Consider the following 57671-nt stretch of genomic DNA (forward strand, 5'->3'; position numbering starts at 1 on the left):
CCGGGCGTTGTCGAAGGTAAAAGCGATCAATAATCTGTCAACCTATTTTAGGACGGGTCAAGATGAAGAACGACGCAAAGAAAAGGATCAAAAAGAACAGGCAGGAAGTGGGCCCGAGTCCCATTAGCACGAAGCTCATCAGGCCAATCCAGCTACCCACCGTGAATTGGATCGCCGTGGTGGGCGCTGTTTTCCGGGCGAATAGGTACACGATGAGGAAACTAATACCGTAGATTCCTCCAAAAACAATGGCCTGAAAAAATGTGTCCTGATCCATGCGATGAGTTTATGAAAACGCTAGAAAACAACCAGAATCAACAGGATGAGTAAGGTGATGGCCAGTAAGGCAATCCAGTCAAAACGTTGTTCCAGGAATCGCCTGATCCCGCCTTTAGCGGGCTTCGATAAGCCCAGTTTGTTGAAATTCTCTCCCCTCTCCATGCCGTGTTTTGTTGTTTGATGGTTATTGTCCAATAAAATTAATACGACCATGACCACTGATTTTGCGAGGTTGATAAGTGGAGGAAACCCATCGGAAACCGGCAGAAGTGGCTTTGTATGCGGTTGTAAACTCGATTTTGCCAACACATCGGTTAAACATTAGTTGTCTATCTAACTGCTTGTCTGTCACCAATCTCAATGTATGAACCAATCACTAATTAAGCACCGGACACTGGGCGTTACGTTTAACGCTACTAGTACGTGCGTGCGTGTCTGGGCTCCTCAGGCGCAATCGGTTGAGCTTCGCGTTTACAATCGAGAGCTAACGATGCCGCTTCAAAACGATGGTAATTACTGGCAAGCGAACGCCAATCAACTCCAGCCCGGCGATACCTATAAATTTGTCCTGAACGGAACCCTCGAACGACCCGACCCGGCATCACTGGCACAGCCTGATGGCGTGCATGGTCCATCACAGGCCCTTGATGTCACGGCGTTTGCATGGACGGATGCCAATTGGCGTAATCTGCCACTGGAAGATTACCTGATTTACGAGCTTCATACGGGAACATTCACGCCCGAAGGCACCTTTGCGGGTATCGAAAGCCGATTGGATTATTTGCGTGAACTGGGTATCAATACGATTGAAATCATGCCCGTGGCGCAGTTTCCGGGTACGCGCAACTGGGGCTACGATGGCGTTTGTCCTTATGCCGTGCAGTATTCGTATGGGGGCGCTGCCGGACTTCAGCAATTAGTGGACAGCTGCCACCGGAAGGGGCTGGCCGTTGTGCTTGATGTGGTCTATAACCACATGGGGCCCGAAGGAAATTACTTTGGTGATTTTGGCCCATACTTCACGACTCGGTATCAGACGCCCTGGGGAAACGCGCTCAACTTTGATGGTGACTATAGCGATAGCGTGCGTCGGTATTTCGTCGAAAATGTGTTAATGTGGTTTCGGGATTTTCATATTGATGCCTTACGGATTGATGCGGCCCATGCAATTCACGACGCTCGGGAAACCCATCTGTTACGCGAGATCAAACTGTACGTCGATGAGTTGATGAGCCAGACCGGGCGACAACATTACCTGATTGTTGAGTCAGATCAGAACGATACGCGCTTTATTCAATCACTGGCCGATCAGGGCTATGGTATGGATGCTCAGTGGAACGATGAGTTTCATCACGCCTTACGGGTAGCGGCCGGGGGCGAACGAAAAGGCTATTATGCTGACTACAATGGAATTATGCACCTGGCAAAATCGTACAAAGATGCCTATGTATATGATGGTACTTACATGCCCCGCCGTGCCCGGATTGTCGGGAAATCAACGGCAGGACATGCTGGACGACAATTCGTGGTTTTCTCTCAGAATCACGATCATATTGGCAACCGAATGTTGGGCGAGCGACCTAGCCAGCTCGTGAGCTTTTCCATGCAGAAACTGATGGCAGGAGCCGTTATCAGTAGCCCATACTTGCCGATGCTGTTTATGGGCGAAGAGTGGGGCGAATCGAATCCGTTTTTATACTTTGTCAGCCATTCTGATCCGGCTCTGATTGAAGCGGTTCGTCAGGGGCGCAAGCGGGAATTTGCCGCTTTTCAGACACCTATTCCCTCGTCCAGTACGCCCGTGCCGGGTGAAGTGGTTTCCAGTATAGACTTACTGGACGCGCAGGATGAACGAACATTTGAGCGGTCGAAATTGCAATGGTCATCACTGGCAAAAGAACCTCACCAAACCCTCTTTCGCTACTACCAAACCCTGCTCGCCTTGCGAAAGCAGTCATCGTTACGTCACCCCGACCGTGAATCGGTGGCTGTGGTAGCCGATGAGGTGCAGCAAACGCTCACGTTGTTTCGTCAGCATAAGCAGTTGCAAAAAGGGCAGTTGGTAGAATCGGAAACAGTGGTCTGTCTGATGAATTTCTCGAAGGAAACCCGGTCCTTTACGCTACCCACTGCTGAGCGACAGTGGCAAAAGCTGTTGGACTCCGCCGATCCGCAATGGCTAGGTTCTGTACCGGCACCAATGACGCTCGCTGGAAATGAATCTGTGGTGGTTCAGGCGGAATCTATCCTGATTTATACGAGTAAATAATGGTTTAATCCCCTCTCACCAATCGAAGAGTCGTCACCGCGTGAGAAAATAGCACGACTGGAACAACAAAGCCGGGTAACCAGACATAAGGAAATTTCAGGATGGCGACATTGGGCTGGTCGAAGGCGAGTTGCTCGAAGGGAAAAGGTGTGGCTAGGAGGGCGTGCCCAACAATATTCAATACTGATCCTAAAGCCAGTACATTCCAGAACAATAACCATCGGGGCGATACCTTTTTTTGAACAAAGGCGTAGTAGCCAATGAGGGGCGCTGTTAAACCGGCCAGAATATCATAGTTGCCACCTTCAAAAGTCATGAGTTGAGGCACCTGCTGATACATGAATAAAGCATACAGAGTTAACTCGACCGGTACGCGCACGGTGTGCAGAAAGGTTAACCTCGACAAGGGTAACTGGCTAATCCAAAGTCGCCCTTGTGCGGTAACCAACAAGCCGATTATCAACAATAAAGGTGGTCCAAGAACCAGAATAAAATGAGGAGGTTGGGCGTCGAGTTGCTGGAAGAAGTTACTATAGGCCAGCGTTGCCAGAATCGCCAGCCAACTGATACTCACAATAAGGAATCGTGTCGCACTTCGGGTAGAAGCTTGGCGGATGGCCAGATAGAGCATGACCAAGGCGAAGAGTGTAGTTGCCGCAAAAAAGAGCACTAGCCAGATGGGCGTGGCTTCGTATAAATGCGAGAGATTGGGTTTCATAAGGTATGTGGTTTCAGCAGGCGACCTTGCCTGTTGTCACAAAGGAAACCAGCCTTATTGACGTCTGTACGCTGAATTGGTCGCTACGTTGACGAATGGTACGCAAAAGAAGTATGAATGGTCAGTGTACGGTTGCCGTCTGTAACCATTTCTTGAGTTCGAGGCTTCGGTAGCGACTCACGATGACCTCCTGATTGGGTTGTTGCTTATGCAGGGAGGGCACAAGCGTAACTATGAGTTTGCGATTGACATCGTCCTGAACGGCCCGAACCGCGTTTAAGCCAACCACAAACTGTCGACTGAGCTGGAAGAAATAACGAGTATCCAAACGATCTATTAGTTGGGTAAACGAAGAATAGCGGGTTGTTAGTTGCTGACCATCGGCTTTAACGAGCAGCACCAGGCCACCCGTTGAATAAAAATAAGCAATCTCATTAGCTGGTAGTCGCAATTGGCCCGTGCTGACTTCAATCGAAATAATCGAAGGCAATGACGTTAGTGGAATGCCCGCCGTTGATTCTGATGAGGAATTGGCCGAAAGAGGTTCATTGAACTTTTCCCGTTCGGCAAAAAAAGCCTGCAAAATATACAGTCCCGAATAGCCTCCATTGACCAGTGTTGCCAACGTAATACAAACGACAACACCTCGAAGAATGATAAATACAGGCGGCCAATGCTGCATGTAAACCCGCTGGGCCAATGGGAAAATGATGGCGAAAGTCAGGAGGGTTGCCAATCCGCCTAGCAGTATCTGTGCCAGCAGCCGCCGAACGGGGTTTTCCCAGAAGGGGAGCCGATTATCCAGCCAGCGGAAAATGAACAGATTGACCTCCCAGCAGGAGAACATAACCGTAGCCACCGTCAGAAAATACCCCCACGGAAATTGGTAACCAGACTGGCCGGGAAATACCTGACTAAACACCACATGCGATGCCACCAGTGCCGCAATCGGAATCGCGGTGATCAGAAAGATGATATGCTGTTGGCGTGTAAGGGGAGACATGGTAGCGATCTATGCTCACAAAACACTACTCGACTTTGTAAGCAACCAGGCTATTTTTATAAAACGTTGGAACAATTAGTAGCTTTTTCTTGGCAATGTAATCAATATCTGCTGCGTTGATTTTTTCGGACCGCGTATCTAACAATTGTTCTTTTGTGCCATCGGCATTCACATGGAATAACTGGCCGTTCCAGTCTGACACAAAGTAATTCCCCTTTCCTGCTGGCACGATGCCATCTGTATTGGTCATGCCATCGGCTATTTTCGTGATTACTTTTGTCGCCAGGTCAACAGACTGCAAAGCGCCTATTTTGGTGCTTCCAATCAGGAGCTTATCCTTGTCAACAGCCAGTAAACCATTGGGTTTATTGAGTTGCTCCCCATCCAGAAAAACCTCCCATTTGCCGTCCTTCAATCGGTATACTTTATCATTTCTATTATCCGAAACATATACGGTGCCATCTTTCGCTACCGTCACGTCATTTAAATACCCATCTTTCCCAACGGCATCCCAGGTTTTTTCGGCCTGGCCATTTTCCGTATTAATACAAACCAGCCGATACACATCTGTCACGTAAAGCTTCTTTTTGTAGAGGCCCATTCCCTTAGGTGCATTCAGGCCAGATGTCCAGCGTAGGTTTTCAATTGTACCATCCAGCAATACTTTCGAGATAAAACCGCTTCCATCGAGGGCATCGGGTTTACCGTCGATATTAGCTACATACAGCGTGTGTTTACCATCGTACAGGACCGACTCCGGGGTACGAAGTGTTGTATCCGTTTGCCAGGCTTTCACCAGTTTTATCGGTTTCGGACGAGCTGCTGAAGGCGTCAGTGCGAGGAAGAAACTTCCCGTAATTAACACAAGACTTGTTAACGTATACTGATTCATGCTTTTGATTATCAGTTAATTAAAAAAAATAGTTGTAACATGCCGGGTCTACTCTTATTCTACAGTGCATATATAGAATAGGCAATATAACTTTTCTAATCGGCTATTAATTTTCGATTCTAACGTAGAAACAATCTAAAAACGAGGGTGTTTTAAATCCTGCACGCTAAAAAAATCAGGTTATGGAAAATTACCAGTCCCTCGCTTCGCAGGTGCAGACACCGGTCGGGCAACTCAAGGAAAGCATCCGAGATATGATCCGGCTGCAACGTGATTATCAACTTTCAGACGAGTTGTTCTGGGAAGTTTTTAACGCTCGCGTTCTGCTCAACGAACAGATTGATGTGAATGCCTTCCTGAGCGATCTGAACGCGCCAGTCGCTCTAGCTTAACGAAACCCTTCCATTGTCAAGAGTTGTCAAGTATGGTCAAGAATTGCCAGGTATAGTCATAAAGTGTACTACTGACTGACAAGTCTTGACCATATTTGACAATACGCCTAGCTCAACCGCACCGCAAACAATTCTTTTGACTTGGCGTATACGTACGCGACGACAAATAATGTAACAACTCCCCCCAAAGCAACCGACGGTACTGCACCGAGCAGCCGGGCCAGCAACCCTGATTCAAAAGCCCCGATCTCGTTGGATGAACTAACAAAGATTCCATTCACAGCTGCTACGCGCCCACGCATATGATCGGGTGGGAAAATCTGTAAAATTGTTTGCCGGATAATGACACTCACACTGTCGAACGCGCCCGTTAAGCCTAACATCAGGAGCGATAGGTAGAAGTTGGTGGACCACGCAAACACAATGGTGGCGATGCCAAAACCAGCTACGGCCAGCAACATATTTCGCCAGGCATTGTGCGTTGGCGGATGTTTGGTCATGTAGGCCATCGTAAGCAGGGCGCCTACAGAAGGAGCAGCCCGCAGGAATCCCAGGCCTTCAGCCCCTACTTTTAAAATATCTTCGGCAAAAACGGGCAGAATGGCTACCACACCTCCAAACAGTACCGAAAACAGATCGAGCGAAATGGCATAGAGGACAATCTGGGTTTTGAAAACAAATCGAAAGCCTTCGGTCAGGCTTTCCCGAAGGCCCATAACTGGTTCATTACTAACAGGTACAGGCTTGCGTTTAATGAGCGTAATGAGTACGTAACAAATCACCAATAACGCAATGACCACAATCAGCGAATTATCGAAACCAACCCAGCTGTACAGAAAACCGGCTAAACCCGGCCCAACAATGGCCCCGGCCTGCCAAAACGAACTACTCCAGGTAGCCGAGTTTGCATAAAGTTCGCGGGGGACCAGAAACGGTTTTAAGGATGAGCTGGCTGGCGAGTAAAAGCCCTTGGCGGTGCCAATCAGCATGAGAACTCCATAAATAGTGGCTAATCGGGCTGTTTGTGATAAACCAGCTACGATAGACGGTTGGAACACTAAATATAGAATGACCGAGCCAAGCAGAATGACCAACAGGCTCCATTGTAAAATGCTTTTCTTATCGCGTCGATCGGCCAGGTGTCCACCAAATAATGATAGGGCAATAAAAGGGATTGCCTCGGCTAATCCCACTAAACCCAGCATGAGCGGGTCGTGCGTGAGTTTATACAGCTCATAACCAAGCGTAACTTCCTGAATCAACAGTGTAACTGTAATCAGAAAGCTGTTCATAACGAAATAGCGAAATTCAGGAATTCGGAGGGAGGCAAATGAGTCGTTGGGAGGCTGTTGAACCATAGTCACACAAACCGTAGATTTACGGCTTTATTAGTTAGATAAGCAACCGAAAACAATGGAATCTCCGTTCCGAACAAGGGTAAAAATTTGTTGCATCAGCAGTGTCGATGAAGCGCAACAGGCCGTTCAACTCGGAGCCGATGCCCTTGGTTTAGTGGGCCGAATGCCTAGTGGCCCTGGCGTGGTTGCCGATGATATAGCCGCTCAAATTGTTCAAATTACTCCTCCGCCTGTAGCAACTTTCATGTTGACCAGCGAGACTAACCTTGCTGCTATTATTGCTCACCAACAACGAGTTGGTGCCAATACAATTCAACTTGTCGATGCCGTGCCACCCGATACGTATGCTCAATTGCATAAGGCCTTGCCTACTATAAAGGTTGTTCAGGTGATCCACGTCATTGACGAACGAAATCTTGACGAAGCGCTAGAGGCCGTTCAGCTTGGCGTCGATGCGTTGCTGTTGGATTCGGGCAATCCAAATCTGGCCGTAAAAGAGTTAGGCGGCACGGGCCGGGTGCATAACTGGCAGGTAAGTCGAAAAATTGTTGAACAGTCGAGGGTTCCCGTATTTCTGGCCGGTGGCCTAATGCCCGGTAATGTGCGCGAAGCTATTGACAGCGTACAGCCTTTTGGCCTCGACATTTGCAGCGGTGTCCGAACAAATGGCAAATTGGACGCTCAGAAACTCGAAGCGTTTATGAAGATGATAAACTAGCAGGGGGCAAGGTGCCTGGAGCAGGGACTAGCAAACCACGCTCCATGCACCCTGCTCCACGCTATAACACAAAAAAGCTCACACCAATCGGCATGAGCTTTCTGATTGTTACCGGGAGCCCGATTAGGCAACGGTAATTTCCTTCACCAACTTCTCTTCCTTCACTTCTATTTTAGGTAACTCTACCGTCAGGATACCATCGGTATAAGCGGCTTTGATACCATCAGCATTTACAGTTTTAGGCAGCTTGAAACTGCGTTCAAACGAGGTAAAGCCAAATTCTTGACGGGTGAATTTATCCGTCGTTTCTTCGTTTTTTACTTCCGACTGATACCCAATCGTCAGTTTGTTATTTTCAACGTTAATTTTCAAATCCTCTTTCTTCAAACCAGGCGCAGCCAGGTCAAGAATAAACGCCGTTTCAGTTTCCTTTACGTTTACGGCGGGTACGTTTGGCGTCGTGTTTTGGTAACGATTAATTACCGGACGGCTATAAAATGGGTTAAAGAAAGTAGGGAAGTTGTTATATCGAACTAAGGTTGCCATTTGCTTATTTGGTTTATTGGGTTGTTTATAATCAAACACATACATCCTTAGTCAAATGCTGTACCAATACGATTTAAGCGTTATATTAATGCCATTTTGACATAAAAATCAATAATATGGTAATTAATTACGACAAATTGTCTGCTTTTTATTTCTAGATGACTCATTTGGCAGGTTTTACTAGTGCTGTTCCAATTTAGATTCTATAGATTCTTTTGTCTCTATCGTTTCTGATTATCAGCATAATAGAATCGGGAGAAACATCTAGAATCTATTTTGCCAAAGCACTAGGGAGATGTCCACTATTCATAGAAGCCTGTTCTAAGACCTATACCAGCTTCATCATTTTATCATATTGTCAACTTGGCTAAGCGGCAACAAAAGCCTAATTTTAGCCCCCTTAATACGACTCACCCAAACTTCTGAACTACCTATTATGAAGCGACTTATATTGCCGCTGGTCACGCTACTGCTATGCACTAGGCTGACTATTTCTGTTTCCGCCCAACAAACCGCCGTTGATTTCTTCGAAAATGGCATCGCTAAAAGCAAAGCCAACGATTTTACAGGAGCCTTACAGGCCTTTAGTATGGCCATCACCATGAATCCCGATAATTCGGCGAGCTATTACAACAGAGGGCTAGCCAAAGCTAATTTGAAAGACCATCGGGGAGCCATTCTGGATTACGATCGCGCTATTGAACTCAATAGCAAAGACGCGTTGGCCTACTTAAGCCGGGGCGTCAGCAAAAGCAAACAAGATGATCATCGAGGTGCATTACTGGATTTCAGTCGCTCTATTGAACTAAACCCCGACGACGCACAAGCTTATTATAACCGGGGAGTGAGTCGGAGCCGTATTGATCAGTACCGAGGTGCTCTGACCGATTTTACCAAGGCCCTCGAACTAGACCCAGGCAATGCTCAAACCTACTATGTCCGGGGTGTTACGAAACAGAAATTAGAAGACTTTTCTGGTAGCCTGCCCGACTTCACGAAAGTAATTGAGCTTACCCCAAAACGTTCACAAGCGTATGCCGGACGAGGTATGTCGAAAGTTGAACTGAACGATTTTGCGGGAGCCGTAATCGATCTAAACAAAGCCATTGAACTGAGCCCCGAAGATGGTGAATCGTTCTTTTATCGGGGTTATGCCAAAAGTAAACTGGAAGATTATAAAGGTGCCCTGCCCGATTATGATAAAGCAATAGCCCTCAAAGGCGACAACTACCGGGCTTACTATGGACGAGGTTTCTGCCGTAGCAAACTAGGCGATCAGAAAAGCGCCGTTCAGGATTTCAATCAGGCTATTGATATAAACAATGCTAATACCGATTCGAAAATCGTTTACAGTGGCAAGATCAGTCGTGTTACGCTCGACAAGCTACGCGATGTGGTACAGGAGCGCAACAAAATCAATGAGTTGGGTAGCGAACGTGCTGAGGCCTATTTCAGTCGGGCTGTTAGTAAAAACAAACAGGGCGATCAGAAATCGGCTATTATCGATCTAAACAAAGCCATTGAGCTTAGCCCAACCTATGCCGAAGCCTATTTTAGTCGTGGGCTGATCAGGTCGGCACAGGGCGATCAACGGGGAGCTGTTATGGATTGCAATAGTGCGATCAAGCTAAACCCACGCTATGCTGAAGTGTACTACATTCGGGGCATTATCAAGCACAGCCTTGGCGATGAGAACGGCGGTTGCCTGGACCTTTCTAAAGCTGGTGAACTAGGCTATAATCCAGCCTATAAAGTGATTAGTGATTACTGTAATTAATCACTAGAGTTGATTTAATCAAACCTTTGATCATTTTGTGTGATCCCGATGGGACGGTCGGCCGCAGCCGTCAGGATCACACAAAATGGCATCATTAAAATTAATTCTGCGTGATTACTGCACTACTGGGCGTTTTCAGTCGGCGGGGGCACGCCGAATCGCTTTTGCGCTCCTTTTAGTTCTCCGTGCGAATGGATAAGGAGAAACGTAAGCAACGCGAAAAACGCCAGTAGTCCACCAAAATTGATCGCCCATTTTTTAGGTGCGAGGGGCTTCGGTGTAAAGATAGATTGGGTTTGGCCGATCAGAAAGGCGACTACTATCCAGTTGGCGATGTATAAGTATTGCTCAATTCGATAGCCACTCATAAAGGCACCCGTAATCAATAAACTGAACATGATGTACAGGCCCCAATGGCCAAGAAAAAGGGCAAAAACATCATTTTGTGAGTAAGAGACCGGATTGGATCTGTTCTGATAAAAATGGAACCAACACCAGACCGTCATGGAGAGCACCATACCAATTGACACCAATTGAACACCCCAAAGAACGGGACTTTCCGGAGCGACGTCGATTTTGCTGAAAATTTCCTGAAGGCGTTCCAAATCAAACGATTGCTGCCAAACGATGTAAGGGATCACCAGCATCACCATCAGTAAAGGAAACCAGACCTGTATTTTTGGCTGTGTCGGTTCGTTCGGTTCCCATTCGGAGGTAAGGGTTCCGTAGGCCATGCCCAGGCCACCGAAAAAGCCCAGCGAATATTCCATAACGTTCCAGAAATTGAATTTGATTTCGGTCAGATGACCCAGAACCTGGAGAAAATTACCGAAAGCAAAACCAAAGCCACCGCCTAAACCGGCAAATACAGCTACGCGTAAAGCTGAATAGGATCGATGACGTACTAAATACCAGGTCAGCGCTACAGCCCCTCCGAAGCAGGCTGCCCACGTTTCGGAACGGGGTGGGGTCATGCGCCAGTCGAATTCTTCAATGATGAAAAAGTAAAACACCACTGCACCGACAACCATTTCAACGATTACAGTAGACCACTTCACGGGTTGGTTCGTCGAGTCGGTTAGGGCTAAGCCAAATAACCCCCCGCCCAGAAAACCATACAATCCTCCGATGACAAACAGCATCGTTAGTCCGTAGAACACATTAATAAATTCGGTGTCTCGACCATACCCTACCACAATGCCATAGCTTGCCAGCCCACCCAGTCCCCAGCCAATAGCGCCAGCCAGGGTGACAGCAAACACCTTGGCGTACCAATCGGTGCGTTTGGCAACGAGCAAAACACTCAGCGAACCAATGGCACCAGCCCAGGCGGCACCGTATTCATGGCCAAATTGCCCACGAATAGCCCAGGCTGTTCCTAGCGACAAGCCCACCATGAGCATGGCAAAGGAAAGGGATTTATTTTTCATACAGGAAAACGGTGATTATGAGTTTAGTAGCATCTTTTGATATACCGGATTCGGGTACGAACGGGCTATTTTGTACGAAAAAATAGCCCGTGTCCATAACATACTATGGACACGGGCTGAGGATACGGCTTGATCTACCGACGCTACGCTGTTTGATCCCTACGGGATAGTTGCTCGATTAATTAATAAAACCCAATGAAGATTTTCGGAAAGCCGATATTCATGACCCCTTTGCATAGTCAAATGAAGGCTCACTGCCAAATACCGTAGTTAGATGCTCGGGGCTAGGTTTGCGTTGGGCGGTAAGCTTACTCACCAACACATAAGCGATAAACGAAGCGATAAACGCCGGGAAAACCTCATGAATATCACCGAGGCTTTCATACCGGGTTCGGACACCGAATCGCCAGATGATATTGACGACGATGCCGGCTATCATAGAGGCTATCGCACCCAGATCGGTTCCCCAGCGAAAATACAATCCGCCAAAGATGGTTGGGAAGAAACTCGCTACGTAAACCGAGCCCGCAAAGGCCGACAGTTCGACAACATCGGCGGGTGGAAAAATTGTGAAATAGTAGACGATGATGCAATAGAGCAGCATCACAACCTTCGTTCGGGGAATGATCCGTTCGGTCGGCATGGGTTTCCAGACATTCCAGATGTCCTTGACAAGTGTAGTGCCAACCACCAACGTTACCGACGCCAACGCGGCCATACCGGCGGCAAAAAGCCCCATCAGGCAGATGCCACTGATGAGCGGATTGTTGAATTTTTTAAGCATGAAGCCCACCACTTCGTCGGTGTTGTTGATAAGTTGCGCGGCTTCTTCGGTGGTCACCATCCCGTGTACCAGTGCACCCAACCCCATCACGCACACCAGCGAAACGCCCATGAAAATAGGCGTCCAGGTCATGGCGAATTTCATCCCCTTTTTGTCTTTGACCGTATAGAAACGAATCAGTAGTTTGGGTTCGGAGATCTGTTTCATTCCTATCGACAGGCCAATGCCGACGATATAGGTAAACGATGTCAGTTGACCAAACGTAACCAGCCCGTTACCAATGGGCGTCCCCTTTTTAGAAACATGGTCGACCACTGCGATTTTGGCCATCAGGACATCGTATCCACCCACATATACGAAGGGAAGAGAGACCATTACAATGGCAACGATAAACATCAGAATGCCCTGAACCGCGTCGGTCCACATGATGCCGTACATGCCGCCCGCAATGGTGTAAAAGCAGGTGAAGAAGAGCATGAATGCGGCTCCGTAGGCGTAGGGAATGTCTAAAAGTGTATGGAGCAGATGGGCGCAACCTTTGGCAATGCCGGTCATATACCAGACCGTGGCAAACAAAATAATCACGGCCGATAAGACCCGAATACTCCGCGAAAGCTGGCTCTGGTAACGCAACTGGAAATAATCGGGTACGGTAAACGACTTAAGCCGGATGCTCTGATTACGCATTCGGGGCCCTAAAATCTGCCAGGAAATGATGCAGAAAACGGCCCAGAATACGCCCACCCATGTCCAGGATAATCCATACCGGAACGATTCGCCCGCTTGCCCGATGTAGGTATTCGTACTGACAAACGTAGAAAAGAAGGCCAGCGAAACCACCCAGCCGGGTATCCGTCGGTTAGCCACGTAATATTCACCGACGGTTTTACTGGCCTGTCGTTGCAGATACCAGCCAAACGTAATCAGCAGGATTAGATACACAACCATGCAAAGCAGCACAGTAGCATGTTCGGAGAAGTAGGACATAAGGAGGGAGGAAAGGAATTAGGGGGAGGAAAGGGAGTAAGGGGAAGAGGAAATGTAAAGAGAAGAGAGGAGATAGAGGAATGTCAAGCCCTTTCCCCTTCTTCCCTCTCTTCCCCTTACTCCTTTTTCTCTTCATCCCGAACCTCGATGTTCATGAATTGTACGGCGATGGCGTTTAGGATCATGATGACGATGATGAACCAGTAGGGGAAAGCGGTTAGGAAGTCCATAAATTGATCGGTGGCTAAAAGAGTTTTTTTAGGTCATTTTTCGTCACCTTACCCATCGCGTTTCGGGGGAGTTCGGTCACAATACGGTAATGGCGGGGCACTTTATAGGCGGCCATCTGGGTGCGCATCCATTGGTTGAGTTCGGCCAGATCGATTGGTTCGCTTGCTATCAGAACTGCGCCCACGATTTCGCCCCACTCTTCATCGGCCAACCCAATTACCCCGCAATCGCCGATGGCCGGATGCGTTCGGAGGACTTCTTCAATTTCAAGCGCCGACAGCTTGTAGCCCCCCGACTTGATGATATCGATTGAACTGCGACCCAGAATTTTATAGCTCCCTTCATCCAGTACAGCCACATCGCCCGTACGGAACCAGCCATCGTCTGTAAACGCATCCTGTGTAGCCTGCGGACGTTGCCAGTACTCCCGAAACACCGTGGCTGCTTTCACCTGAATTTCACCCGGTTGCCCCTCATCGACAGCCTCATCCTGCTCATCAACCAACCGAACGCCAACGCCTGGCAGTGGTTGCCCAATGTGGCCCGGAACTCGTTTACCCCGGTATGGATTGCTGATTGCCATACCGATTTCCGTCATGCCGTAGCGTTCGAGTAAGGTATGTCCACTAACCCGCTCCCATTTTTCCATAACCGTCACGGGTAAAGCCGCCGAACCAGAAACCATTAGTCGGAAAGTACGCATGGTATCGGTAAGTATCTGTTGCTCAGTTTCGGGCAGGGATTCCCAATGGGCGATCAGCTTGAAATAAATGGTCGGTACCGCCATGAACAGGTTGATTGCGCCCCGTTGGAAAGCGGCAAACACAGCTGACGCCGAAAATTCGGGAAGAAATTCGCAACAGGCTCCCGCCCAGAGCGCACAGCCAATTACGTTGACAATGCCATGAACGTGGTGCAACGGCAGGACGCAAAGAATATGATCGGTCGATTGCCATTCCCAGGCCGTAATGAGCGTCGACATCTGCGCGTCGAGGTTGGCATGCGTACTGACAACCCCCTTCGGCAGATTCGTTGTTCCGCTGGTATACAGGATCATGGCCCCTCGTGCTGGATCAACATCGGGCAAAACGCTGGAGGAATGATCATCAGACAACCCCAGTTCAATAAACCGAATCGTTCGGATTTCGGCGATGGGTTGAAGAATGGACGCATACCGGTTTGAGGCCACAATTATATCGGCAGCCGTGTCGTCGATGACGTATTGCAGCGAAGCGGGTGGGTAGGTTGTGCAAAGCGGAACGGCAATGCCACCCGCCCGCCAGATTCCCCATTGCACCATCACATAGTCGAATCCCGGTTCTACCATAAACGCGACGCGAGCTTCGGCCAGATCAGTCCGGCCAGTCAATAATTGTTGCCCGAATTGCTCTGAATAAGCCAATAATTGGGCGTACGTATAGGTTTGCCCACCAGATAGAATCGCCGTATTCGTCGGATGGCGATGCGCTTGCTGTACGATAGTGATCATGACAACAAAAGAGAAGACGCCCGTCTTGTTACCCTATTGTCTGAATCTTATCGATGCCTTATGGCAGAGATTAAATAACTGGAAAAACGGAGTGAAGTCTTGGAGTACGATGTGAAAGCTATGAAGCTGTTTAAACTTTCTAAAATCAAGTACTAATCGGTGTATTTCTGTCATCCCGACCGGCGGACCGGTCGGGATGACAAAACGCTATTAAAACAAAAGTTTAAACAGCCTCTATCTAAAGTTTCCAATGTTCGTTAAAGCTGAATTGTTTTTCTGTCATCCCGACGTCAGAAAAACAGCCTAACTTTTCTACAAAAGGGGAATCTGGAACAGCTTCGTAATAAAAAAGCCGCCATGAATAGAGTCATGGCGGCTTTTTTATTGAATTCAGATGAGTTACAACTCCCGAATCTGGATGTTCTTATACCAGACACGCTCTTTGGGATTGTGGTTTTGTAGGGCAATTTTTCCTTTCGCGTGGGGAGTTGCATAGGACCAGTTGGCAAATTTGCTCTTAGCCACCAGTGCTTTCCAATTTTCAGAACCATATTCGTACTCGACCACTTTTTTGCCGTTCAGGTAATGCTCAACGTGATTGTTCTTTACCAGGATTCGACCCTTATTCCACTCGCCGGGCGCTTTTACAACTGTAAAGTCCGATGGTGGAATCATGTCATAATTAGCGCCCGTCATTTGGGTGTCTTTTAGTTTATATGGCTTTCCATCACCATCCAGATAACCTTTGTCGTCAATTACTTGATATTCAGGGCCTGATGTGTATGTTGATTTATTCTCTGGGCTGTCAATTACTTTGTAGACAACGCCACTATTGCTGCCTTTGGGAATTTTGAACTCAAACTCCAGTTCGAAATTCTCGTATTCTTTATCAGTTACCAGATCGCCACCAGTGCCATCGGGAGTTAGGGCGCCGTCTTCAACGTACCAGCCAACAACACCATCTTTATGCCAGCTATGCCAGCCTTTTATAGTCTTCCCATCGAACAAGGATGTCCATTTTGGAGGAGCGATGAATGCAAACAGGCAATACACCAACTCTAGTAAAAGTAATTTTTTCATCGAGTTTAGAATTTTCAGTTAAAGGTATAAAAAAGTAACGCGGCTGGAAAGCCGCGCTTTGATATGATTCTAAAACATACTTAAGCGCGGCTTTCCAGCCGCGTTACTTAACTCGCCATTTCGCGGGAGGCTTCTGGGTCGTTGTATTTCCGGTCGAGGTCTTCGGTTGATTTCTGGTCGGAACGATCCGTTCCTGAAATCATATCCTGGGCGGCTATACTACTTTCGTCGGCCATTTCGCGGGGAAATTTTTGCGTTTCCTTAGCTTCTTCTGGCCGCTCACCTGGCTGATTTTCGGCGGAGTCTTTCGCATTTACGTCGTAGGGACGGGCCGAGTCGCCGGTATCAGGATTGTCTTCCATACCTTCTTCGCTTCCAGGAACGGCTTTTGCTGCCTCCGGCAAGCCCTCGTACTTTGTTTCGCCTACCTTTTTTTCTGGCTTGGGGCCATTGCTCGGCACAACACCGGGAGCCGCCGTTGTAAACGTAGTTAAAACCGTCGACTTATTGTCTCGAATGTCAGGTATTGTCGGTTTTGGCGTACTGGGCAAATCAGGAATTTCGGGACCTGGAACTGGTGGACTAGGCGGTGTTTCCGGAACCCCCGGTTGCGTTGGCCCCGGAACTGGCGGTGTTGTAGGCGTTGGGGGCGTTTCGGGAATGGTACCCGGCGTTTCGGGGATCATATCGCCCATGGGCATACCTCCTCCAATGACATTCCAGCCATCGAATGAATTTGTTGATGTGGTTTTCATAAGTTGAGTTAGTTAGTCTTCGGAGGGCAAGCCTGTATTGGCTGTCGCTCCAGCATCAGGATTGCCCGTAATATCGGCTTCGGCAATTGGATCATTTGGCAAATTATCTTCATCCACTCCACCGCCTGCGTGCAGCGAAGCTTCCGAGTTTTCGTAGGTTTTTCCTCGAGATACATCTCCCTGCAATGTTCGCTCCTCATCAGAACTATACCGATTGGCAAGTTGGCCATCTACTACGTCGTCGTCGGTATCGCCAATGGGTGTTAATTTACCATCCACGAGTTTAACCATATTTGTTTCGGCCTGGTCGGCACCGAACATCGCTTCTGCATTTTCGTTGGAAACCAGATTGGCTTGTTGTGCTCCGTCGCTAAGGGCTGATGAATTTGAATTTTCCATGATAACTGTGAATGTTTGAGGTTTATAAAGAACTACTGGGAACGCAAAAGGTTTTTCTGACAGGATTTACGGGATGAACAGGATTCTTTACTGATGGCCTCAAAGAAATCCTGTTCATCCCGTAAATCCTGTCAGAAAAGAAATTACTTCAGGGCATCGAATAAAATCTCGGCGGGATGTTGGGCTTTACGACCGGTTCCGTCTTTGATCTGGTGGCGGCAACTGGTGCCTGCGGCTGAAATAATGGCATCTTCGGCCTTACGAACGGCTGGGAACAAGACTAACTCGCCAATCTGCATCGACAACTCGTAATGTTCTTCTTCAAAGCCAAACGAACCCGCCATGCCACAACAACCTGATGGAATTAACTGAACATTATAGTTTTTGGGTAACGATAATACCTTCTTGACCGGAATCATTGAGGACAACGCCTTTTGGTGGCAGTGGCCATGAACCTTCACCAACTCAGCTTTAGTCGTGAATACATTGCGGTCAATACGGCTTGCGTCGGCTTCGCGGGCGAGCCACTCTTCAAATAGAAAGACGTTTTTGGCAATACGCTGAGCGTCCGCTTTTAACGCTGCTGGTACAAGGTCGGGGTATTCATCCCGGAAAGTCAGAATGGCCGATGGTTCCAGACCAATCAACGGTGTTTCGTCGGTGATGAGGTCTTTGAAGATTGTAACATTGCGTATTGCTAGTTGCTTCGCTTCATCTACCAGACCTTTTGACAAATAGGTTCGCCCGCTTTCAGCATGATCGGGAAGTGCGACGGTATACCCTAATCGCTCCAGTAGCTGAATCGCTTTTTGCCCTACTTCTACGTCGTTATAATTCGTGAATTCATCGGCAAAAAGTAGAACAGTGCCCGACTTTAGTTCTGGCGAATCTGCGAGGAGTGAAGGAGTATAGTTATTCCGGTTCTCGCGCCCGATTCGTTCGTTTTCTTCCTTTTTTTGCTCCCACCACCATTTTCGCAAGGTTGTTTTAGCCATTTCCGGCATCGTACGGTCGGGGTGAAAACCAACAATACGGTTTGCGATTTGACGTAGGGACGCGGTTTCATAGAATCCATTGTAGGCCCAGGGGACGAGACTGGCCATTTTCATCAATCTGGTGAAATTGCCGATCAGACGCGCCCGCACCGGAATGCCACTTTCGTTGTATTTCTGCTGCGTGAATTCGGCCTTCATACGTGCCATATCTACGCTCGATGGACACTCGGCTTTGCAGGCTTTGCACGACAGACATAAATCCAGAACGTCTTTAACGGCTTCAAAGTCCTGTTCCGTTGGCGTAGATTGATTGCTGTAGAAATGCCGTAGAATATTGGCTCGGGCGCGTGTGGTGTCGTGCTCGCGTCGGGTCGCCATGTAGCTAGGACACATCGTTCCACCCGAAATTTCGGTTTTGCGACAGTCGCCGGAGCCGGAGCATTTTTCGGCTAATTCGAGCATTCCTCCATCCTTCGAGAAGTCGAAAATGGTCTTTGGTTGCGGTATAACTACGTCTGCCTCCGACCGCAGCGACTCGTTCATCGGTGGCGTATTGACCACCTTGCCAGGATTGAAGGTGTTGTGCGGGTCCCAAAGGTCTTTGACATCCTTACACAACTGGAAATTTTCGGGACCGAGCATAAAGGCGATGCACTCGCCCCGTAGTCGCCCATCGCCATGCTCTCCGGAGAGCGAACCGCCGTATTTTTTGACGAGTGCTGCCGTATCCAGCAATAACGCCCGGAAATTGGCCCGACCTTTTGATGACTTAAGGTTAATGAGCGGCAATACGTGAATTTCGCCTGCACCGGCATGAGCCGAATATTCCAGTTTCAGGCCGTGGTTCTCCCAGGCCATTTTGTCCAGTTCATCGATGTAGTCGGGCAGATCGTGAACGTCCACAGCGGTATCTTCAATGACGTTGGCCGGTTTCTCATCGCCAGGAATATTGTACATGATACTCAATCCCGCTTTTCGGAGCGCCCACGGCTTTTTGGTGTCTTCGTCGAACAGAATGGGATAGGTGTAACCTAAACCCTTTTCTTTCAAAGCAGCTACAAAGCCCTCTGCCCTCTGCCCTACGCCTTCTTTCGTATCGTCGAAAAACTCAACCATCAGAATCGCTTTTGGATCACCTTCTACGAACTCCCTATTTTTGAGTTGCTCGATATTGGTTTTCGTCAGTTGCAGAATGTAATCATCCACCAGTTCCGATGCCGAACAATTATGCGCCAAGGCCACCAGATTCGCTTCAAGCGATTGTCGAATCGTAGCGAAATGCGCGCAAACCAGCGCCGTTTCTTTCGGTGGTAGCGGAAGTAAGTTGAGCTTGGCTTCGGTGATAAAACAAAGTGTGCCTTCTGAACCAGCAATGAGTTGGGCGAAGTTGAAGAGCATGGGGCGCGGTGCATGGGGCAGGGTGGCATTGCTTCCAACTCCTTGCTCCTCGCTCCTTGCGCCCTGCTCGCTGAAAAACTCCACCATCGCATCCAATGCATAACCCGTATTTCGCCGGGTAACGGTTGGTTTAGGGTAGCCTTCTCGTATGTGCTGGCGAACGTCGGGTTTTGATAGCCAGTCGCGGAATTGAACGTATAGACGCTGCTCTAGTGGACTTACTACGTTTTCGCCTTTACATTTTGCATCGAATTGTTCCTGATTGAGCGAGCCGAACGTTACTTCGGCACCATCGCTCAATACCACCCGAACTTCAAGCAGATGGTCGCGAGTAGTGCCCCAGATGATGGAGTGCAAACCACAGGAGTTGTTGCCAATCATGCCGCCAATCATCGCCCGACTGGCCGTAGAGGTTTCGGGACCGAATAGCAAACCATGGGGTTTCAGGAAGGCATTCAGATCATCACGAATGACACCCGGCTGCACACGAACCCATTTTTCGTCGGCGTTGACTTCCTGGATTTTTCCGAAATACTTAGATATATCAACGACAATACCACTGCCTACGACCTGCCCGGCCAGTGAGGTGCCAGCCGCACGGGGAATCAGTCCGATATTGTGCTGTTGGGCAAAGCGAAGGAGTTGCTTGATGTCGGCAACGGACTTGGGCAGTGCTACCGCCACTGGCATTTCCTGATACACGGAGGCATCGGTAGCATACAGAATTCGCTGGGCGGTATGTTCAGGCGATTCATCGAAATACAAATCACCCTCAAAGGAGGGAAGTAAGGTTGCAAAAGGGATTTTAGGGGTTATCAGGAACATAGCAGAGTAGGCATCAAACAGGCCATAAAGATACAAAAACCGAAGTGCGTTTGTGGAAATAAGCTGTTCCTGCCATCAATCTGCAAAAACCATTTACTGCCATGACAACACGCCGAACTTACTCACCTGTACGCCTTGATTTTGCTCCCTTCGTGGGGGTAGCCTTATTGATTATTGTCTTTTTTGTGTTTACGAAAGCGATTCGACGCCCTGTGATTATGGGTGTTACGGTACCCGCTGGTTGCCAGAAATATGAATCACCCACCTATCCGAAGAAGATCGTCACCCTGTTCCTGTTGAATAACAACCGCATTGGGTTTATGCAGCACTGGCATGGAGACGATATGGTTGAATTGCAGCAAACGGATTTCAGGCCAGAAGGCATCCGCAAACTGTTGGCAACGGTTGGGAAATCGGCTGAGGGCAATGAGGTGGCTGTTGTTATAAAACCTACTTCGTTGGCTACCTTCGGCAACGTTGCCACTGCGTTGAAAGAACTCAAACTTGCCGAAAATCTGCCTTATTTATTCGTATCTGATCTTAGTGCGAATGAGCAACGTATGCTGAGTTATTACGAGCGTATTTTTATGCGAGACTCATCGATGCATGATGCCGTGTTTTTGAAAGTACCGCCTTATTATCTGGCCGACAACTGATAGGCTCTAATCACACTAATTACGGTGCTGACACTAATCAGGGCTATGAAAAGAAAGGAAGGCCATACTTGTAAGTGTATTCATACCCCTAAGACTTACTTCGACCTGATTTGCCACGATCCAGCGTTCGTTTTAATCGCCCGCCAACGAAGCTGCCTATAAATGACAAAATCATTGAACCGTAGAGACCGAAGTTTTCGAGTTCAATGTGGAAGGAATTGGTGGGGTGTTTAAGGAAGAACATGTAAACGATCCAGATCGAGCCGGCCTGAATCAACGCTAGAAACCAACCTTTGCGGGGTTCCAGAAAACCGAGGGTTGTGGCTAGAATAGTAGCGACCAGATAGGGGAGATGGGCAGCAATAGCGACTCGTATGCAATACAAAATAAGGGCGCTGCCAAGTAAGGTCAGGATACTATTGAGAAAGAGCCGTCGGTCAAAAAAGGGAGTGGCCATAATAAAATGTAGGATATATGATGTATTGTCGGTCATACACCATATATCCTACATCCTACATCTCTTATTGGTTCACGTAAACGCTGCCGCTGCTGGCGGTCAGGGTTACAGGAATACCACCGCCGTTCAGGGTTCCTCGAACGCGGTCTTTTTCCGTATCGCCGTTGAAATTGTTCAGCGGGATCTTGATGCTATTGCCGCTCAAATTCAGCGTGATTCCTTTGTCGAGGGGCATTTTTACCCGAACGCTTCCGGCGCTGGTCGATAACCGAACAGGGCCGGTCAGTTTCGAGATACTCACGTCAACACCACCTGCACTGGTGCTGGCGTCGATACTACCAATAATATTGGCAATCCGTACTGACCCACCCGAAGTGCCTGCTTTAATATCGCCCTCAAGGCTTTCGCCGTTGATGCTGCCACCACTGGTTTGTGCATCGATATCGCCTTTCAAATCCGAAAGACGGATACTGCCGCCCGAGGTATGCAGACGCATGTTGCCTGTTGAGGATTTACCTTCAATCGATCCACCAGAGGTTTGTAGATCCAGCCGTCCTGAGCTACCAGCCTGACAATCATCGAAGTGAATAGAGCCGCCTGAAGTTTGTCCATTGATATCGCCATCTACATCGTTCATGTGCAGGCTACCACCACTCGTGCGGAATTTCTGGTTGCCGCTCAGAGAGGCCAGATGAATGCTGCCACCCGATGTGCGCAGGTCAGTAGTAACCTTGCGAGGAGTGTAGAATTTGAAGCTGATACTTAAGCTGTTTTTCCAGTTGTTAAGATTATTGTGGCGTTTGGCCGTGGCGACGATGGTGCCGCCTTCCTGAGCAATCGTAATATCGTAATCCTTCAACCGATCTTCGATTTCGGCTTTGTCGAGGTTGCCGTTTCCGTTGTTGCCACGGACGTACATTTCCACTTTGGCGTTCATATCGGTACCGCCTTCAATGGTTAGGCTACCGCCTGATGTTTCGGCACGAACGGCGTTAATATTGCCTGAGAAAGTTTTGACTTGGTAGGGTGTATCCCGGTCGTCTTTAGGATTATTGGCAAGGGCTGTCAGCGAGAAAGTGGCTACGCCTAGTAGAGTTAGGAAGAACTGATTGCGTTTCATTGGATTTGTCTTGTTTATAAAGCAAAGATGCTAGTCTGGATACGAAGGTTGCATGCGGTTGAATTTCTTCTGCTTTTAGCAACGGATACAGATGTAACAGTAGGGTAGCAAGCGGTGTGCCAGTGAGATAAATAGCTGAAAGTCAGGTATATATGTTTTTTTGTATTTATGGGAAGTGTCCGTCAACGGACAACAGTTGTTCGGTGGTGGACAGTGGTTCATAAGTAATAGCCCCTCACCTTAGTTCAAGGTGAGGGGCTAAAAAAATAGAAGTTACTCCCCTCTCCTAAAACAGGAGAGGGGTTGGGGGTGAGGTAATTATTTCTTCTTTTTAGGTGCAGCCACCGGTTTCTTCACCCCCAGATGATTCAGGGCCGCTTCTAGTACTGTATCTCTACCGGCCTGCCAGTCTGCGGCTGTGGGTTTAACCAGAATGGCGGGTTGGATGCCTTTGGCGTTCCATTCGGTACCGTCGGGATACATGTCGCGTTTGGTGCAAACGCGTGCCATCACGCCACCGGGAAGCGAGAAAGCTAACGGCTGGCCCGTACTGCCACGTGTTGGTTCGCCAATGATTGTTCCGCGTTTCATAGCATCGAATGCAACCGCAAAATCTTCGGCTGCTGAAAATGTTTGAGCACTTATCAGCACGATTACCGGGTTTGTGTATAGACTCTTTCCATTTGGTGGCCAACTGTTTTCTCTTATAGGCTCAAACACAACGTTTTCGCCCTGTGCCCGGCGTAATGGACTATAGATTCTTGATGAATAAGAATCCGTTTTCATGGGCTTGTCGGTTAGGTAACCTAGTATATCCCAACCGTAATCACTGTCTCCTCCGTCATTCAGCCGTACGTCGAGAATTAGGGCGTTTGTTGTCGCAATCGAATCAAAAGCGGCTTTGAACCCCTTGAGTGCCTGATCGTTTTCGAAATTGTTGAGTTGCACGTAAGCTACATTGCCCGGCAAAATTCTGAAGTTAAAGGCAGGGGATGGTTTTAATTTTGAATAACCCGTTCGAGGTAGTACTCGACTAAATGTTTTTCCCGATGGTTCTCGAAAAGTAATCGCAACGGGTTTATCTTTCGGACCCCGCAACAGTTGGTAAGTATAAGTCGCTACGTCGATGTTTTGCAGAGTCGATCCGCTTTGATAAGGCCGTATAAATCGGTTGGCGTATTCGATGATGGGCAAACCGTCGATACTAACGAGTTCGAGCATTGGTCGAATGCCCGTTTTTTCTAAACTATCCGATCTAACCTCCTGAATCAACACTTTGCCATCAATTAATACGGGTACAATAGGCGGTTGCCGGGATGTTGAATCGGCGAGTGTCGCATCGCTGGCCCAAACGTCGGTATGGCCATCGTGGAGCTGTGCACAAAACGCCTGGAGTACACGCATGTACTCTACTGTAGAGCGGGTGGCCCGAATTTTTGGGAGATAATCGAGGTAGAGTTTATCCCAGTCTACGTCCGGAATATGGTCAAAATAGGCAAAATTGTATTTCGCTTCCGACCATAATTTCGAGAGTCCGGCCACTTTTTCATCTTCGCTAATATCGGATTTATAAGGTGTTTTAAGGGCTGTGGAGTTGAATATACGGTCGGCCGCTTGTGCTTTCGCTAATAGCGGTATGAGCGTTGGGTTTTTTCGGACGGCGGCAAATTCTGGAGTATCATTAATAACCGTCGCATAAGCGGAAGCTGCCTTTCCCGTCAGCGGATAAATCAGTGTTTGGGCAGCGGCTACGTTGTTGCCCAATTTCACCTGGATGAGAGCCAAGTTAATTGAGACATTACTTTTCCAATAAAACAGCGATTCGTCTTTTTTTGCTAATTCCTGCACATCAGGGCGATGATAATAGACAAGGGCATCCAGTAATATCTGTTCTGCCTTTTTCAAACTGTCGATAGGCGGCTTGTCGAAACCTTTCTGGACCATTCGGGCGCGGCCTCGTTCATTCTGTAAATACTCGTAAGCCTGGGTACTGGTTAGCGTAGACTGGGCATATGAAGCACTCATACTGACAATGATCGTCAGTAATACCCTTACAGCGTAATTCATAGCAATTGATTTAGGATACCTAAAGATGCGCCAACGATATGGGAATGGCAATAGGATAAGTTATAGGTAGACTTTTTAATCTGTATTGTGAATACCGCACTGTTTATAGGTAATTACTGAATTATCAGAATAAGTATAATTCTATATTGATATGTTAATTAAATTTTGAATATTTTAAAGAATATAAAATTAAATTTGAATATAAATATTATTAATAGAATATAATTGGTAAAATATAAAAATTATAAGAATATACTATTGTAATTATTGATTTTATGGAATTATATTTGGATTAAAAATATGCCTGCTCAGGGCGTATTTTTTTTAATGATGGCTAAGTCTTGATCGGTCTGATTTATACCTGCGGCAAGAGTCTCGCTGCAAGCCTACCCCGAGTTTTTATATCGCTTATATAAAGTACGTACCCGTTGCTACAACGACTGATCAGTTGCTGTATTCACCTGTAATTTTTTCTTTTTATAACCTAACGTAAAGTGAGATGCGAAACAGAAGTTTACTACTCATGTTGTTTTTAGCTCTTTATGTACCTGTACAGCTCTTTGCCCAGAGCCGGGTCATTAAAGGGATTGTTACATCAGGCGACGACAACGGGGCCGTGCCCGGTGTAAACGTCGTGATTAAAGGCACCAATATTGGTGCATCGACTAATGCAGAAGGGGCTTATTCTATAAGTGTTCCCGAAAATTTGTTAAAAAACGGCGTTCTGATTTACTCCTTCATCGGCATGAAAACTACTGAGGTGCCTATTGGCAATCAGAGCACCATTACAGTTAAATTACAACACGACGAAACTTCGCTGGACGAAGTGATTGTCAGTGCGTTAGGTTTTAAGGAGAACGCCGATAAACGGGGTGCGACAGCCTCGAAAATTGAAGCGAAAGACATCGTTCGCTCCGGCGAAACGGGCGTAATCAATGGTATGTCGGGGAAGGCGGCTGGCGTTCAGATTACCAAATCGGCGGGCGACCCTGGGGCGGGTTCCTACATCCAGATTCGGGGACAGAATACCATTACGGGTACTACGCAACCGCTGGTTATTGTGGATGGTATTCCCATCAGTAATTCGACGCTGGGCGATGGCGCAGCTGGGGTTACGCAACAGTCTCGTCTGAACGACATTAACCCCGAAGACATTGCGTCGATGCAAATCCTGAAAGGAGCGTCGGCAGCCGCTTTGTGGGGATCGCGGGCGGCCAATGGTGTAATCGTTATTACGACCAAAAAAGGGGCTAATAGCGATAAGGTCAATATTTCGTACAGCACGACCGTTTCGTTCGATAAACCGAATTTATTGCACCCTTTGCAGAGCAGTTATGGCCAGGGGTCGGATGGTGTGTATAACCCAACCGTTGCTAACTCCTGGGGCGACAAGATTGCCAATCGGGCCGGTGGCGATGATGTGGTTAACCTGAACGGTGCTCGTTTTGAGGCTTATAGCGGAAAGACGTACTACCCAATTATTACGAAAAACTCGAAAGAAACCTATAACGACGCCCGTAAGGATGCCGTCTTCCGGACAGGTACCTACATTGATAATAACCTGTCTGTCAGTGGTGGTAACGAAAAAGGCAACTTCTATTTGAGCATTGGCGATCTGCGCCAGAAAGGTATCATCAACGGCCAAAGCGATTACAATCGGACAACGCTCCGGTTCAACTCCGAACGCCGGTTCAACGATATTATCAAAGCGTCTACCAACGCGACTTACGCCCGGACAACCTCGAACCGGATTCAGCGTAGTAACAGTGTAAACGGTCTTTATATTGGTTATCTGCGTTCGGCTCCTGATTTCGACAGCCGCGATTATATCGGTAACTACTTCTCATCGCCCACGGCTAGTGCTATTCCCAATCGGCAACGTTCGTACCGGAACTATCTGGGAGCCTTGGCAAACCCAATCTATAACGATCCGTTGTGGGCTATCAATCAGCTAACTAACTTCTCGGAAGTGGATCGTTTCATTATGAGTTCAGAATTGCTCATTACGCCAGCGAGCTGGTTCGATGTTACAGTCCGTGGAGGTATTGATGCCAACACCGATCACCGGATTACGAACTATCCGGTCAACTCGGCGGTCAACAGCGGTTTGGGAAGCTACGAGGAGAACATCTACAAAGAATCGGAGATGAACGGCGATGTCATCGGGCGTATCTTCAAAGATTTCGGTAAGAATATCACGAGTACGCTGATCGTAGGCTTCAACGTGAACGACCGGAAATACCTCAATATCGGTGGTACGATGAATACATTCATCATTCCGGATGCACCCGCCAACTTTGGTAACTCACTGACATCCAATGATGCACCTTACCGGACAACCACGCATCGCCGGATGGCCCGGATGTATTCGACATTGAACCTTGGCTTCTACAACCAGGTATTTTTAAATGCCTCGTTGGCGGGTGAGTCGGGTTCTACATTCGGTAGCCAAACGAAATCGACATTCTACTATCCATCGGCCGACGTGGCCTGGCAGTTTACACAATTGCCTGTTCTGCGCGACAATCCAGTGCTGTCGTTTGGTAAACTGCGCGCTTCCTATGGTACAGTGGGGGTTCAACCCGATGCCTACAGAAACACAACGACCTACGTAAATGCGTCGTTTAGCAGCTGGGCCAATACACTTAGCGGTTCGGGGTATGGTAACGGCGCTTATGTTCGAAATGCTACCCAGGGCGACCCATTCCTGCAGCCTGAACGGAAAACAGAATATGAATTGGGTACCGATCTGCGCTTCCTGAACAACCGATTAACGGCAGGTTTCACCTATTACTCCAACGAAATTACCAACCTCTTGCTGAACGTCGCGACAGCCGGTTCGACAGGTTACACCTCGAAATACACCAACGCGGGTTCGATGACCAATAAAGGGTGGGAGTTGGAGCTGCACTACAACATCCTGAACAAGAAAGGATTTAACTGGAATGTGTTTGGTAACCTGAGCCGGAACATCAACCGGGTAACTAACCTGGCTGGTACGGATATCATTACCTTGGGTGGTTTCAGCAGCACGGCCAGTACAGTAGCAAAAGTAGGTTATGCCATGTCGTCGCTCTACGGTGGTACCTACCTGCGTACTGAATCAGGCGCGCTCAATCTGAACGCCAATGGTTTCCCACAAGTGGCTTCTCAGTTCGGCGTTATCGGCGATCCGAACCCAGATTATCGGGGTGGTTTCGGTACGAACTTATCGTACAAAAAGCTTTCGCTGAACGTTCTTTTTGAGACCTTCCAGGGGGGCGATTTCTACAACGGTACACGGGGTGTTCTTTATAACTTCGGTACGCATGCCGATGTAGGTAACGAAGTAACACTAACGAAAGACCTGAAGAACTACGCGGGTAAAACCATAGCCGCCGGAAGTACCGTTCGGGGTAACATTCAGGACTTTGGCGCTGGTCCTGTATTGCTCGACCAATCCTATTATACCTCTATTGGTGGTGGCTTCAGTACGCTGGTAGAGCAGTTTATTACCGATGCCAGCTGGACTCGTATCCGCGAGATTTCGTTAGGCTACTCGATCAGCTCGCCGGGCTTCCGTAAGAAAACCAAATTGCAATCGATCGATGTAACGGTGACGGGGCGTAACCCGGTTCTGTGGACCAAAATGGTGGGTATTGACCCAGAAACAGCGCTTAACGGGGCCAGCAACTCACGCGGACAGGACTACTTCAACAGCCCGAATACAAAGTCATTGCTGTTCAGCATAAAAATCAATTACTAATTCTCACGAAAAAAATCAGATTCTGTTGATTCTTTGAATTCTGTTGATGCTTTATCAGAAACAAGAGAATCAACAGAATCCAGTAGAATCGGTTTCATCTAATTTCGATCAGTATTACTATGAAACACATACATAGATCAGTTTTTGCTCTTTTGATTGGACTCCAGTTCTTCTCCTGTTCGTCTATTGTCGAAAACCTGAACGTTGACCCCAACAACCCGACTGCCTCAACGGGTAGCCTGCTGCTTACCGGTACCGAGATTGCCAACATGGCCACACAGGAAGGCATGGCTAGTCGACTGACAACCATCTGGGACGGCTATGCGTCTGGTGCTGACCGGCAATGGCTGGATTATTACAATTACAACGTGACCGCCGGGATCTATGATGCCGACTGGAATCTGGTTTACCAGGCAACTAACGCCAACGCTCTGCTTACCATTGAGAAAGCCAACGCACTCGGGAACCGTAAAATGGCCGCTATTGCTAAAATTCTACGGGCCAATGCTTTAGCTACGGGGACACAACTCTGGGGTGATATTCCATTCGATCAGGCAGGTGATATTATTAAATACCCCAGTCCGGCGTTTGAGCCTCAGGCAACGGTGTATACAAAACTTCTCGCCCTGCTGGACGACGCAATTGCCGATCTAAAATCAGGGGTTGGTACTGTTACATCGGAGGATATTCATTTTGGGGGCGATGCGACGAAATGGACGCAGGTTGCTTATACCCTGAAAGCCCGGTTACAGACCGATCTGAAACAATATGATGCTGCCTATACAACGGCTCAAACAGGAGTGAGTACGTATGCTAATTCGCTCTATGCGCCACATGGCAATACTGCCAACGTAAACCAGAATGCGTATTTCTCCTTTCTGGCTAGTTCTCGAACTGGCGACATAAACGCAGTCGGTGCGTATAACACGACGATTCTGAACCCGACAAGCGCTAAATACAGAGGAAACTCGAAAACGATTGAGACAGCCCGGTTCAAGTTTTATTACCTGGAAGTTGGTGTCAACAGCCCTGGTAAAATTGAGCCGAACACAACGGGGACAACGGGTTTCTTTGCGCAAACAGCTAGTTTCCCGCTGGTTACGTATCAGGAGAATATTTTGACACTTGCCGAGACGGCCTTGCGTTCAGGCAAAGGTTTTGCAACGGCGCTTGGCCATCTGAACGCGTATCGGGCCTGGTTGAATACGGGGGGTAATATTAATGCGGCTTATCTGACCGCTGGTGCGTACAAATATGATCCCTACGTAGCAGCTGATTTTGAGGCTGGTGGTATTGAAAATGCCGATGGCATCACGGCTGATAACGCGCTGCTGCGGGAAATTCTGGAAGAGCGTTATGTGTCGTTCTACGGTCAACACATTGGCTGGGATGATGAGCGCCGGACCCGTGCCGAAGCGTATGGTATCAAACTAACGCCGAACAATGGTACGCAACTGCCCTGGCGGTTCATTTACCCACAAAATGAATTGAACTCCAACGCAAACGCCCCAAAACCAGTACCCGCTACGTTTGAGGCACCCGCTGTTTATAAATAGTATTTGTTAATGTTGCTTAAGCTTTTCCTTCTATAGGAAATTCTAGGCTTACTTTTTGTCATTCCAACGTCAGGAGGAATCTCAAGCTTGACTAATATATAAGCTTGAGATTCCTCCTGACGTTGGAATGACAAAAAAACTATTCAGTTTTGCTGACTTGCGAAATGTTGGCTATACCTCTGTGCTCTTTATGACTCTATGTTTAGAGATAAACTAAGGCTTTCCGCTTATTTGCACCTTCTACCAGCTTCCTTATCGAATTGTAATCTCTACCCGCCGGTTTTTACTCCGTTCGCTTTCAATCTCATTATTGGCAATGGGGCGCGTGCCGCCGTATCCGGTAGCGGTAAGGCGATCTTCGGCAACGCCATGCCGAATTAAGTAAGTCATAACAACTTTAGCTCGATTTTCAGATAATGCCAGATTCAGCCTTGGGTCGCCGACGTTATCTGTATGTCCCGCTACGTTGATGCGCCAATGTGGATTTGCTTGTAGAGCGGCCACAAGTTGATCTAGCTCTGCTGATGATTCTGGCAACAATACATAGCTGCTTTGTGCAAACTGAACCTGACGCAACGCAAACGTCTCGCCCGATTTATGACCATCGAACGGGTTTGGTGTTGGCGCTAATGGAGGAGTTGCTTGAGGAACTGTATTGACTGTGGGCTTAGTCCTTGCCACTGACTTTCGGTCGAGCGGCAAGGATATGCTAGGCGCAGGTTTAGAAATAATCGATTTAGAGCGTTTGGGAGTAATCTTAGCCGGTTTGGGTATAGGCAGGACGGGCTTGATTGATTCGTTGAGTACGGTGACTCGTTCGGGTGGTGCCTTTTGAAAGAAATATTGGGCGGTTATGGACTCGCCGGGGTTACTGACACCGTTGAAAATGAGTTTTGGAGCATTAGGTAATAGCCATAGCAGGTCTATTGCACCGCCGAGCATATCGTTAAAATAATCGACTCGCAAATCGTAGAACTTGCCAGCTTCCAGAATAACCCGGCCACTAAAATGATTCGAATCATTCAACTGCCAGGAATCTATTACCTTTTTATTTCCAACCCATACCCGAATCCCATCATCTACTTTCGCATTGAACGTATAAACGCCCGACATGGGTGCCATTAGTTTACCCGTCCAGCGAATGGAGTAATAAGATTTGGGCATTCCCGGCCCCGGAGTGCTTTGTAACCAACTGAAATTGCGCTTTGGCCAGTCGAAACTGATGGCGGGATCAATGCGGGTGAAAACTTTATGTTCGAAATTCGTTCCGGTGTAATACTCCCCTTTCAAACCTTGCTGAGCGTGTGTCGGTAGCGTTCGAAGTCCTAGAAATACGCCCAAAATCACCAGTATCGCTTTCATAAATTAACCTAAACAGGACTTTCGCACAAAACCGTGCCACGGTTTTGTGCGAAAGTCCTCCAAAAATAGCTCGCGACTCTAGGTGGTAAGCGCAAAAATAAGTGGGATTATCCTATCTCCATTGGTTAGTAAATTTTTAGCATTTATCTAGCCCTCAGCAGTGTTCGTTGCTTCACTAAATCTTCTCGCTTCACGAACGTGATGGGCACAAACTCATCGGTTGGGGAGCCAATGTAATAAAGCGTCCAGTCCTGGTCATAATCGGCCAGTAATTGGCGAATGCATTCCACCCGGTCAAAGGTTGGAACCCGGCAATCACCCCAGTAAAATAGTTCGACCCGGTAGTGCAGCGCCTGCTTCTGACCGTTGATGGTCACGTCGATTTCGATGTCCTGTTTGCCAGGCAGCGAAGAGATGGGAATGGCGATGTATGACATAGTTTTAGGACAAGAATAAGTGATTGACAGTATAGATTTTAGCTCATAATCCCATAATCGCCCAAATGTTATACCAGTAAGAGTAAGTCGCTGATAAATAATTTGTTATATAAATAAAAAGAACGCACAATGTCCGATTTCGGACATTGTGCGTTCAGTAGCGGACAGGAAAATTCGTATAGAAAACTGGATATTTTGGGCAGGGAGGTGCCTCAATGGCTCCCAGCCGTTACGTCAGCTTTGCTTTGAAAAAATCAATTGTACGCTGCCAGGCCAATTCGGCCGCGGCTTTATCGTAACGGGGCGTTGTATCGTTATGAAAGCCGTGATTGGCATTCGGGTAGATGTAAGCCGTGTATTCTTTATTGTTCTTTTTTAGAGCCTCTTCGTAGGCTGGCCAACCCGCATTGACGCCTTTATCCAGTTCGCCGTACTGTAACAGTAGAGGAGCTTTTATTTTAGGAACATCGTCGGCTGCTGGCTGACCACCGTAAAATGGTACAGCGGCTGCTAAATCCGGAATGCGTACGGCCATCATATTGGCAATCCACCCACCGAAGCAAAAACCAACAACGCCAATTTTACCATTGCAATCTTTATCCTTTTTTAGATAGTCGAAGGCAGCAATAAAATCCTCTAGCATTTCATTGCGATCTCGTTTGCTCTGGAGGGCGCGCCCTTCATCATCAGTACCCGGGTAGCCACCCAATGGACTTAATGCGTCGGGAGCAATGGAAACGAATCCTGCCAGAGCGGCTCTCCGGGCCACATCGGCGATGTGCGGATTTAATCCCCGATTTTCATGAACGACGATGATACTTCCGATTTTCTTGGTCGTACCCTTCGGCTTCGATAATAAGGCTTTGATCGTACCGCCACCTTTGGGCGACGGATAATTGACATAGTCAGATTCCAGGCGAGGATCGTCGGCTTTTATTTGAATCGCTCCCTGGTAATCAGGCATCAGGAAACTCATCAGCGAGGCTACAGTAATCCCGCCCACTCATAGACCGACAGTTTTTGTACAAAATCGCGCCGGTCAATGCGGTTGTGGGCATAATCATCGTAGAGGTCAAACACCTCTTGTTTGATGTCTTCTTTATGGATGTTGCTGGGTTCCATACGTAGGTCTGTTTGGGGCAGATGATGAACCGGTAAATTGATGCCCCAAGTTAATGGATTTTTGTCATCCCGACCGGCGGACCGGTCGGGATGACAAAAATATCTCACGTAGCTAGTTTTACCCTATACCACTACGAACGGACAGTATGGAAATCAATCAATTCGGCAACATAACCGCCCGCTCGTCCATCGCTTTGGTAATCTGATTAACCAGCGTCGTAATGCGGGACGCGGTCTTACGATCACACTCGTTCGAGAGAATTACAACGCCCATCTTCAATTCGGGATAATTGACGCATAAACTGCTATAACCGGGAATGTTGCCGTCCTGCCAGATAGCCCGATAACCGGACGCTTTCAGCATTTGCCAGTTCAACCCGGACGAATACCGGTCGACATCGCCCCAGGTTGGTCGGTGGGTTAACTTGGCGGCTTCTGTTTCTTCGGTCACATTCCATTGGATGTAGTTCAGCATATCGGCTACGGTCGATTTCAGTGAACCGGCACCCTGGAGTTGATCCGGAACAGGTGGCATCTGAAGGCCATCGCAATTGTATCCTTTCGCAAAGTCAGCTTCTTCGGCTGGCGTCAGCTCAATTTTGGTATCGCTCATGCCCAGTGGCTGAGTTAGTTTCAGACGCACAAGTTCTTCGAACGATTGGTTATAAACGCGCTCTAAAATATAGCCCAGCAACTGAGCCCCTGCATTCGAATATTTAAACATATTGCCCGGCATCGCATCCAGTTTCACCTTATGCAGATCGTCGTAGAAATCGGCTCGGGTATAATGCTGGAGGAGTTCGGTGGCAATGGCCGAGGAAGGTATGGCGGTATTGGCAAACGCATCGGGAACATCGGGCAACAGAAACGGCAAACCCGACCGGTGATTCAGCAAATGAAAGAGCCGGATGGGCTGGCCGTTATATTCCAGATTAGGATAACTTCCTGTCAGATATTTACGGATATCATCCCCCAGTTTCACTCGTTTTTCCACAACGGCCTGGGCTAATAAGGCACCCGTAAACGTCTTGCTAATGGAGGCAATTGGATAAATCGTTTGGGCGGTTGGGAGCTGCTGTTTGCCTTTGTCAACCGTACCATAATTGTACACGTACGTTTTGCCATCCTTCAAAATACCTACCGAGAGGCCAACAGCTTCGGGCGCTGTCATGAATTGCTGAGCAGCTTGCTCAACAATTGTATCGACCGAATTTTTCAGCGGGTTATCTGTCGACGCCTTTATCGGAAGCGTAACCAGTGCGGTGTAACGCTTCGGGTAAATAAGCTCCGATGGAAAGAGCAGAAGAGCAGAGATGAGCCAGGCATTCATGGGGCGTCTGGTTTTAGAGGCTTGCTAGTTGCAGTAAAGATGCAGTTTCCCGCAGGCGGGTTGCGTGGAGGGCACAAACAATCTCAGGTTGTTTGATTTTTTATCACTTAATGGTCACGGATCGCCAAAGTAGCCGGAGACTGTTTGTGCCTTTGCTACTTCCCGGTTAGCTCACCAACTTTTTTGAGATAGTCGATGGCATTCGTATTCTGCGGATTCAAGACCAGCGAGTGTTTATAATTCTCGATGGCCAGCTTGCGGTTGCCGATTCGGTCGTAGGTTTCGGCCAGACTATCATAGGTATTCCAGCCTTTTGGATAGAGACTGACGTTCAGTTTGAAAATCTCAAGAGCTTCCTGTAGTTTGTTTTGACCCGCCAGCGAATACCCCCAGTTATTGACATAATTTTCGTTGAGATAAAGTTCCGGGTGTTTTTTCTGGACGTCCTTTACCACGCTGACAATCTGTGCATAACCTCGCTTTTTTAGCTCAGCATTTAGCATCGTCAGGGCAACTGGCTCGCCATAAAAGGCTTCCATAATTTTCTTAGACAATTCGCCGAGTTGGTATTGGGTTGCCTGATCGGCGTCATTAGCGAGCAGTACGAGCCCTACTTTTTGATCCGGATAGAGGTCGCAATAACTTGCAAATCCGAACGTACCCCCTGAGTGCTCAACTTGTCGTTTGCTATCGATGGTTTTGTGAAGGAACCAGTTTAGCCCAAAAGCCTGATTGCCAGGATCACCCCAGGTTAATTGGTGAGTTAGCTGCACCGCTTTGTTGCGTTCGTCCAGTTGATAGGCTGCGTATTTCAGCAGATCGGTGGCGCTGTAACGAAGACCACCGGCGGCTTGCATCGCTTTCATGGTGAAGGCAGGCATTGGGTTCCCTTTGCCATCGTAGCCTTTGGCAAACAGGTCGGAAGGAATCGGCCCAAACGTATTTTGCATCTGAAGAGGCTCTTCCACTTGTTTCCGGATGAGCTCCTCATAGGGCATCTGGTAGATTTTCTCCAGAATGTAACCCACCAATTGAGCCGCCACATTGCAATGCCGTGGATTCTGACCGGGAGCTGCCTTGAGCTTTACCGCATGCAGATCGTTAAAGAAATCCTGCTTGGTATAGTGGCTTAACTCGTTCACAATCCGAAACGGAACCGAATCAGGATTAACCTGTTTGAAACGATCTGGCTGATTGGGAAAGTTATCGGGTAGTTCGGATGTCCAGTTGGTCAGATTGACTAATCGAATAGGTTTGCCTTCGTAGGCCAGATTCGGGTAATCGCCGTCGAGGTATTGGCGAATGTCATCATCGAGTTTCGCACGCTTTTCGAGTACAGCTTTCGCCAGCAACAGACTTCCGAATGTTTTGGTGATCGAGCCAATCTCGTAAATCGTATGCTGCGTCGGTACTAGATTTTTCCCTTTCTCCGTCGTGCCAAAATTGTAGAACGACGTCTTCCCGTTTCGAATAATACCAATCGATAAGCCTACGTGTGTTTTCTCCCGAACAAACGCCGTTCCCAATTGCTGAATAGCCGTTTCTGGGGTGGTATTATTCACTTGCCCAGAGGCCAGCCTGGTTGTGAGTAGGAGAAAACAGAGAGCAAAAAAGAGGTGCTGGATACGCATGAATGTCGATTGTATAGAAAATGCTAAGCTACTTTTTGTCATTCCGACGCAGGAGGAATCTCAACGTTGTTTATTAGTCAAGCTTGACCGGGCCGCCGGAGCGGATTCCTCCTGCGTCGGAATGACAAAAGCATGAATCCTCGGTCTTTGGCAAGAGGCTTTTATTTCGCTTTGCGGATATAAATGTTCCCGTTCATGTTTTTCATCATGACTTCGGGGCCACCACCGTTGATTTTGCCGTAGACCCAATCCTCAATCTTTACCTGGTACATGCCCGACTGGTTGGTCCGGTTCACTTTGGGTTGGCTTTTATCAACGTCGATATCGAAATCGCTGTAGATATCGCCCCGGTCAGATTTGAGTTTGCTGTTTGCTTTCACGTTGCCTGGGAAGGTAACATCCACATTGCCGTTCAGGGTAGAAAACGCCATCGGGGTGTCCGAATCGATGGATTTGAAGGTGGCAATTACGTTCCCGTTTACCGTATTGGCTACCGCTGAACCCGAGACATTAGTCATGTGGATATAGCCATTTACGTTATTGACTTCCAGGTTGCCACTTACGTTTTCAATCTCAATCGTACCATTGTTGACCGTGCTCACTTTCATCGAGAAGCGTTGTGGTACTTTAATCGTCAGATCAATAGTTTGCCGGGTAGTGTTGGCGTTTACCTTGATCGTGTTGTTCCTCTCTTCGGCGCTTACATCAAGGGGTAGTCCTGTTGCAATGCGCTTCATACCGTTAGCTGTCCGGTCAGAACGATCATTATCATCATCGTCGTGCCGTCCTCGTTTCGGGCTGGCCACAATGTCGATCACCACATCTTTGCCGCTATAGCCGATTACGTGAATGGAACCGTTAATGAGTCCTACACGCAAATTGCCGGGTTTAGATGGGTCGCTTAAAGGAACAACTAACTGCTCTTTCACCTCACTCTGAGCGGCTACGGGCCGAGCCAGGCTGAGAAGGAGAATAAATAATGAATAATGGATAATGGATAATGGATGGTTAATCGTTTTCATTAGGATTGTTTTTTAATGTAAATGTTGCCGTTAAATGTTTCAAACTTGAAGGTCTTGCCGCCACTGCCGATGCGAATAGCGATGTTTTTGTTGAGTTTGTAGACCGTTCCGCCGTCGGTTTGCTGGGTTGTTTTAATCGCCTGCACGGGCAAAACTTCCGTGTTGGGGAAATCGGTGTAGAACTTACCCTGGAAAGTCTTGTATTGTAAGTCTGCCGATAAGTTGGCCGGATAACTCACATTGATATTCCCGTTGAGGGTATAATAGGAGGAGTTTTCGGGTGGGTTCGCCACGTAGTCGACATCGAGGTTTCCGTTGATCGTGTGGGCATCTGTGGTGCCTTTTACGTTCGTGAGGGTGATGGCCCCATTTACGTTACGCGCCTTAAGAGTTCCGCTTACATCCTTGACCGTTACATTCCCGTGGTTGACGGTCGACACAACCAGATTCATGTGGTTCGGGACTTTTACGGTGAAATTGAGTGTAAAATCATACTCTATATCCCGATCGTTGTTATTCCAGTTGTTCCGGTTTCGACTCCGCCGAGGGCGCGAATCGAACGGTTCAGCGATGTAAGCCACAATACTATCGCCCTGCTGGCCAAACTGAAGCTGAAATTCTTTTTTTCCGATTTCCAGATCTGCATTGTTTTTCGCCGTGATGGATTTATCAACCTCAATCACAACTTTGTCGCCCGAATAGCCTTCGACTTTAATAAAGCCATTGATGTTGTAAATGGCCAGCGCAGCGGTTGGCGCCTTCGAGACCGTGAATTCTTTGCTAACGTGCTCTTTAAATTCCTGAGCTTTTGCTGGCGATTGGGCACAAGAGAGCACCAACCCCGCCAGTACGGGGATCATAAATAGTTTCATATACATATAAAGTGAAAGAGTGAATGAGTGAAAGAATGAATGAGCGAAAAGCAGTTGGCGAGCTTGGACACTCTTTCGCCCATTCGCTCATTCATTCTTTCACTCTTTAATCAGGATAAGTCCCGAATGCTTTGTTCAATTTTACCTTTTACTAAGTGGTTCAGGTTGTCGTCTCGAAGCAGTTGCCGGAGGGGCTTCACGGATCGTTTCTCCTGTAATTTCACCATCACATCGGCCAGCGCTGACTGAACTAAGGGTGATTCCTGTTGGGTGATCGATTGCACCAGACCTTCCCGCACTCTGGCATTGTCGGCAAGTTTGGCGAGGGCTTCCAGCGTCACTAAACGCACATTCACATTATCGTCGTTGTTAAGGGTTGTCAATAAGGCTTCTACCACTTTCTCATCCACCTGATTGATTTCTTCTGTATAGCTCACCGCCCGAAGTCGCTCGGAAGCCGACGGATTTTCCAAGAGCGAGAGCATCATCATCTGGCGCATTTCCTGCACCTGCGTCGATAGCGTGTCAATCTGTTGTTTGTAGGCTACTGTGGGTGAGTTGGCGTGGTTTAACCAGTACCCACCCGCCAGTCCAACACTTAACAAAACCAAACTATAAGCCAGTCGCAACGTGTACTGAGGAGCCCAGAGCTGTCGCAGTTTCGTTAGTAACTGGGTAAATGGGTTTTCCTGTTCTGTTGTAACGGTTTCCTTATACGTATCCAGCATCGCCTGAAACCGGACCCGTGCCATTGGACTCGGTTCTGGTGTAGGCAAGTTACCCATGAGTTGCCAAAGTTGCCGGGTCGAATCGGCTTCTGCCTGACAGGCTGGGCACTGCGCCAGATGCGCTTCCAGACTTACCCGTTCAGCGTCCGGTAATTGGTTGCTGAGCCAGTCGGTTAGCTGATTGGTCGTCTGTTCACAGTTTATAGGCAGTTTTTCCATTCTCAATCGTCAGATAAATTTTCTTTAACTCGTTCATTGCCCGGTGTACCCGTACTTTTATCGCTCCCTCTGTCGTATTCAGCACTCGTGCAATTTCCTCGTACTTCAATTCCTGAAACCGGCTCAGTACCAATACTTCCCGATTCTCGGCACTTAACTTCGCCATCGCCCGATGCAGCATATCCAGTTCCTGCTCTTTCTGAACCGACTCATCGGCGGTTGGTCCTCCACCTATTTTTTCGGCCACATCGGCCAAATCATAGCTATGGTTCGACCGCTTGTTTTGTTTACTGTAATCGGCCAGTACGTTTCGGGCCAGATGATACATCCAACTTCTAAACTCGCCATCGCCGGTGAACGTGTGTCGGTACTTAAGCATTCGGTAGAACACCGTTTGTACCATATCCTCGCTGGCTTCACGCTGATTGGTCATGTGGAAAAGGAAGCCGAGTAGGGGACGATTGTACCGCTCGAAGAGCAGCCCCATCGTGTCCATATTGCCTGCCTTTACCTGCAGCATCAGCGCGTTATCTGTCAGAGAGCTCAACCGAATTAATGTCGGGTTTAGTGTTATTTGGACTGGAAACTGCGGGAAGTTGGGAAGGTTACAGAAAAAAGTAAATTTTTTTCTGACGTATAGATGACGCAAGGCCGGGCCACGTTGGCTCTGGCCTTGCGCTTATTATTCGTTGGCCTCTGGCCGAATTGTTTTAGTTATCTCACACCAGCCGTATTGGTTTTTACTAACTAATCGCAATTATCCCTAATTGGTTTTTAGTATTAAATCGAGCAATTTTTTCTGCCCCGTTAGGGGCTTAACAGCGTAGCGTCGGTAGCGCAAAAATGGATTCCGAGCGTTATTGCGTGCCGTTAGGTACGCCACTAGTCTCGTACCTAACGGCACGAAGGTGGTCGGATATGGCCTTTTCTACTACCGACGCTGCGCTGTTAGGCCCCTAACGGGGCAAAAAATAGCTCGTTTAGTTTTGAGCGGTATGGCTAACCCCTGCATCGCACTCCTGGCTCCACGCTACTCACTCCGTAAACTCTTTACCGGATTCATCAACGCGGCTTTTATACTCTGCAAGCTCACCGTTAATAAGGCAATGCCGACAGCCAGCAAACCGGCGATGGCAAACATCCACCATTCGATGTCAATTTTGTAGGCGAATGCCTGGAGCCAATTGTTCATAGCGTACCAGGCTATGGGCGATGCGATAAGGATAGCAATCGCCACCAGTTTCAGAAAATCACCGGACAGCAGCGTAATGATACTGCCCACTGATGCGCCCAATACTTTACGAACACCGATCTCTTTGGTGCGTTGCTCAGTTGCGTACGCAGCCAGACCAAACAAACCTAGACAGGCGATCAGGATAGCCAGACCCGAAGCCAGACTGAAAATAGAGCCATATTGCTGTTCGGTCTGATATTGTTTGTTGTAATGCTCATCAACGAAATAATACTCGAACGGGTTGCCAGGGAAGAGCTGCTTGTAAAGCTTCTCCAGTTCACCAATCTTTGCCTGCATGTTGTCCGTGGCCAATCGGATGGTGTAGTTCGAGCCGGGGTAGCCGGGGTAAATAATCAGAGGCTGAATGGCTTGTTGAAGTGACTGGTGATGGTAGTCATGAATAACGCCGATTACTTCCAGTTCGCTGCCAAATTTTATTTTCTGCCCTACGGCCTCCTGGGCCGATGCGAAACCAAGTGATTTAGCCGCCTTTTCATTAATCAGAACCCGATTAGCATCTGTTCCTTTGGCGCACATCTCGGGCGTAAAGTTCTGTCCGGCAGCTAGTCTGATGCCGTAGGTTGGTAGAAAACGGTCGTCGCTGTACGTGAATGCATACTCTTTCTTTTCATCGCCGGGCACCGGATTTAATCGCGTAACCCCATCAGAATTAAAATTATACCAGCCGCCCGGTACACTCCCCGAATTACAATACCCATCGACATAAGGCAGACTGGCTAGTTCATTGCGGAATGCTGTTTTCCCGGCTCTTCGGGCAGAATCGGCCCCTACGTCAGCCCCTTTGATAACCAGCAATTGCTTGACGTTGATGCCTAAATCTTGAGACTGCATAAAGGCTAATTGCCGATACAGAACAACCGTGGCCACCATCAGCACAATGGAGATGGAGAATTGAAAAACAACGAGGGTCTGCCGTACTCGAACACCCTGCCCCGACCGGACAAACGCATTCTTCACAATGCTGATAACCGGAAAACGGGATAGGGCGAAAGCTGCATAGCTACCCGAGGCAATAGCGCCTAACAGAACGGCCCCCGCTCCAACGATCCATAATGGACTCTGACTGATTGAGGTCAGTGATAACTTTTTGTCAATTAACTCGTTGAATGGACTTTGGAGTAAGGTGATTAGCAAAATCGCCAATCCCAGACCCAGTACATTTAGGAGTAGCGATTCGCCAAGAAATTGCCCGATGATTTGCCCCCGATTGGCGCCAACTACTTTACGCACACCTACTTCTTTAGCCCGTTTTAGCGCCCCGGCTGTCGACAGGTTGATGTAGTTAAGCCAGGCAATAACCAGAATCAAAAAGGCAATACCACCAAGCATATACACAAAACCAACTTTACCGCTGGTTGGTCGGGCGTCGCTTAGGCCATCACCCAAGTGTATGTAAGTGAGGGGTTGTAGCTGGGTAATTTCTGCCGTTTTAGGTCGCGCCTTCGAAATCAACTGATTCGCTTTGGCTTCGAACGCAACCGGGTCGGCTTGTGGATCGAGCAGGATCATTGTTTGAGAAAACGAGCCTTCCCAACGGTCTAATCGGGCCCAGTCGTTCCCGTTTCGATTCGCTTCATTGTCGAGCGTACTGAGCGAATAGACGATGTCGAACTGCAAATCGGAATTGGCCGGAACGTCGGCAAAAACACCTACTATCGTATAGGGCAATTTGCCAAACTGACTATTCAGCGTCAGGATTTTGCCAATTGGGTTTTCGGCACCAAAATAGGCTTTGGCCTTAGTTTCCGAAATAGCGACTGTGTTTGGCTGGTATAGCGAAGATGAACCCGCCACCAGTGGAAAGGAGAAAATACGGAAGAAATCGCCATCGGCACTTAGTGAGTTCGTCTCCCGGAAAGACCGTACTGCCTGTGCGCTTCCTGTTTCGGGCACTGTAACCACGCCCTGTTGAACAGAGGCAATCCGGCAAGCGGCCTTCACTTCGCTAAACTGTTTTTTCAGCGCTGTTGCTATGGCCGATGGCACGTAATCATCGGATTTACCATCTGGATGTTGTAACAGAATGCGGTAGGTGTTGGCCAGATTCTGATGAAACTGATTGTAGCTTTTTTCGAAACTGATGTATTCCAGAATCAGAACGAAAGCCGCAATACCGAGGGCCAGACCCGCAATGTTGATGAGCGAAAACACGCGGTTTTTGCTCAGATTACGAAACGCGATTTTTAGGTAGTTGAGAAGCATAGGATATAAAGTAAAGGGCATGGGGCCAGGAACACGGACACCAACTGAGTAGCTTAATCCGCGCTCCTGGCCCCATGCCCTTTACCCTATGCTATTGATTTCCTGTTTTAATACCGAAACTGCGTTCGGTTTCTTTGATGATGGCTTGCTTTTCGCGCTCCGATTTGCCTAGTACGTTAGCCGTACGTTCGATAATGAGCTCTTCGCCATCTTTCTCAAACGTATACTGCATCCAGAGCCGACCGTTTTCTTTATCTTCTTTCACCAACACGGAGGTTGGCGCTACCTCGCTGGGAGACAGTGACGAGCTGGAATTAGCTTCCATTCGATCCGACGATGATTCATCGGAATGAGAATAGGAGGTCACCCGTACTTCCGAGTTTCTCTTGCTCACGCGCGCTTCGTGTTTACGGTTAAGGCGAATATCGTTGGCCTGGTTATCGACAAATCGATCCAGCGAATCGATGATATGGGTTTCCAGCGCTTTTACGTCGCTTTTGTCCATGTCTTCGATGTTGAATGTGCGGTTATAATGTACTGAACGACCTTGTTGTTCAATATCAACACGAATACGAAGCTCCCGACCATCGGTCGTAACGTTTTTGCTGGACGACCGTTGGGCTACTGCACCGAAACCAATCGAGAGCAGGAACAGAGTAAAGAGCGTTTTCATAAAACGGCAGAAATTGCGTAGAATTTGAGATAGGTATAATTACTCCCTCTATCATCGTGCCAAGTGCGTATCTTGTTGTTTATCAATATCTTCTCGATATATGAAGAAATCGGATGTCCATTATCGGACACTTTTTCGTACGCGTGCGGACAGGGTGCAAGGAGCACGGGGCATGGAGCGGGGAAAACTATATGCCCTGCTCCGTGCACCTCGCTATTCACTTCGCAAACTCTTCACCGGATTCATCAGGGCGGCTTTGATGCTTTGGAAACTTATCGTTAGCAGAGCAATGCCTAGGGCTACTATACCGGCCAGGACGAAAATCCACCATGATAAGTCGATTTTATAGGCGAACCCCTGTAGCCATTGCTGCATGGCATACCAGGCGAGGGGGGAGGCAATAACGATGGCGATCAGGACCAGTTTGACAAAGTCGGCAGAGAGTAACCCCACGATGCTGGCTACCGAGGCACCGAGCACCTTCCGAACGCCAATCTCTTTGGTGCGTTGCTCGGCTGTGAAAGCGGCCAGCCCAAACAGACCCAGGCAGGCAATGAAAATGGCCATACCCGCAAATAAGGTTGCCAATGTACCGACAACGGTTTCGCTTTTGTAGAGCTTCTGGTATTCATCGTCAACAAACGAATAGGTAAACGGAAGCTTTGGGTTGATTTTCCGACAAATGGCCTCGATACTGGCTAACGCTTGTTTTGTCTGACCCGGCTGGGTACGTATCAGAATGTTATTAGGCCCCCAAGTCTCGCCCAGGCGAATGAAGAGAGGACGGATAGGTACGTGCAATGAGTTGAAATGAAAATCTTCGATAAGCCCAACAATTTTTCCTGGCCTTTTCCCATAAGCAAGCGGCTGGCCAACTGGATCTTTATAGCCAATCCGTTTGGCGGCTGCCTGATTGATGAGGTAATTGCTTGAATCCGTACCGAAAGCCGGGGAGAAATCGCGACCCCGAATCAGTTTCAATTTCATGGTTTTGGCGTAATCGTAGCCAACTACGGTATTGTTGAATTGAATAGCCAGATTTGGGTCTTTGCCTGTCCATTGTAGACCATCGGTGGTATTGCCGTTCTGTAGCGGATTCGTAATGGAATGGGTAATGCTCTGGATGCCAGCCATACGGAGTAATTCCTGCTTAACCATCGGGTAGTTATGGGCTAGCTCCCCCTGGCCGGGAATACTAATTAAATTCTCGCGGTCGTAACCTAAATTCTTCGTTTGAATGTACTGAAGCTGCCGATAAATGACCACCGTGCCCACAATCATCAGCATGGACAGAACAAACTGAAAAACAACCAAACCTCGGCGAAATAACTGCGCGCCCGGTCCGAAACGTAACATTCCCTTCAGGACCCGAACCGGATTGAGTGAAGATAGAAACAGGGCTGGGTAACTCCCGGCCAGACTGCCTGTAATGATGAGTAAACCTGCCAACAATGCCCAGAAATAGGGTTCTTGGATAGGAAGGTTCAACTGCTTGTCGGTCAGTAGGTTGAAGGCGGGTAGCATCAGCCTTACGAGCGTAATGGCTAGTACGAGCGCTATAGTCGTTAGGAGGAGGGCTTCGCCCATAAACTGGCCAATAAGCGATGACCGCTCGGCGCCGATTACTTTTCGGACGCCCACTTCCCGCGCCCGTTTAGCAGAGCGGGCCGTGGCCAGATTCATAAAATTAATTCCGGCAATCAGCAGCAGAAATACAGCCACAATGGCAAATAGCCGTATGTATTCGATGCGGCCCCCATCGCGAACGCCGTTTTTGAAATTGGAATAGAGGTAAGCTTCGGTTTCTGGCTGCAAAAACAGCTGAATGTCGAACGTGGCGTTAATGTCTTTGTTGCGCCCTTTCAGGAATCCTTTAAGTTTCGCATTTACCTTCGCAGGGTCGGCATCGGGGCGGAGTTCGATGCGGGTATCGGGCCCGCCGTTTTCCCATTCATTAAGCCAGGCATTCTGCTTTAGAAAGAGCTCCCAATTCTGTAGATAATCGTATTGGTCGAGCGAGGTGGTGGGCAAATTCTCGAATACTGCCGTTACCTGAAAATCGGTCTTGTTGTCGAACCGAATCGATTTGCCTAGTGCGGCCTGGGGGCTCCCGAAATAGACTTCGGCTAGTTTTCGGGAAATTGCCAGATTGTTCGGCGCATTGAGAGCTGTAGTTGCCGTGCCTGCCAGCAACGGAATCTTGTACATCTTGAACCAGTCAGCCCCCGCAAAACTCCCGGTTTGTCGGGCTATTTTATTCCCCACGCTGAGTACATGCCCTTCCTTCGATGAAAATCCTGCTGCGTGAACAATCTCAGGAAACTGCCGTTTGAGCTCGTCCGACAAAATTCCTGGCGTATCCTCATCCGTAACAATCCGCCCATCGGCAATTTCATTCTCCATGATCCTGTAGAGATGGCTGCCATTGGCGTACTGTGTCCCGATGCTTAGCTCATCCTGAATCCAGAGGAAAATGAGTAGGCTGGACGCCATGCCTAGCGCCAGCCCCACAATATTAATAGCGGAGAATGTTCTGTTACGGATCAGGTTCCGATAGGCGATGGTGAAATAGGAGCGAAGCATAGGGTGTTGTTTTGGCGTGGTATAGCATGGGGCAGGGAGCGCGGAGCAGGGTAAAGATCCTCCCTTGCTCCGCGCTCCCTGCCCCATGCCATTTATTCAGCTCGATGGATTTTTACTTCGCCGATGACCAGTTTACGTAGATTGCCATCACCGGCATACTTGATGTCGGATTCGCCGAATGCCATAACACCAATTCGATTCGATGCGTACACGTTCAACTGGCTATCGCCATACGAATGAACCGACACCAGCTCGCCGATCAGCTTCTCGGTATCAAGCGTATTTTCGCCATAAATGCGATATTGTTGTCTGGCTACTTTACCCGAATGGATCGCCACCTTGTTCTCGCCGAATAAACTCACTTTGAGTTTATTCGCGGTTAAACCTGTCAGATTCACTGTGGCCTGGCCATACACCTTCAGTTTGAACGAATCACTAGTCAGATCGCTCTGGCAGGTAGCTTCTTCTTCACCCCGGATTTGCAGACTTTTTAGGCTTTTATAGGTTACGAAAGCCGTTACTTTTACACTCTTGTCGTAAATCGGTCTCGTAAATTCCATGTCGCCCTCTTTCCATTTTTGGTTCTTGACTGTAATCCGCGCGTCATCAAGATAGATGCTCAACGTCTTGTTTTGCACTACATAGTTCACCTTCTCGGGTTCTATATTCTGATATTGCAACTGAATGTTTTCCTGCTCACCGGCCACTAGTACAATACTCACGTGTGGGCTGGTAATGACTTTATCGAACGATGGCAAAACGTTCGCCGGGGTTTGCGCGTGTACGAAAAAGGCGAGTAGTAGGAGGAAAAGAGTTGTTCCGGTTTTGGTTAGATTCTTCATAATTAGGGGGTATATGTAGTTGTTGTGACATTTGATAATTAAATAAATTTAGAACTAATCATCTGATTTTGTGCGACCCCGACGGGGTCAAATGTTTATAGTGGATGGTCTTTCTATAAACATCTGACCCCGTCGGGGTCACACAAAACAAAACCTAATTTATCTCTGTGTTTAAACTGAATTTATTCACTTCTCAAACTCTTCACCGGGTTCATCAAAGCCGCTTTCACACTTTGGAAACTCACGGTTAGTAACGCGATGATCACCGCTAGCAGACCTGCCAACGCAAATATCCACCAGCTAATGTCGGCCTTGTACGCAAATCCCTGTAACCACTGACTCATGGCATACCAGGCGAGGGGCGAGGCAATGACAATAGCGATCAGCACCAGTTTGACAAAATCTTTAGAAAGCATCGTTACAATGCTGAAAACGGATGCACCCAACACTTTCCGAACGCCAATCTCTTTCGTGCGTTGTTCGGCGGCAAAAGCGGCCAATCCAAACAGACCTAGGCAGGCAATCAACACGGCCAACAACGTGAAGGTGAGTAAGATTTCGCCCTGCTTCTGTTCGGCTTTATACTGTTTTGAGAAGTTCTCATCAAGGAAATGAAAATCCAGCGTGGCACTCGGATCGAACGTATGGTAGACCGATTGAATGTACGCCAGCGCTTCAGGGGCTTTTCCGGCCTGAATGCGGACGTAGATGTTGTCTTTTTCAAATGGAGCGGGCATCTGCAACACCAGTGGCTCAATTTTGTGCTGGAGTGAGTACGTGTGAAAATCCTTCACTACCCCCACCACACGAGCTTCAGCGGTGTGTTTTTCCTGATCAATGTAGTATTTCACCCGTTTGCCAACAGCGTCTTTCCAGCCGAGTTGTTTCGCCAGGGTTTCGTTGACTAACACGGCGCCAAACAAATCGCTTTTGAACGACTCCGAGAAATTTCGTCCCTGTTGCAGCTTAATTTCCAGCGTTTTCAGATAATCTGAATCGACAGAGAATTTTTGGACAACCTGCGTACTAGACGATAGCGCGCCATTTTGTTCGAAGAACATGCCGTTGCCACCAATATTATTATTGCCAATGGGGTTGCTGGCGGCCGACGCGCCTTCGATCAACGGACTGCGCTGTAGCGCTTCCTTGAGGGCGTCGACACGCTGACGAACGTCTTCACTGTTGATATGAAACGTGAGTACTTGTTCTTTATTAAAGCCTAAATCGCTGTGCATCACAAACCGCATTTGCCGGTACACCACAAACGAACAGGCAATCAGCGCCACTGTTGCCACAAACTGAAACACAACCAGCGATTGCTTGAAGAAAATACTACCCGATTGATTGCCGAGTTGCCCCCGCAAAGCTGCTACGGGCCGGAAGCCCGAAAGCCGCAAGGCCGGATAAAGCCCACTCAGTGTACCAAGGCATACTGAAAGCACAGCAACAATCAGAAAAGTAGTCGTGAACCCGCCCATCGACAGCGTTTTATCGGCCATCTGATTAAAGTAGGGTAAGGCCATCTTGGTCAATATTGCACTCACCAAACCTGCCAGCAGTGTCATCAAAATAGACTCGGTCAGGAACTGCCCCACGAGCTGCCATTTAAACGAACCAATTGCTTTCCGAACGCCTACTTCGCGGGTGCGTTTGAGGGAGCGGGCCGTGTATAAATTCACGTAGTTGATGCAGGCAATCAGCAGAATGAGCGCAGCTACGGCGGCAAAAATGGAGACTGTACGAGCGTTGCCATTCGCGCCGATTTCGTAGTCTAATTGCGAATGGAGGTGAATCGATGTCAGAGGCTGGAGTTCCATTCGATAATCGACTTCACCCATTTCTTTTTTCAGGTACTTCTGATAAAACCCAGGGAGTTTAGCCTCCAGCGTTTTGTAGTCGCTGCCTTTGGTCAGGAGCAGGTAGGTATAGAGTTCAAAACTCTGCCAGCCGCTGGTGTAATTGTTTGGTAACGAACGCAATGCCTCAAACCGAAAATGTGAGTTGGTCGGTACGTCTTCGATAACACCCGTGACCGTATTCGGAAAATGATTGCTGAACTCAATTACTTTGCCAACGGCTTTGCTGGCATCGCCAAACAGCTTTTCGGCTATGGTTTTGGTGAGTACAATGCTTTGTGGTTTAGTCAGCGCCGAAGCCGGATCGCCATATAGAAACGGGAACGAGAATACATCAAACACCGATGGGTCAGTGAAGAAGATGTTGTTCACGTCCATCTTTTTGTCGTTGAACGTAATCTGGCCACCGCCTTCTGGATTAATCCGAACCGTTTTTTCAACTTCCGGATAATCGTTTTTTAGAGCTGCGGCAAAAGGAGCTGAGGTAGGAGCCAGCTTGAGATTGCCACCCGGCCACTGGGCGTAATGAACCACCCGGACAATACGGTCAGCGTTGCTATGAAACCGGTCGTAGCTCCATTCATCGGTTACATAGAGTACCATCAGCCAGACGGCCGCCATGCCAATGCCCAGGCCAACGACATTGAGACCACTGAACAGTTTGTTTTTCCAGAATGTCCGAACTGAAATCTTTACGTAATTACCAAGCATGACCGTGACCCGTTGAAGTTAAGAAAAGAAAACGCACGACTTCGTACGTCTTACTGATTTAGAAAAGTCCAAATGCTATGCCAATTAGATAATGTGCTGATTGTTAGGAGTTTGTGATGTATATGGTAAGCGAAATGTCCGCAAACGGACGTAAGCCGTACAGTTGCGGACATTGGAAAAGAGCCATCTGGTGTAAAAACCATCTGGGGTCTGAGACACAGCATGCTGTGTCTCTACGTATGTCATTTCCCGGCTTTCGGAACGCCTATTGATTTCTCAATGTCGTCGATCAATTGTTGCCGTTCCTGTTGCGATTTATTCTGCACATCGAGGGTGCGTTCGTAGGTCACATCATCGCCATCTTTTTGAAACTTGTAACGTAGGTACAACTGGCCGGAGTCTGAGTCGTATTTAACCTCCTTGGTATAAGGATGTTTTCCACCAACAGCCATAGTATGATTGTTGCCGTTGGTAATCGATACCGTTTCCTGATCGCTGCTGATGATGGCTACTGATTCCGGGCTTTTGGGGGCAATGGGAGCGTGTGGAGCAAGGGCGGCACGAGGAGCTTTAAAGGGCTTTAGTGGTTTAATTGGTTCGGGTGCGCTAACATTCAATGAATCCAGAATGTGTTCACGCAGCGCATTTCGTTCATCCTGATTTAAGGTAGATACATCGAACGTGCGATCATAATCAATTGGGTTGCCATCAACGGTTCCCTTAACCCGAATGGATAGCGTTTTGCCATCGTCGTTGATGCTGCGGCTGATTGAGTTGTGGTGTTGAGCGAAGACTAAGGAAGTGGCCAGCGCCAATACGGTCGTTAGAAGCGTTCTCATGCGAATTGTTGTTAGTCAGTTTTTACGAGTTCATTGGGCTAATGACACTGATTTTCGCCGGACGTTGCTTTTGGGGGGATAAAATGTAGAGACGCAACCCTTTGCGTCTCCTTGACCGGATGGTTTTATTAACCCTAAAATTGCTGACGCATATGGAGACGCAAAGGATTGCGTCTCTACATTACTCACTTCGCAAACTCTGCACCGGATTCATCAGAGCTGCTTTGATGCTTTGGAAACTGATGGTTAACAGGGCAATACCTATAGCTAATAGGGCCGCCAGAATAAATAGCCACCACTCGATATTGATTTTGTAAGCGAAGTCCTGTAACCATTTATCCACCCCCCACCAGGCCACGGGCGACGCGATCAGGACCGCAATCAACACGAGCGTCAGGAAGTCTTTGGAGAGCAGCGTAACAATGCTGGCCACCGAAGCCCCCAACACTTTCCGAACGCCAATCTCCTTCGTCCGGCGCTGCGCTGTAAACGTTACCAACCCAAACAAACCCAGGCAACTGATTAATACGGCGATACCCGTAGCCAGCGTGACCAGCTTGCCCAGATTCCGTTCTTTAGCGTAAAGATCAGCCACCGATTCGTCGAAAAATTTGGGGTTGAACGGTTCGTCGGGATAGGTGTTCACCCAAAGCGTTTTGATCTGGGCCAGCGTTTTATCGAACGAGTTGGCTCCACTTCGTCGGAATTTCACGTTAAAGACATGCAAATTCTCTTTATGGCTCATCAATGCCGTAGGCTGAATGGCATTGTGCAACGAGCGATGGTGGAAATCGCGCACCACGCCAACGATGGGGAATTTCTCCAATACCTTACCAACGGCATCGGCCGGATTCAGAAAGCCGATCCGTTTTGCCAGCGTTTCGTTGATAATGTATTCCCGTGCGGTGTCGCTTGGGAGTAGGTTGCGCCCCGCTACTAATTTCATCCCGTACAAAGCCATATAGGTCGTGTCGGCTTCTTTGCGGTACACGTTTAGTTTAATCTTTCCCTTTTTGCCTAGGTATTCCAGCGTAGATGTAGACCAGCCACCGGCAATAGGCGTCTGATTAGCCATACTGACGCGTTCGACGCCGGTTAGTTTCCGAATCTGATCGGCTAGCGTAAATCGGACATCATGACGGTCGCCGTTGAAAAAACTGCTGGTTGGGGTGTTGAAGGTTACGATAGCGTCGCGCTGAAACCCCAGATCGGAGTTAATCAGGAAACGGAGTTGTTGACCGACTAACAACGCCCCCACAATAAATACCTGGGCCACAACAAACTGCCCGACAATCAGTACTCGGCGCAACCCGGCATGACCAGCCGTCTGGCTTGTCTGATTGCGTAGGGCCAGCACCGGCGAAAGTCGTGACACAACTACGCCCGGATACAGCCCGGCTAACAGAGCCGTTGTGATTGCAACAAGGAGCAGAAAGCCATACAGATGCGGCTGCGTAAAATTGAGCGTAACGCCCTTCGGAACAATATCGCCAAGATACGTCAGGGCGCCCTCTGCCAGCACCAGCGCGATGCCCGTAGCCAGCAGGGTAAGCACGAAGGTTTCGCCCAGAAACTGAATGAGTAGTTGCTTGCGTCCACTGCCCAATGATTTCCGAACCCCAATTTCCTTTGCTCGCTGGGTCGATTGAGCGGTGGCCATATTGATAAAATTGATGCAGGCCAGCAGTAGTAAAAAGCCACCAACCAGACCCAGCACCAGCAACGTTGGGCGATGCGCTACGTGACTGCCGCTGGCGTAATCGGCATTGAAATGGACATCGGTCAGCGGTTGGAGAATAAACCAGCGATTGCCTTTCTCTTCAGTGGCTGGCATGTGGCGTTCGACCATCTTAATAACCTGCTCACCGAAACGCTTGGGGTCAGTACCGGGCGTTAACATCAGCAAGCATTGCGACGAGGAATTGGTATTGTTCCACTCTGTAAAACCCAGATTATCCCGGCGTTTTTTATTGGTGCTTACGGTCGCGAGCGAGACGAACGACTTGAAATCAAAATCGCTGGGGGCGTCGAGGTCCTTCAGCAAGCCCGAAACCGTTAACGACAATGTATCCCGATACTGTTGCCCAATAAGCCGACGACCGACAACGGCAGGGCTGGCATCGCCGAAATACAAACGGGCTTGACGCTCTGTCAATACAATCTGGCCCGGCTTTGATAGCGACGCTTTGGGCGAACCTGCCAGCCACTGACGGGGCATAATCTCGAAGAAGGTCTCATCGGTAATAGCCAGCCAGTCACGCTCATTGTCTTGGGTAGGAAATCGAGCTGGCTCGGCACCTGGACGAGGCACCTCAACAACCTGAAAGCTACCTGTATGAAAAGCCGCGACCGTTTTGGCTCCTGTCAATTCCTTTCGAACACCGTCGGGAATTGGAGCCGACAAACCGGGGTTATGGTAGAATTCGTCGCCAAACTTAAACTTCGATACCAGCCTGTAGATTTGCCCACTGTTGGGCACATTCTGGTCGAAATTCAGTTCAAACTGAACGATCAGGTAAATGACCAGACAAGCCGCCACACCAATTGACAAACCCGCCACGTTGAGCGCCGTAGTCAGCCGATTCCGGCCAAGGTTGCGAATCGCGATGTTGAGGTAACTTTTTAGCATGGTTGTTTAGGTTAATGGCACGGAGCGAGGAGCAGGGAGCATGGTGCGGGGATATGACTCATACATACCCTGCCCCGTGCACCCTGCTCCTCGCAATTTATTCACTTCGTAAACTCTTCACCGGATTCACCAAAGCGGCTTTAATGCTTTGGAAACTGATGGTTAGCAACGCAATGCCTATGGCCAGCAGACCGGCTAGGGCGAAGATCCACCACGATATATCAATTTTGTAAGCAAAGCCTTGCAACCACTGGTTCATAGCGTACCAGGCCAACGGGGAGGCAATGATAATGGCGATGAACACCAGTTTCAGGAAATCCCTAGAAAGCAGGCCAACTACCCCGAACACCGATGCACCGAGTACTTTACGAACGCCGATTTCCTTGGTGCGTTGCTCGGCCATAAACGCCGACAAACCAAACAAACCCAGGCAGGAGATAAAGATAGCAAGGAATGCAAAGTAATTGGCCAGACTGCCGACCACTGTCTCACTTTTGTAAAGTTTCTGGTACTCATCGTCGATGAATCGATACGAAAACGGAAACTTCGGATTCATCTCTTTCCACAACATTTCAATACTCGCCAGCGCCTGGGTAGTTTGCCCCGGTTGCGTGCGAATGATGAAACTATGCATGTTCAGATCCGTTCCTAACCGCAGGATAATGGGGGCAATGGGAATGTGCAACGACTGGAAGTGGAAATCCTTCATAACGCCAATGATTTTCCCCGGCCTACCCCACATGGTAATTGGTTGGCCAACGAGTGAACCAGTGCGTTTATTTTTGTTGTCGATGCGCTTAGCAGCAGTTTCGTTGATTAGGTAGTTGGTGGTATCGGTTCCAAATTCGGACGAAAAATCACGGCCTTCAACCTGTAGCTTCAGGGTTTTGATCAGATCATAGCCCACCGCCGTTTGGGTGAATTCGATGTTGACATTTGGGTCTTTACCCGGCCATTTTACCCCACCCGTGCTGCTGCCAATGTTGTTCGGCGCTTCCTGCATGGACGACACCGACATGATTCCGGGTTTACGCAGCAACTCGTCTTTGAAGGTTTTATAGGCCGATAGGGTCGCCAGATCGCCTTCAACCGGAATATACAGCAGATTTTCGCGATCGTAGCCGAGGTTTGTGGTTTGCACATAATTGACCTGCCGATACACGATGATGGTTCCCACTATAAGCAACATCGACAAGACGAACTGAAAAACAACCAATCCCTGCCGGAATAACCGAGCCCCCGAACCAAACTTTAGTGATCCTTTCAACACCCGAACTGGCTCCAGTGCTGATAAAAACAAAGCCGGATAGCTGCCCGCTAGTAAGCCAGTAAGTAGTGCCATGCCTACTAGCATCAGCCAGAATGAAACTTGTGTTGTATTCAGACTGATGTGCTTGCCCGTTAATTCGTTGAACTGCGGTAACAGGAAGAAAACAAGAATCAGCGCAATCCCCAATGCCAGGAACGTAAATAACAGCGCTTCGCCAACAAACTGCCCGGCCAGTACACTTCGCACAGCACCAACTACCTTCCGAACGCCCACTTCCTTCGCCCGCTTGACCGACCGGGCTGTGGCCAGATTCATGAAATTGATGCAGGCAATCAGCAACAGAAATACGGCTACAATACTAAACAACCTGACGTACTCGATGCGTCCGCCATCCTGTTTTCCGTTCTTAAAGTTTGAGTATAGGTAACCATCAGTATAGGGCTGTAGGAAGAGTTGGGCATCGAAGGTTGCGCTCATGTCCTCCTTATTATACTTCCGCAAAAGCGGTAAAATTTTGGCCTCCAGATTGGCGACGTTTGCATCGGGGCGGACCATAATGCGGGTATGTGGCCCATTGCTACCCCATTGTTTCATCCAGGGATTACGTGTGATGCAGTCCTGCCAGTTGAGCAGGAAATCGTACTGGTCAGATGAATTCTCGGGCAGGTTGTCAAAAACGGCCGTTACCTGATAATCCTGCTTGTTATCGATGCGAATGCTCTTGCCCAGAGCGGTTACCGGATTGCCAAAGTAGAACTCGGCTACTTTTTTCGAGATCGCCAGACTATTCGGGGTGTTCAGTGCCGTTTGCGGGGTTCCGGCCAGTAGTGGAATGCTGAACATTTTAAACCAGTCGGCCCCTGCCCAATGCCCCTCTTCTTTATTGATCTTCTCCCCAACGGCAAACGTCATCTGCGCACCCCAGCCTGTATAGCTAGCGGCATAAACGATTTCGGGGAAAAGCTTTTTTAGCTCGTCGGCTAATAGACCCGGTGTAAAATGCCCGGTTTCGACTTTCCCATCGTAGAACTGGCTTTGCATCACATTGTACAACTGAGGTCCATTCGCGTGGAATTTATCCACAGTTAGCTCATCCTTTATCCACAAAAAAATCAGCAGGCTACACGCCATGCCGAGCGACAAGCCTAGTACATTGATCGCTGAGAAGGCCTTATTCCGAATGATATTTCGCCAGGCGATTTTGAAATAATTGAAAAGCATGCTTGTTTAGGTTAATGGCACGGAGCGAGGAGCAGGGATAGGGCCACGCATACCCCGCCCCGTGCACCCTGCTCCTCGCAATTTATTCACTTCGTAAACTCTTCACCGGATTCATCATCGCGGCTTTAATGCTCTGGAAACTCACTGTCAGGAGCGCAACACCCACCGCCAGCAGACCCGCCAGCGCAAACACCCACCACTCGATGTCAATTTTGTAGGCGAAGTCCTGCAGCCAGCGGTTCATGGCCCACCAGGCCACGGGCGATGCTAGAACAATGGCAATCGCCACTAACTTGAGAAAGTCTTTGGAGAGCAGGCTGACGATGCTGGTTATGCTCGCGCCGAGTACTTTCCGAACTCCGATTTCCTTCGTTCGTTGCTCCGTTGTAAAGGATACTAATCCAAACAGACCAAGGCAGGCTACCAGGATCGTCAAGCCAGAGAAAAAGCCCAGAATTTGTCCGGTTTTTAACTCGGTCGCGTATAAATTCTGGTAACGTTCATCCAGAAACGAATACACAAATGGCTCATTGGGCATCAGCGTTTTCCACTTCTGTTCCATAGATGCCAGCAAACTGGCCATGTCCGGCGTTTTAGCCTTCACAATGAGTGTGCCTGCATTATTCCCCAGCATCATAACCAACGGTGTAATTCGCTCATGGAGTGGCCGAAAATGAAAGTCTTTCACCACGCCAATCACCTGATACGTTTTTGGGGTATCCCTTGTATTCGACAAGATGTGTTTCAGCGTATGTTTTAGGGCATTGTTTCCCCAGCCAAAGGATCGAACAGCCGCTTCATTTACAATTACAACTGACGAATCGGTGCTAAAGTCACGCGAGAAGTTTCGGCCGATCTGCAATCTCATGCCTAGCGTAGGAATGTAATTCTCATCTACATCATAGCGCAGGGATTTAATAATTTGGTTCTGATTGTTATCCGGAGAAACAAAAAAGTTATTGCCGTAAGATGGCCCCGCTGGTAAGTAGCCCGATAAGCTTACGTTGACTACCCGGGGATCTTGTCGTAACTGGTCGCGCAGGAGCGCTTCTTTGGGGCCTAGCTGCCAGGTTTGTGGCAGTACGATCACCTGTTCTTTATCATAGCCTAACTGCTTATGCTGCATATACATAAGCTGGCGGTAAACGACCGTGGTGGCAACAATCAGGGTAATTGAAATGACGAACTGAAAAACAACCAGGCTGCCTCGTAAACCAGCTCCTTGCCCAATCGGTAACCACCCCGACGACCCACCCTGTAATGCCGTACCACCTTTTAATACGGCTACTGGTTTAAACGATGACAGGAAAAAAGCCGGATAGCTACCTGCTACAATTCCCGTGAGTAAACCAATCCCGCACAAACCGCCCCATAACCAATAGTTGCCTAAAAAATCAAGCGGAAGTTCCTGCCCAACGAAGGCCCGAAATGTAGGTAACACTAGCTGTACAATGCTGGTGGATAAGGCTAGGGCAACAGTTGTCAGCAATAACGACTCAATCATGAACTGACTAATTAAGGCTGGCTGACTTGAGCCCATCACTTTTCGGACACCTACCTCACGAGCCCGCTTTGTGGCACTGGCTGTTGAGAGGTTCGTGAAATTTATGCAGGCAATTACCAGCATAAATAGCGCAATGGCTCCAAATAGATACACATAACGGATGTTACCCAGTGCTTTGAGATCATACGAAAATGTGGAATGGAGGTGAATATCGGTTAGGGGTTGTAGGAGTAAGCTAAGTTCATTGCCCTTCTGATGAAATTGAGCTAACGACATACCCATCGCCTGGGGTAATTGCGGACCTAAGTATTTCTCAATAACCCGAGGAAGTTTGGCTTCGAGTTGCTTATAATCGTACCCTTTTGGTAAGACGACATAAGTATAAAATTCAGACTGTAGCCAGCTCGGCGATTTTGCCTCAGGCAGACTGGCCATCGATGCAAATAAATCAAAATCGAAGTGGGAGTTAGACGGTATTTTGTCCACTAAGCCCGTGATTGTGTAGGCTTTATTTTCCGTTTTCAGGGTAATAATTTTGCCGATTGGGTCGTCGCTGCCAAAGTATTTGTGCGCAAACTTTTGTGTAACGACAACTGTGTTGGGTTGCAATAGAGCTGTTTTACTATCCCCTTTCAGAAATGGAATGGTAAACACCCGAAAAAAGTTGGAGTCGACGAAGGTAAAGGCGCTCTCCTTGAAGGCTTTATCACGATATGAAATCAGAGGAGAACCTCCCATACGTAAACGGGTAGCCTCCTCCACTTCGGGAAATTCGCTATGAAGTACCTGCGCTACAGGCGGCATTACGTGGGGTTCGTTCATCTGATTGCCCTGGACACTCCCCCGAAAAAACACACGCACAGTTCGGTCTGCCTTGTCGTTGAAACAATCGTAGCTGAGTTCGTGCAGTACATACACCAGAATCAGCAGACACGTTGCCAGGCCAAGGGCTAACCCCACAATGTTGATGGCCGAAAACAAGCGGTTTCGGACTAGATTCCGCCAGGCGATTTTAATGTAGTTCGTTAGCATGGGAAGGGGGCGTGGAGCAGGGTGCTCGGGGCAGGGAAACCGTGTTCCGAGTACCCTGCTCCACGCAATTATTCAGACCGCAAACTCTTCACCGGATTCATCATGGCGGCTTTGATGCTTTGGAAACTCACCGTTAGCAAGGCAACACCCACTGCCAGCAGACCCGCCAGCGCGAACATCCACCATTCGATGTCGATTTTGAAGGCGAATTTCTGGAGCCATTGATTCATCACGTACCAGGCCAACGGTGAGCTAAGTACCAGAGCGGCCAGTACGAGTTTGACGAAATCGATGGAGAACAGACCAAAAATATGCGCCGTTGATGCCCCCAATGCTTTCCGAATACCCACTTCCTTCGTTCGGGTTTCGGCCATGAATGAAACGACACCGTACAAGCCCAGACAG

The 57671-nt window shown here is 48.4% G+C and carries 41 protein-coding genes and 1 pseudogene (1 of these 42 running past the window's edge); 7 read left to right on the forward strand and 35 right to left on the reverse strand.

The genetic code is table 11. The features are described from left to right. Positions 1 to 297: 297 nt before the first annotated feature. Positions 298 to 492, reverse strand: a complete 195-nt coding sequence (locus ACYVGR_RS24585) for a hypothetical protein (protein ID WP_460961738.1) — start codon at positions 490 to 492, stop codon at positions 298 to 300. Positions 493 to 643: 151 nt separating this feature from the next. Between ACYVGR_RS24585 and treZ the strand changes: the two genes are divergently transcribed. After that, positions 644 to 2548 carry a malto-oligosyltrehalose trehalohydrolase gene (treZ, locus tag ACYVGR_RS24590; RefSeq protein WP_460961740.1) on the forward strand — a complete coding sequence of 635 codons (1905 nt, stop codon included), beginning with the start codon at positions 644 to 646 and terminating at the stop codon, positions 2546 to 2548. A gap of 4 nt (positions 2549 to 2552) precedes the next feature. Here treZ and ACYVGR_RS24595 read toward each other — a convergent pair whose 3' ends face one another. From ACYVGR_RS24595 to ACYVGR_RS24605, 3 genes are all read right to left on the reverse strand, one after another. Continuing rightward, entirely contained in the window at positions 2553 to 3266 is a 714-nt protein-coding gene (locus ACYVGR_RS24595) for a hypothetical protein (RefSeq protein ID WP_460961743.1), read from the reverse strand. 121 nt (positions 3267 to 3387) lie between these two features. Next, the gene (locus ACYVGR_RS24600; RefSeq protein WP_460961745.1) at positions 3388 to 4269 is read right to left on the reverse strand and encodes a LytTR family DNA-binding domain-containing protein; all 882 of its coding nucleotides are present in this window, start codon (positions 4267 to 4269) and stop codon (positions 3388 to 3390) included. Between the two features lie 25 nt (positions 4270 to 4294). Then, the gene (locus ACYVGR_RS24605; RefSeq protein WP_460961747.1) at positions 4295 to 5161 is read right to left on the reverse strand and encodes an SMP-30/gluconolactonase/LRE family protein; all 867 of its coding nucleotides are present in this window, start codon (positions 5159 to 5161) and stop codon (positions 4295 to 4297) included. Between the two features lie 182 nt (positions 5162 to 5343). Between ACYVGR_RS24605 and ACYVGR_RS24610 the strand changes: the two genes are divergently transcribed. Continuing rightward, positions 5344 to 5553 carry a hypothetical protein gene (locus ACYVGR_RS24610; protein WP_460961749.1) on the forward strand — a complete coding sequence of 70 codons (210 nt, stop codon included), beginning with the start codon at positions 5344 to 5346 and terminating at the stop codon, positions 5551 to 5553. A gap of 107 nt (positions 5554 to 5660) precedes the next feature. Here the strand turns inward: ACYVGR_RS24610 and ACYVGR_RS24615 are convergent, their stop codons facing one another. Beyond that, positions 5661 to 6911 carry an MFS transporter gene (locus ACYVGR_RS24615; protein WP_460961751.1) on the reverse strand — a complete coding sequence of 417 codons (1251 nt, stop codon included), beginning with the start codon at positions 6909 to 6911 and terminating at the stop codon, positions 5661 to 5663. A 55-nt stretch (positions 6912 to 6966) separates the two neighbouring features. On the opposite strand from ACYVGR_RS24615, the gene ACYVGR_RS24620 reads away from it, so the two are divergent. Next, positions 6967 to 7629 (forward strand): phosphoribosylanthranilate isomerase, encoded by a 663-nt coding sequence (locus ACYVGR_RS24620; RefSeq protein WP_460961753.1) that lies wholly within the window; start codon positions 6967 to 6969, stop codon positions 7627 to 7629. A 123-nt stretch (positions 7630 to 7752) separates the two neighbouring features. Here the strand turns inward: ACYVGR_RS24620 and ACYVGR_RS24625 are convergent, their stop codons facing one another. Then, positions 7753 to 8175, reverse strand: a complete 423-nt coding sequence (locus ACYVGR_RS24625; protein ID WP_182458176.1) for an Hsp20/alpha crystallin family protein — start codon at positions 8173 to 8175, stop codon at positions 7753 to 7755. Between the two features lie 436 nt (positions 8176 to 8611). Between ACYVGR_RS24625 and ACYVGR_RS24630 the strand changes: the two genes are divergently transcribed. Continuing rightward, the gene (locus ACYVGR_RS24630; protein WP_460961756.1) at positions 8612 to 9952 is read left to right on the forward strand and encodes a tetratricopeptide repeat protein; all 1341 of its coding nucleotides are present in this window, start codon (positions 8612 to 8614) and stop codon (positions 9950 to 9952) included. Positions 9953 to 10074: 122 nt separating this feature from the next. On the opposite strand, the gene ACYVGR_RS24635 is transcribed toward ACYVGR_RS24630, so the two are convergent. The 7 genes from ACYVGR_RS24635 to ACYVGR_RS24665 all read right to left on the reverse strand — a co-directional run bounded on the left by ACYVGR_RS24635 (position 10075) and on the right by ACYVGR_RS24665 (position 20325). Beyond that, on the reverse strand, positions 10075 to 11382 hold the full coding sequence (locus ACYVGR_RS24635; RefSeq protein ID WP_460961758.1) for a photosystem II biosynthesis protein: 1308 nt from the start codon (positions 11380 to 11382) through the stop codon (positions 10075 to 10077). Between the two features lie 220 nt (positions 11383 to 11602). Beyond that, positions 11603 to 13153, reverse strand: coding sequence for a sodium:solute symporter family protein (locus ACYVGR_RS24640; protein ID WP_460961760.1), 1551 nt, complete (start codon positions 13151 to 13153; stop codon positions 11603 to 11605). Positions 13154 to 13397: 244 nt separating this feature from the next. After that, positions 13398 to 14873, reverse strand: a complete 1476-nt coding sequence (locus ACYVGR_RS24645) for an acyl-CoA synthetase (RefSeq protein ID WP_460961762.1) — start codon at positions 14871 to 14873, stop codon at positions 13398 to 13400. Between the two features lie 399 nt (positions 14874 to 15272). Then, positions 15273 to 15953, reverse strand: coding sequence for a 3-keto-disaccharide hydrolase (locus tag ACYVGR_RS24650; RefSeq protein ID WP_460961764.1), 681 nt, complete (start codon positions 15951 to 15953; stop codon positions 15273 to 15275). Between the two features lie 107 nt (positions 15954 to 16060). Further along, the gene (locus ACYVGR_RS24655) at positions 16061 to 16708 is read right to left on the reverse strand and encodes a hypothetical protein (RefSeq protein ID WP_460961766.1); all 648 of its coding nucleotides are present in this window, start codon (positions 16706 to 16708) and stop codon (positions 16061 to 16063) included. A 12-nt stretch (positions 16709 to 16720) separates the two neighbouring features. Continuing rightward, entirely contained in the window at positions 16721 to 17107 is a 387-nt protein-coding gene (locus ACYVGR_RS24660; RefSeq protein WP_460961768.1) for a hypothetical protein, read from the reverse strand. A gap of 143 nt (positions 17108 to 17250) precedes the next feature. Continuing rightward, positions 17251 to 20325 carry an FAD-binding and (Fe-S)-binding domain-containing protein gene (locus tag ACYVGR_RS24665; RefSeq protein WP_460961770.1) on the reverse strand — a complete coding sequence of 1025 codons (3075 nt, stop codon included), beginning with the start codon at positions 20323 to 20325 and terminating at the stop codon, positions 17251 to 17253. Positions 20326 to 20426: 101 nt separating this feature from the next. Here ACYVGR_RS24665 and ACYVGR_RS24670 point away from each other — a divergent pair, with 101 nt between their 5' ends. After that, entirely contained in the window at positions 20427 to 20981 is a 555-nt protein-coding gene (locus ACYVGR_RS24670) for a biopolymer transporter ExbD (RefSeq protein WP_460961772.1), read from the forward strand. Between the two features lie 88 nt (positions 20982 to 21069). Here ACYVGR_RS24670 and ACYVGR_RS24675 read toward each other — a convergent pair whose 3' ends face one another. The 3 genes from ACYVGR_RS24675 to ACYVGR_RS24685 form a co-directional block, all read right to left on the reverse strand. Next, the gene (locus ACYVGR_RS24675; protein WP_460961774.1) at positions 21070 to 21438 is read right to left on the reverse strand and encodes a hypothetical protein; all 369 of its coding nucleotides are present in this window, start codon (positions 21436 to 21438) and stop codon (positions 21070 to 21072) included. Between the two features lie 64 nt (positions 21439 to 21502). After that, positions 21503 to 22558 carry a DUF4097 family beta strand repeat-containing protein gene (locus ACYVGR_RS24680; protein WP_460961776.1) on the reverse strand — a complete coding sequence of 352 codons (1056 nt, stop codon included), beginning with the start codon at positions 22556 to 22558 and terminating at the stop codon, positions 21503 to 21505. A 318-nt stretch (positions 22559 to 22876) separates the two neighbouring features. Further along, positions 22877 to 24625 carry a S41 family peptidase gene (locus ACYVGR_RS24685; RefSeq protein WP_460961778.1) on the reverse strand — a complete coding sequence of 583 codons (1749 nt, stop codon included), beginning with the start codon at positions 24623 to 24625 and terminating at the stop codon, positions 22877 to 22879. A 499-nt stretch (positions 24626 to 25124) separates the two neighbouring features. Here ACYVGR_RS24685 and ACYVGR_RS24690 point away from each other — a divergent pair, with 499 nt between their 5' ends. Further along, complete coding sequence (locus ACYVGR_RS24690) at positions 25125 to 28370, forward strand: SusC/RagA family TonB-linked outer membrane protein (protein WP_460961780.1); 3246 nt, start codon at positions 25125 to 25127, stop codon at positions 28368 to 28370. Between the two features lie 119 nt (positions 28371 to 28489). Further along, positions 28490 to 29926: a SusD/RagB family nutrient-binding outer membrane lipoprotein gene (locus tag ACYVGR_RS24695; protein WP_460961782.1), complete on the forward strand. Its 1437-nt coding sequence runs from the start codon at positions 28490 to 28492 to the stop codon at positions 29924 to 29926. A gap of 252 nt (positions 29927 to 30178) precedes the next feature. On the opposite strand, the gene ACYVGR_RS24700 is transcribed toward ACYVGR_RS24695, so the two are convergent. The 19 genes and pseudogenes from ACYVGR_RS24700 to ACYVGR_RS24790 form a co-directional block, all read right to left on the reverse strand. Beyond that, positions 30179 to 31288, reverse strand: coding sequence for a PA14 domain-containing protein (locus tag ACYVGR_RS24700; RefSeq protein ID WP_460961784.1), 1110 nt, complete (start codon positions 31286 to 31288; stop codon positions 30179 to 30181). Positions 31289 to 31431: 143 nt separating this feature from the next. Next, entirely contained in the window at positions 31432 to 31725 is a 294-nt protein-coding gene (locus ACYVGR_RS24705; protein ID WP_157587750.1) for a hypothetical protein, read from the reverse strand. 229 nt (positions 31726 to 31954) lie between these two features. Beyond that, a pseudogene (locus ACYVGR_RS24710) lies at positions 31955 to 32847 on the reverse strand (dienelactone hydrolase family protein). A 157-nt stretch (positions 32848 to 33004) separates the two neighbouring features. Continuing rightward, the gene (locus tag ACYVGR_RS24715) at positions 33005 to 34177 is read right to left on the reverse strand and encodes a serine hydrolase domain-containing protein (RefSeq protein ID WP_460961787.1); all 1173 of its coding nucleotides are present in this window, start codon (positions 34175 to 34177) and stop codon (positions 33005 to 33007) included. A gap of 155 nt (positions 34178 to 34332) precedes the next feature. After that, the gene (locus tag ACYVGR_RS24720; protein WP_460961789.1) at positions 34333 to 35808 is read right to left on the reverse strand and encodes a serine hydrolase; all 1476 of its coding nucleotides are present in this window, start codon (positions 35806 to 35808) and stop codon (positions 34333 to 34335) included. A 161-nt stretch (positions 35809 to 35969) separates the two neighbouring features. Next, on the reverse strand, positions 35970 to 36830 hold the full coding sequence (locus tag ACYVGR_RS24725; protein WP_460961791.1) for a DUF4097 family beta strand repeat-containing protein: 861 nt from the start codon (positions 36828 to 36830) through the stop codon (positions 35970 to 35972). Beyond that, positions 36830 to 37702: a DUF4097 family beta strand repeat-containing protein gene (locus ACYVGR_RS24730; RefSeq protein ID WP_460961793.1), complete on the reverse strand. Its 873-nt coding sequence runs from the start codon at positions 37700 to 37702 to the stop codon at positions 36830 to 36832. The genes ACYVGR_RS24725 and ACYVGR_RS24730 overlap by 1 nt, the downstream gene beginning before the upstream one ends. A 110-nt stretch (positions 37703 to 37812) precedes the next feature. After that, positions 37813 to 38649, reverse strand: a complete 837-nt coding sequence (locus tag ACYVGR_RS24735) for a HEAT repeat domain-containing protein (protein ID WP_460961795.1) — start codon at positions 38647 to 38649, stop codon at positions 37813 to 37815. Further along, positions 38624 to 39169, reverse strand: a complete 546-nt coding sequence (locus ACYVGR_RS24740) for an RNA polymerase sigma factor (protein ID WP_182464582.1) — start codon at positions 39167 to 39169, stop codon at positions 38624 to 38626. The genes ACYVGR_RS24735 and ACYVGR_RS24740 overlap by 26 nt, the downstream gene beginning before the upstream one ends. Positions 39170 to 39679: 510 nt before the next feature. Next, positions 39680 to 42106: an ABC transporter permease gene (locus tag ACYVGR_RS24745; RefSeq protein WP_460961797.1), complete on the reverse strand. Its 2427-nt coding sequence runs from the start codon at positions 42104 to 42106 to the stop codon at positions 39680 to 39682. A 91-nt stretch (positions 42107 to 42197) separates the two neighbouring features. Then, the gene (locus ACYVGR_RS24750) at positions 42198 to 42779 is read right to left on the reverse strand and encodes a hypothetical protein (RefSeq protein ID WP_460961799.1); all 582 of its coding nucleotides are present in this window, start codon (positions 42777 to 42779) and stop codon (positions 42198 to 42200) included. A gap of 213 nt (positions 42780 to 42992) precedes the next feature. Next, a complete protein-coding gene (locus ACYVGR_RS24755; RefSeq protein ID WP_460961801.1) occupies positions 42993 to 45362 on the reverse strand; it encodes an ABC transporter permease in 2370 nt (789 codons plus the stop codon). 92 nt (positions 45363 to 45454) lie between these two features. Continuing rightward, on the reverse strand, positions 45455 to 46204 hold the full coding sequence (locus tag ACYVGR_RS24760) for a GIN domain-containing protein (RefSeq protein WP_460961804.1): 750 nt from the start codon (positions 46202 to 46204) through the stop codon (positions 45455 to 45457). A 182-nt stretch (positions 46205 to 46386) separates the two neighbouring features. Beyond that, positions 46387 to 48771 carry an ABC transporter permease gene (locus ACYVGR_RS24765; protein WP_460961806.1) on the reverse strand — a complete coding sequence of 795 codons (2385 nt, stop codon included), beginning with the start codon at positions 48769 to 48771 and terminating at the stop codon, positions 46387 to 46389. Positions 48772 to 49013: 242 nt separating this feature from the next. Then, positions 49014 to 49610 carry a hypothetical protein gene (locus ACYVGR_RS24770; protein ID WP_460961808.1) on the reverse strand — a complete coding sequence of 199 codons (597 nt, stop codon included), beginning with the start codon at positions 49608 to 49610 and terminating at the stop codon, positions 49014 to 49016. A gap of 181 nt (positions 49611 to 49791) precedes the next feature. Next, a complete protein-coding gene (locus ACYVGR_RS24775; RefSeq protein ID WP_460961810.1) occupies positions 49792 to 52239 on the reverse strand; it encodes an FtsX-like permease family protein in 2448 nt (815 codons plus the stop codon). A gap of 97 nt (positions 52240 to 52336) precedes the next feature. Further along, a complete protein-coding gene (locus ACYVGR_RS24780; RefSeq protein ID WP_460961812.1) occupies positions 52337 to 54730 on the reverse strand; it encodes an ABC transporter permease in 2394 nt (797 codons plus the stop codon). An 82-nt stretch (positions 54731 to 54812) separates the two neighbouring features. Next, entirely contained in the window at positions 54813 to 57266 is a 2454-nt protein-coding gene (locus tag ACYVGR_RS24785; protein ID WP_460961814.1) for an ABC transporter permease, read from the reverse strand. A gap of 68 nt (positions 57267 to 57334) precedes the next feature. Next, positions 57335 to 57671, reverse strand: the end of a protein-coding gene (locus tag ACYVGR_RS24790) for an ABC transporter permease (protein WP_460961816.1). It continues 2126 nt past the right edge of the window; 337 of the gene's 2463 nt are visible here — the last part of the coding sequence; its start codon lies beyond the right edge, outside the window — the gene reads right to left on this strand; it ends in the stop codon at positions 57335 to 57337.

It is taken from the genome of Spirosoma litoris, from assembly GCF_054776755.1.

Bases quoted from the DNA above. Each gene is read 5' to 3' on its own strand.
- ACYVGR_RS24585 (WP_460961738.1), bottom strand. From the start codon at position 492: ATGGTCGTATTAATTTTATTGGACAATAACCATCAAACAACAAAACAC.
- treZ (WP_460961740.1), top strand. From the start codon at position 644: ATGAACCAATCACTAATTAAGCACCGGACACTGGGCGTTACGTTTAAC.
- ACYVGR_RS24595 (WP_460961743.1), bottom strand. From the start codon at position 3,266: ATGAAACCCAATCTCTCGCATTTATACGAAGCCACGCCCATCTGGCTA.
- ACYVGR_RS24600 (WP_460961745.1), bottom strand. From the start codon at position 4,269: ATGTCTCCCCTTACACGCCAACAGCATATCATCTTTCTGATCACCGCG.
- ACYVGR_RS24605 (WP_460961747.1), bottom strand. From the start codon at position 5,161: ATGAATCAGTATACGTTAACAAGTCTTGTGTTAATTACGGGAAGTTTC.
- ACYVGR_RS24610 (WP_460961749.1), top strand. From the start codon at position 5,344: ATGGAAAATTACCAGTCCCTCGCTTCGCAGGTGCAGACACCGGTCGGG.
- ACYVGR_RS24615 (WP_460961751.1), bottom strand. From the start codon at position 6,911: ATGGTTCAACAGCCTCCCAACGACTCATTTGCCTCCCTCCGAATTCCT.
- ACYVGR_RS24620 (WP_460961753.1), top strand. From the start codon at position 6,967: ATGGAATCTCCGTTCCGAACAAGGGTAAAAATTTGTTGCATCAGCAGT.
- ACYVGR_RS24625 (WP_182458176.1), bottom strand. From the start codon at position 8,175: ATGGCAACCTTAGTTCGATATAACAACTTCCCTACTTTCTTTAACCCA.
- ACYVGR_RS24630 (WP_460961756.1), top strand. From the start codon at position 8,612: ATGAAGCGACTTATATTGCCGCTGGTCACGCTACTGCTATGCACTAGG.
- ACYVGR_RS24635 (WP_460961758.1), bottom strand. From the start codon at position 11,382: ATGAAAAATAAATCCCTTTCCTTTGCCATGCTCATGGTGGGCTTGTCG.
- ACYVGR_RS24640 (WP_460961760.1), bottom strand. From the start codon at position 13,153: ATGTCCTACTTCTCCGAACATGCTACTGTGCTGCTTTGCATGGTTGTG.
- ACYVGR_RS24645 (WP_460961762.1), bottom strand. From the start codon at position 14,873: ATGATCACTATCGTACAGCAAGCGCATCGCCATCCGACGAATACGGCG.
- ACYVGR_RS24650 (WP_460961764.1), bottom strand. From the start codon at position 15,953: ATGAAAAAATTACTTTTACTAGAGTTGGTGTATTGCCTGTTTGCATTC.
- ACYVGR_RS24655 (WP_460961766.1), bottom strand. From the start codon at position 16,708: ATGAAAACCACATCAACAAATTCATTCGATGGCTGGAATGTCATTGGA.
- ACYVGR_RS24660 (WP_460961768.1), bottom strand. From the start codon at position 17,107: ATGGAAAATTCAAATTCATCAGCCCTTAGCGACGGAGCACAACAAGCC.
- ACYVGR_RS24665 (WP_460961770.1), bottom strand. From the start codon at position 20,325: ATGTTCCTGATAACCCCTAAAATCCCTTTTGCAACCTTACTTCCCTCC.
- ACYVGR_RS24670 (WP_460961772.1), top strand. From the start codon at position 20,427: ATGACAACACGCCGAACTTACTCACCTGTACGCCTTGATTTTGCTCCC.
- ACYVGR_RS24675 (WP_460961774.1), bottom strand. From the start codon at position 21,438: ATGGCCACTCCCTTTTTTGACCGACGGCTCTTTCTCAATAGTATCCTG.
- ACYVGR_RS24680 (WP_460961776.1), bottom strand. From the start codon at position 22,558: ATGAAACGCAATCAGTTCTTCCTAACTCTACTAGGCGTAGCCACTTTC.
- ACYVGR_RS24685 (WP_460961778.1), bottom strand. From the start codon at position 24,625: ATGAATTACGCTGTAAGGGTATTACTGACGATCATTGTCAGTATGAGT.
- ACYVGR_RS24690 (WP_460961780.1), top strand. From the start codon at position 25,125: ATGCGAAACAGAAGTTTACTACTCATGTTGTTTTTAGCTCTTTATGTA.
- ACYVGR_RS24695 (WP_460961782.1), top strand. From the start codon at position 28,490: ATGAAACACATACATAGATCAGTTTTTGCTCTTTTGATTGGACTCCAG.
- ACYVGR_RS24700 (WP_460961784.1), bottom strand. From the start codon at position 31,288: ATGAAAGCGATACTGGTGATTTTGGGCGTATTTCTAGGACTTCGAACG.
- ACYVGR_RS24705 (WP_157587750.1), bottom strand. From the start codon at position 31,725: ATGTCATACATCGCCATTCCCATCTCTTCGCTGCCTGGCAAACAGGAC.
- ACYVGR_RS24715 (WP_460961787.1), bottom strand. From the start codon at position 34,177: ATGAATGCCTGGCTCATCTCTGCTCTTCTGCTCTTTCCATCGGAGCTT.
- ACYVGR_RS24720 (WP_460961789.1), bottom strand. From the start codon at position 35,808: ATGCGTATCCAGCACCTCTTTTTTGCTCTCTGTTTTCTCCTACTCACA.
- ACYVGR_RS24725 (WP_460961791.1), bottom strand. From the start codon at position 36,830: ATGAAAACGATTAACCATCCATTATCCATTATCCATTATTCATTATTT.
- ACYVGR_RS24730 (WP_460961793.1), bottom strand. From the start codon at position 37,702: ATGAAACTATTTATGATCCCCGTACTGGCGGGGTTGGTGCTCTCTTGT.
- ACYVGR_RS24735 (WP_460961795.1), bottom strand. From the start codon at position 38,649: ATGGAAAAACTGCCTATAAACTGTGAACAGACGACCAATCAGCTAACC.
- ACYVGR_RS24740 (WP_182464582.1), bottom strand. From the start codon at position 39,169: ATGCTGCAGGTAAAGGCAGGCAATATGGACACGATGGGGCTGCTCTTC.
- ACYVGR_RS24745 (WP_460961797.1), bottom strand. From the start codon at position 42,106: ATGCTTCTCAACTACCTAAAAATCGCGTTTCGTAATCTGAGCAAAAAC.
- ACYVGR_RS24750 (WP_460961799.1), bottom strand. From the start codon at position 42,779: ATGAAAACGCTCTTTACTCTGTTCCTGCTCTCGATTGGTTTCGGTGCA.
- ACYVGR_RS24755 (WP_460961801.1), bottom strand. From the start codon at position 45,362: ATGCTTCGCTCCTATTTCACCATCGCCTATCGGAACCTGATCCGTAAC.
- ACYVGR_RS24760 (WP_460961804.1), bottom strand. From the start codon at position 46,204: ATGAAGAATCTAACCAAAACCGGAACAACTCTTTTCCTCCTACTACTC.
- ACYVGR_RS24765 (WP_460961806.1), bottom strand. From the start codon at position 48,771: ATGCTTGGTAATTACGTAAAGATTTCAGTTCGGACATTCTGGAAAAAC.
- ACYVGR_RS24770 (WP_460961808.1), bottom strand. From the start codon at position 49,610: ATGAGAACGCTTCTAACGACCGTATTGGCGCTGGCCACTTCCTTAGTC.
- ACYVGR_RS24775 (WP_460961810.1), bottom strand. From the start codon at position 52,239: ATGCTAAAAAGTTACCTCAACATCGCGATTCGCAACCTTGGCCGGAAT.
- ACYVGR_RS24780 (WP_460961812.1), bottom strand. From the start codon at position 54,730: ATGCTTTTCAATTATTTCAAAATCGCCTGGCGAAATATCATTCGGAAT.
- ACYVGR_RS24785 (WP_460961814.1), bottom strand. From the start codon at position 57,266: ATGCTAACGAACTACATTAAAATCGCCTGGCGGAATCTAGTCCGAAAC.